This is a genomic window from Bradyrhizobium cytisi, from assembly GCF_008123515.1.
In the GTDB taxonomy this organism is placed as follows: Bacteria; Pseudomonadota; Alphaproteobacteria; order Rhizobiales; family Xanthobacteraceae; genus Bradyrhizobium; species Bradyrhizobium cytisi.
Map to the genome: position 1 here is coordinate 1 of NZ_VSSR01000041.1, position 55,879 is coordinate 55,879.

The 55,879-nt window shown below is 62.5% G+C and carries 55 protein-coding genes (1 of these 55 cut by a window edge); 26 read left to right on the top strand and 29 right to left on the bottom strand.

The genetic code is table 11. The annotated features are described in order from the left end of the window. The 4 genes from FXB38_RS45075 to FXB38_RS45080 form a co-directional block, all read right to left on the bottom strand. Positions 1–134 (bottom strand): twin-arginine translocation signal domain-containing protein (locus FXB38_RS45075; RefSeq protein WP_148753419.1); only part of this gene is annotated, 134 nt, incomplete at its 3' end. Positions 135–1,324: 1,190 nt separating this feature from the next. After that, entirely contained in the window at positions 1,325–1,591 is a 267-nt protein-coding gene (locus FXB38_RS43955; RefSeq protein ID WP_246230084.1) for a cytochrome P460 family protein, read from the bottom strand. A 1,485-nt stretch (positions 1,592–3,076) separates the two neighbouring features. Continuing rightward, entirely contained in the window at positions 3,077–3,256 is a 180-nt protein-coding gene (locus FXB38_RS23945) for an SAM domain-containing protein (protein ID WP_148753422.1), read from the bottom strand. 11 nt (positions 3,257–3,267) lie between these two features. Next, complete coding sequence (locus tag FXB38_RS45080; RefSeq protein WP_354083595.1) at positions 3,268–3,345, bottom strand: SAM domain-containing protein; 78 nt, start codon at positions 3,343–3,345, stop codon at positions 3,268–3,270. Between the two features lie 312 nt (positions 3,346–3,657). On the opposite strand from FXB38_RS45080, the gene FXB38_RS23950 reads away from it, so the two are divergent. From FXB38_RS23950 to FXB38_RS23955, 3 genes are all read left to right on the top strand, one after another. Then, a complete protein-coding gene (locus FXB38_RS23950; RefSeq protein WP_187435106.1) occupies positions 3,658–3,837 on the top strand; it encodes a hypothetical protein in 180 nt (59 codons plus the stop codon). Positions 3,838–4,060: 223 nt separating this feature from the next. Next, complete coding sequence (locus FXB38_RS43000; protein WP_187435107.1) at positions 4,061–4,237, top strand: hypothetical protein; 177 nt, start codon at positions 4,061–4,063, stop codon at positions 4,235–4,237. A 37-nt stretch (positions 4,238–4,274) separates the two neighbouring features. Further along, positions 4,275–4,604 carry a GcrA family cell cycle regulator gene (locus FXB38_RS23955; RefSeq protein ID WP_148753488.1) on the top strand — a complete coding sequence of 110 codons (330 nt, stop codon included), beginning with the start codon at positions 4,275–4,277 and terminating at the stop codon, positions 4,602–4,604. A 1,215-nt stretch (positions 4,605–5,819) separates the two neighbouring features. Here FXB38_RS23955 and FXB38_RS23965 read toward each other — a convergent pair. The 4 genes from FXB38_RS23965 to FXB38_RS23980 form a co-directional block, all read right to left on the bottom strand. Beyond that, positions 5,820–6,875 carry a relaxase/mobilization nuclease domain-containing protein gene (locus FXB38_RS23965; RefSeq protein WP_148753424.1) on the bottom strand — a complete coding sequence of 352 codons (1,056 nt, stop codon included), beginning with the start codon at positions 6,873–6,875 and terminating at the stop codon, positions 5,820–5,822. After that, on the bottom strand, positions 6,872–7,390 hold the full coding sequence (locus FXB38_RS23970) for a MobC family plasmid mobilization relaxosome protein (protein ID WP_148753425.1): 519 nt from the start codon (positions 7,388–7,390) through the stop codon (positions 6,872–6,874). Before FXB38_RS23970 ends, FXB38_RS23965 begins: the two co-directional genes overlap by 4 nt. A gap of 420 nt (positions 7,391–7,810) precedes the next feature. Next, the gene (locus tag FXB38_RS23975; RefSeq protein WP_246230086.1) at positions 7,811–8,305 is read right to left on the bottom strand and encodes a hypothetical protein; all 495 of its coding nucleotides are present in this window, start codon (positions 8,303–8,305) and stop codon (positions 7,811–7,813) included. Positions 8,306–8,570: 265 nt separating this feature from the next. Continuing rightward, on the bottom strand, positions 8,571–8,831 hold the full coding sequence (locus tag FXB38_RS23980) for a hypothetical protein (RefSeq protein WP_148753426.1): 261 nt from the start codon (positions 8,829–8,831) through the stop codon (positions 8,571–8,573). A gap of 244 nt (positions 8,832–9,075) precedes the next feature. Between FXB38_RS23980 and FXB38_RS23985 the strand changes: the two genes are divergently transcribed. From FXB38_RS23985 to FXB38_RS23995, 3 genes are all read left to right on the top strand, one after another. Then, complete coding sequence (locus tag FXB38_RS23985) at positions 9,076–9,261, top strand: hypothetical protein (protein WP_148753489.1); 186 nt, start codon at positions 9,076–9,078, stop codon at positions 9,259–9,261. 281 nt (positions 9,262–9,542) lie between these two features. After that, positions 9,543–10,793, top strand: a complete 1,251-nt coding sequence (locus tag FXB38_RS23990) for an NRAMP family divalent metal transporter (protein ID WP_148753427.1) — start codon at positions 9,543–9,545, stop codon at positions 10,791–10,793. 127 nt (positions 10,794–10,920) lie between these two features. Next, a complete protein-coding gene (locus tag FXB38_RS23995; RefSeq protein ID WP_148753428.1) occupies positions 10,921–12,135 on the top strand; it encodes a mandelate racemase/muconate lactonizing enzyme family protein in 1,215 nt (404 codons plus the stop codon). A gap of 3 nt (positions 12,136–12,138) precedes the next feature. On the opposite strand, the gene FXB38_RS24000 is transcribed toward FXB38_RS23995, so the two are convergent. The 4 genes from FXB38_RS24000 to rocF form a co-directional block, all read right to left on the bottom strand. Then, entirely contained in the window at positions 12,139–12,435 is a 297-nt protein-coding gene (locus FXB38_RS24000; protein WP_187435118.1) for a hypothetical protein, read from the bottom strand. A 102-nt stretch (positions 12,436–12,537) separates the two neighbouring features. After that, the gene (locus tag FXB38_RS24005; RefSeq protein WP_148753430.1) at positions 12,538–13,077 is read right to left on the bottom strand and encodes a c-type cytochrome; all 540 of its coding nucleotides are present in this window, start codon (positions 13,075–13,077) and stop codon (positions 12,538–12,540) included. Continuing rightward, positions 13,064–14,335 carry a sulfite dehydrogenase gene (gene soxC / locus FXB38_RS24010; protein WP_148753431.1) on the bottom strand — a complete coding sequence of 424 codons (1,272 nt, stop codon included), beginning with the start codon at positions 14,333–14,335 and terminating at the stop codon, positions 13,064–13,066. The genes FXB38_RS24005 and soxC overlap by 14 nt, the downstream gene beginning before the upstream one ends. Positions 14,336–14,495: 160 nt before the next feature. Beyond that, positions 14,496–15,473 (bottom strand): arginase, encoded by a 978-nt coding sequence (gene rocF, locus FXB38_RS24015; RefSeq protein ID WP_148753432.1) that lies wholly within the window; start codon positions 15,471–15,473, stop codon positions 14,496–14,498. A 193-nt stretch (positions 15,474–15,666) separates the two neighbouring features. Here rocF and FXB38_RS24020 point away from each other — a divergent pair, with 193 nt between their 5' ends. Further along, complete coding sequence (locus FXB38_RS24020) at positions 15,667–15,927, top strand: hypothetical protein (protein ID WP_148753433.1); 261 nt, start codon at positions 15,667–15,669, stop codon at positions 15,925–15,927. A 17-nt stretch (positions 15,928–15,944) separates the two neighbouring features. Here the strand turns inward: FXB38_RS24020 and FXB38_RS24025 are convergent, their stop codons facing one another. Together FXB38_RS24025 and FXB38_RS24030 are read right to left on the bottom strand one after the other, a co-directional pair. After that, positions 15,945–18,689, bottom strand: coding sequence for an EAL domain-containing protein (locus tag FXB38_RS24025; protein WP_148753434.1), 2,745 nt, complete (start codon positions 18,687–18,689; stop codon positions 15,945–15,947). A gap of 71 nt (positions 18,690–18,760) precedes the next feature. Further along, positions 18,761–19,975: a FecR family protein gene (locus tag FXB38_RS24030; protein ID WP_187435108.1), complete on the bottom strand. Its 1,215-nt coding sequence runs from the start codon at positions 19,973–19,975 to the stop codon at positions 18,761–18,763. A gap of 129 nt (positions 19,976–20,104) precedes the next feature. On the opposite strand from FXB38_RS24030, the gene FXB38_RS24035 reads away from it, so the two are divergent. Next, positions 20,105–21,901, top strand: a complete 1,797-nt coding sequence (locus tag FXB38_RS24035) for a ShlB/FhaC/HecB family hemolysin secretion/activation protein (protein WP_148753435.1) — start codon at positions 20,105–20,107, stop codon at positions 21,899–21,901. A 154-nt stretch (positions 21,902–22,055) separates the two neighbouring features. Next, a complete protein-coding gene (locus FXB38_RS24040; protein ID WP_148753436.1) occupies positions 22,056–22,886 on the top strand; it encodes an alpha/beta fold hydrolase in 831 nt (276 codons plus the stop codon). A gap of 236 nt (positions 22,887–23,122) precedes the next feature. Here FXB38_RS24040 and FXB38_RS24045 read toward each other — a convergent pair whose 3' ends face one another. Both FXB38_RS24045 and FXB38_RS24050 read right to left on the bottom strand, forming a co-directional pair. Beyond that, positions 23,123–23,464, bottom strand: coding sequence for a phasin (locus FXB38_RS24045; protein WP_148753437.1), 342 nt, complete (start codon positions 23,462–23,464; stop codon positions 23,123–23,125). A 146-nt stretch (positions 23,465–23,610) separates the two neighbouring features. Further along, complete coding sequence (locus FXB38_RS24050) at positions 23,611–23,796, bottom strand: hypothetical protein (RefSeq protein ID WP_027531907.1); 186 nt, start codon at positions 23,794–23,796, stop codon at positions 23,611–23,613. Positions 23,797–24,401: 605 nt separating this feature from the next. Here FXB38_RS24050 and FXB38_RS24055 point away from each other — a divergent pair. After that, a complete protein-coding gene (locus FXB38_RS24055) occupies positions 24,402–24,758 on the top strand; it encodes a hypothetical protein (RefSeq protein WP_148753438.1) in 357 nt (118 codons plus the stop codon). 47 nt (positions 24,759–24,805) lie between these two features. On the opposite strand, the gene FXB38_RS24060 is transcribed toward FXB38_RS24055, so the two are convergent. After that, positions 24,806–25,348, bottom strand: coding sequence for a hypothetical protein (locus FXB38_RS24060; RefSeq protein WP_148753439.1), 543 nt, complete (start codon positions 25,346–25,348; stop codon positions 24,806–24,808). A 60-nt stretch (positions 25,349–25,408) separates the two neighbouring features. After that, positions 25,409–25,942, bottom strand: coding sequence for a GcrA family cell cycle regulator (locus tag FXB38_RS24065; protein ID WP_187435109.1), 534 nt, complete (start codon positions 25,940–25,942; stop codon positions 25,409–25,411). A 162-nt stretch (positions 25,943–26,104) separates the two neighbouring features. On the opposite strand from FXB38_RS24065, the gene FXB38_RS24070 reads away from it, so the two are divergent. Next, positions 26,105–26,713, top strand: coding sequence for a S24 family peptidase (locus tag FXB38_RS24070; protein ID WP_148753441.1), 609 nt, complete (start codon positions 26,105–26,107; stop codon positions 26,711–26,713). A 101-nt stretch (positions 26,714–26,814) separates the two neighbouring features. Next, on the top strand, positions 26,815–27,090 hold the full coding sequence (locus FXB38_RS24075; protein ID WP_148753442.1) for a hypothetical protein: 276 nt from the start codon (positions 26,815–26,817) through the stop codon (positions 27,088–27,090). A gap of 39 nt (positions 27,091–27,129) precedes the next feature. On the opposite strand, the gene FXB38_RS24080 is transcribed toward FXB38_RS24075, so the two are convergent. Next, entirely contained in the window at positions 27,130–28,104 is a 975-nt protein-coding gene (locus FXB38_RS24080; protein ID WP_148753443.1) for a quinone oxidoreductase family protein, read from the bottom strand. Between the two features lie 226 nt (positions 28,105–28,330). Between FXB38_RS24080 and FXB38_RS24085 the strand changes: the two genes are divergently transcribed. From FXB38_RS24085 to FXB38_RS24095, 3 genes are all read left to right on the top strand, one after another. After that, positions 28,331–28,531, top strand: a complete 201-nt coding sequence (locus tag FXB38_RS24085) for a hypothetical protein (RefSeq protein WP_148753444.1) — start codon at positions 28,331–28,333, stop codon at positions 28,529–28,531. A 140-nt stretch (positions 28,532–28,671) separates the two neighbouring features. Beyond that, a complete protein-coding gene (locus FXB38_RS24090) occupies positions 28,672–29,619 on the top strand; it encodes an AAA family ATPase (protein ID WP_148753445.1) in 948 nt (315 codons plus the stop codon). Between the two features lie 6 nt (positions 29,620–29,625). Next, positions 29,626–31,005: a vWA domain-containing protein gene (locus FXB38_RS24095; RefSeq protein WP_148753446.1), complete on the top strand. Its 1,380-nt coding sequence runs from the start codon at positions 29,626–29,628 to the stop codon at positions 31,003–31,005. A 20-nt stretch (positions 31,006–31,025) separates the two neighbouring features. Here FXB38_RS24095 and FXB38_RS24100 read toward each other — a convergent pair whose 3' ends face one another. Further along, entirely contained in the window at positions 31,026–31,208 is a 183-nt protein-coding gene (locus FXB38_RS24100; protein ID WP_148753447.1) for a hypothetical protein, read from the bottom strand. Between the two features lie 352 nt (positions 31,209–31,560). On the opposite strand from FXB38_RS24100, the gene FXB38_RS24105 reads away from it, so the two are divergent. Next, positions 31,561–31,782 (top strand): hypothetical protein, encoded by a 222-nt coding sequence (locus FXB38_RS24105; protein WP_148753448.1) that lies wholly within the window; start codon positions 31,561–31,563, stop codon positions 31,780–31,782. An 8-nt stretch (positions 31,783–31,790) separates the two neighbouring features. On the opposite strand, the gene FXB38_RS24110 is transcribed toward FXB38_RS24105, so the two are convergent. The 3 genes from FXB38_RS24110 to FXB38_RS24120 are packed head-to-tail and all read right to left on the bottom strand — an operon-like array spanning position 31,791 to position 35,737. After that, positions 31,791–33,182 (bottom strand): NCS2 family permease, encoded by a 1,392-nt coding sequence (locus FXB38_RS24110; RefSeq protein WP_148753449.1) that lies wholly within the window; start codon positions 33,180–33,182, stop codon positions 31,791–31,793. A 12-nt stretch (positions 33,183–33,194) separates the two neighbouring features. Next, positions 33,195–35,060: an adenine deaminase gene (locus tag FXB38_RS24115; protein ID WP_187435110.1), complete on the bottom strand. Its 1,866-nt coding sequence runs from the start codon at positions 35,058–35,060 to the stop codon at positions 33,195–33,197. An 8-nt stretch (positions 35,061–35,068) separates the two neighbouring features. Then, positions 35,069–35,737: a TetR/AcrR family transcriptional regulator gene (locus FXB38_RS24120; RefSeq protein WP_148753451.1), complete on the bottom strand. Its 669-nt coding sequence runs from the start codon at positions 35,735–35,737 to the stop codon at positions 35,069–35,071. Positions 35,738–35,969: 232 nt separating this feature from the next. Here FXB38_RS24120 and FXB38_RS24125 point away from each other — a divergent pair, with 232 nt between their 5' ends. Both FXB38_RS24125 and FXB38_RS24130 read left to right on the top strand, forming a co-directional pair. Continuing rightward, positions 35,970–36,983, top strand: coding sequence for a formamidase (locus FXB38_RS24125; RefSeq protein WP_148753452.1), 1,014 nt, complete (start codon positions 35,970–35,972; stop codon positions 36,981–36,983). Between the two features lie 85 nt (positions 36,984–37,068). Then, a complete protein-coding gene (locus FXB38_RS24130) occupies positions 37,069–38,388 on the top strand; it encodes a dicarboxylate/amino acid:cation symporter (RefSeq protein ID WP_148753453.1) in 1,320 nt (439 codons plus the stop codon). A gap of 10 nt (positions 38,389–38,398) precedes the next feature. On the opposite strand, the gene FXB38_RS24135 is transcribed toward FXB38_RS24130, so the two are convergent. The 5 genes from FXB38_RS24135 to FXB38_RS24155 all read right to left on the bottom strand — a co-directional run bounded on the left by FXB38_RS24135 (position 38,399) and on the right by FXB38_RS24155 (position 45,529). Continuing rightward, a complete protein-coding gene (locus FXB38_RS24135; protein ID WP_148753454.1) occupies positions 38,399–38,830 on the bottom strand; it encodes a hypothetical protein in 432 nt (143 codons plus the stop codon). After that, on the bottom strand, positions 38,827–40,386 hold the full coding sequence (locus FXB38_RS24140; RefSeq protein ID WP_187435111.1) for a tetratricopeptide repeat-containing sulfotransferase family protein: 1,560 nt from the start codon (positions 40,384–40,386) through the stop codon (positions 38,827–38,829). Before FXB38_RS24140 ends, FXB38_RS24135 begins: the two co-directional genes overlap by 4 nt. An 89-nt stretch (positions 40,387–40,475) precedes the next feature. After that, positions 40,476–42,533: an alkaline phosphatase family protein gene (locus FXB38_RS24145; RefSeq protein ID WP_246230089.1), complete on the bottom strand. Its 2,058-nt coding sequence runs from the start codon at positions 42,531–42,533 to the stop codon at positions 40,476–40,478. Positions 42,534–42,798: 265 nt separating this feature from the next. Next, positions 42,799–44,172, bottom strand: a complete 1,374-nt coding sequence (locus FXB38_RS24150) for a hypothetical protein (protein ID WP_148753457.1) — start codon at positions 44,170–44,172, stop codon at positions 42,799–42,801. 97 nt (positions 44,173–44,269) lie between these two features. Further along, positions 44,270–45,529 (bottom strand): allantoate amidohydrolase, encoded by a 1,260-nt coding sequence (locus FXB38_RS24155; protein WP_187435112.1) that lies wholly within the window; start codon positions 45,527–45,529, stop codon positions 44,270–44,272. Between the two features lie 403 nt (positions 45,530–45,932). Between FXB38_RS24155 and FXB38_RS24160 the strand changes: the two genes are divergently transcribed. The 6 genes from FXB38_RS24160 to FXB38_RS24185 all read left to right on the top strand — a co-directional run bounded on the left by FXB38_RS24160 (position 45,933) and on the right by FXB38_RS24185 (position 51,862). Beyond that, positions 45,933–47,045, top strand: a complete 1,113-nt coding sequence (locus tag FXB38_RS24160) for a BMP family ABC transporter substrate-binding protein (protein WP_148753459.1) — start codon at positions 45,933–45,935, stop codon at positions 47,043–47,045. Further along, a complete protein-coding gene (locus tag FXB38_RS24165; RefSeq protein WP_148753460.1) occupies positions 47,042–48,154 on the top strand; it encodes an ABC transporter permease in 1,113 nt (370 codons plus the stop codon). Before FXB38_RS24160 ends, FXB38_RS24165 begins: the two co-directional genes overlap by 4 nt. 1 nt (position 48,155) lies before the next feature. Further along, positions 48,156–49,082, top strand: a complete 927-nt coding sequence (locus FXB38_RS24170; protein WP_148753461.1) for an ABC transporter permease — start codon at positions 48,156–48,158, stop codon at positions 49,080–49,082. An 11-nt stretch (positions 49,083–49,093) separates the two neighbouring features. Next, on the top strand, positions 49,094–49,777 hold the full coding sequence (biuH, locus tag FXB38_RS24175) for a biuret amidohydrolase (protein WP_148753462.1): 684 nt from the start codon (positions 49,094–49,096) through the stop codon (positions 49,775–49,777). After that, entirely contained in the window at positions 49,774–51,306 is a 1,533-nt protein-coding gene (locus FXB38_RS24180; protein WP_148753463.1) for an ABC transporter ATP-binding protein, read from the top strand. Before biuH ends, FXB38_RS24180 begins: the two co-directional genes overlap by 4 nt. Before the next feature lie 70 nt (positions 51,307–51,376). Further along, positions 51,377–51,862: a nucleoside deaminase gene (locus FXB38_RS24185; RefSeq protein ID WP_148753464.1), complete on the top strand. Its 486-nt coding sequence runs from the start codon at positions 51,377–51,379 to the stop codon at positions 51,860–51,862. Between the two features lie 193 nt (positions 51,863–52,055). Here FXB38_RS24185 and FXB38_RS24190 read toward each other — a convergent pair whose 3' ends face one another. Beyond that, on the bottom strand, positions 52,056–53,162 hold the full coding sequence (locus FXB38_RS24190) for a hypothetical protein (protein WP_148753465.1): 1,107 nt from the start codon (positions 53,160–53,162) through the stop codon (positions 52,056–52,058). Between the two features lie 575 nt (positions 53,163–53,737). Between FXB38_RS24190 and FXB38_RS24195 the strand changes: the two genes are divergently transcribed. Continuing rightward, the gene (locus tag FXB38_RS24195; RefSeq protein ID WP_148753466.1) at positions 53,738–55,309 is read left to right on the top strand and encodes an ABC transporter ATP-binding protein; all 1,572 of its coding nucleotides are present in this window, start codon (positions 53,738–53,740) and stop codon (positions 55,307–55,309) included. Next, positions 55,293–55,879 carry the 5' portion of an ABC transporter permease gene (locus FXB38_RS24200; RefSeq protein ID WP_148753467.1) on the top strand. The gene runs 505 nt beyond the window's last position, so the window shows 587 of its 1,092 coding nt (coding positions 1–587); its start codon is at positions 55,293–55,295; its stop codon lies off the right edge, out of view. The genes FXB38_RS24195 and FXB38_RS24200 overlap by 17 nt, the downstream gene beginning before the upstream one ends.

The window sequence follows — 55,879 nt, forward strand, 5'->3', positions numbered from 1 at the left end:
TCGCCGTCGCCGGCAGCAAATACTGAACCGATAAAACTATGACCGTCGGACCGAACGCTCCCGAGAAGGAGACTAGCGGAACCAGCAATTGCGGTTCGTTTCAGAAAATCGCGACGTTTCATGAATGTCTCCATTCCGAAATTGCGGTCGCGGTAACGTTCACTTAAACAACGATTGTCCTACCCCGGGGAGCCACCTCCGATTGGCGGCCAGTATGGGCAAGGGCGCCGATTTTAGAAAGCCAAAGATGCGGCTTTGGGTCATTCTCGTCGTTTGTGCAGCTGTGACAGGCGCTTACGATCTTCCCCAATGAGCGGACAATCTCCGAGCCGATGGGAAGATCTGAAGCGGGCCAACAGCAGAAATAAGGCTTAGTCAGAAGTAGCCACTCGTGATGATCTTCCTGTTCAATCACGTCAGGCGCGGGCGATCATCCTGGCAGGGGAAAGCCGCCAGCGCCACATCGTCGGCGGGTTGACTCTCCGCTTCGGCCGGCCAGTTCGCACGATCCGCGTTAACCCTGTCTTTGATCTTCTCCCCTAGCCGGACTCCCTGGTTCACCTCTGCCGCTAAGCGGCCTTATTAGACCTTTGCAATCGTTCGCCGATTTCTGGAGCTCATTTCTATGAGGATTTGAGCGAGGTTTCTCGTTCGGAGAGCGTGAAATCAGATGAGAGTGGCTCTCTTACTCGTTGGCCTCGGTACGCTCGCCGCGATGGAGCTCGAGGCACCGCCGCGCATGACAGAGCCTGTGAACGAGCCGCCTGCTCAGGCAACCACCGGATTGCGCCCCTCACACGATACACTGACCAAGGCAGACCGGCTCGAAATTCCGCAATTCAGAGCACCGCCGCAGCCGCTTTCCTCGAGCCAACTGATGCATCCGCCGGACCACACTGCGATCGTTGCGCAAGCACCTTCGAAGATCATCGAGCAGCAGAAGGGCAACGCAAGCGGAAACTCCGCGATCATGCTGCCCAGACCTCGGCCCCGGCACGGAACTTCCAAGGCAAACGCAGGCGCCAGTGGCCCCAAGCCAGTCGCTGAGGCCAAGCCGTGCCGGTCAGGTGCCTTCGAAAGCCTTTTCAAAGTATTGAACCTGCAGACGCGATGTCAGACCTAGCACAAGGATTCCTCTGCGTCAGGACGAGAGCCGACGGCAAACTGTCGGATCCAGCTTCGGAGTTGAACAGCGCGTATCCCCATCCGCCGCTTTTCGGGAATCTCTGGCTGTCCTATTCTATGACGAAAGCCTGTGTGAAGACGTCGGGTACATCCACGACGAAAGGCGCCTCCGTACTCTTCTTCGGTTTCCATTGGAGCTTCACGATCTTGGAGCCGTCCGGAAGGGCTGGCCGTTGCCTGGAACTCCGGCCTCGTACGCCTCGATCATGGTCGGATTGGCGACGATCACTTTGAGTACTTCATCGGTCCGCGCGGAGGAGACCACCGACCAGTCCTCGTATCCTTTGAAGTCGGAGAAGGCGATTCCGTCCGGCGATTTCAGGGAGTATTTGTCCTCGGCGTAAGCGGCCGCGCAGCCCAGCGCTGCCGCCGCCATTGCAGTCGAAAGCTTGATTATGCGCCTCATGGGTTGTCCTGTTTGTTGGTCGGTGAGCTTATTTGGCTCACGTTTTCAACGTCCAGGTCGGGCGTACCTTCCTCGGGCAAGAGGCCCAAGTTCTCCGCTCTTCTCCTACTTGCAGCCGCGGCAAATCGTTAGCTTGTGTTTCAAGGCCTCGTCTCCTTGATCGATCGATTCCTGCCTGGTGACGCCACTTGTCTCCACATTGGGCTTGGAGGCTTTTGCTGCGCGTGACCTCGTGGGGCGCACCGCCTGGCCTGACGTGTCACTGTCATCGACGGTGCCGACACTAAATCCATCGTAGTCGATGGCTGGTTGGGCCGACGGCCGAGGCCTGCTTATCACCGGTGTAGATGAGACCTTAGCAGACGCCCCTGACGGGAGGGCATCGCTCGTTGCTGATGACGGCTCGCCGTTGCGCTTTGCTGGGGGCCTGGAATTTTTGGCAGTCGCTCGTGGCGGCGAGGCTTTTGGCGCAGCCCTTAGTGGCCAAGCGCTCTTGGCCGCCGCACCCTGTTCAGTCGAGGGCGGAGCAAGCGAGATCGGCGGAGCAAGCGACTGGCCTCTCGCGCTGCCCAACAGCCAAACGCCAACAGACAGCAAGCCAAGGGCAAAGAGGGTCGCGCTTTTCATCCGCGTCCTTCAAAACGGCTTTGGTCGAACAATTGATCGCCTGACTCTCCGAGCCACGCGATCTTGAAAATATCCAGTATTCACATGGCGATCAAAAGTTGACGGAAATGGGGACGAGCGGCGGTCGTCGTTGACGGTTGGGAGGGCGGCGTGAAGGAGTTGAGCCATCGCTCGAAATGCGGTCCAATCATTCACGTCGAACTCGACCGCGTCCCAGCAGTCCCTTCTTGCCGCCAGCGGACACCGACCCATGACGGCGAACGCGTCAGGACAGGTTTATCGAAGCCGGCGGCAAACAGCCGAAATTGACTTCTTGATGATTTTCAAGAGGCCCGCAGGAACTCACTCCCGGATCCAGCTAGTTGAGCAGGAGCGCCCCGCTTGACAGGCCACTCCTGAGAGGGATCTTCAAATCCCGGAATTCGCCTGCGGGAGGCATGGTGCTTTGCACGATCACCGATCTTGGTTGGGGACCCATTCCTCCGCGGTTGAGTCCCACTGATGGGTTTCGTCGAACTGTCTCCAGAGCGGGCGGATTGGCCTGCTTTCAAGTTTCTGTCGTTTTGCATTCAGTGCGCTGAGTTGAACGACAACTGCGCCAGCCATCATCGCCCATTCGCGAGCGTTATATCGGGAATTCCATTTGACTATCGCGAGCATCGGATGCCTCCTTCAACGTAAGAAGCCGTCGCCACCATAGCCCGCGCCAAGAACACAGGGATGTAAAGTACTTCACAGTCGGCAACATCTTAGACATAGCCGCACGCAATCCAATCAGGGGGCATGCGTCGGGGTCGGCTCGACGTCTCTTTCCGCACGAATGGACCCTGAGGATTCGCGCGAGGTCATTTCGGCGTATCAAAATGCGTCCGGGTCCGAGAACATCACGGTGACCTGGGGCTCGGCGGTTCCTTTCTCAGCTTCGTGGCATACTGAAGAACCCGGTGGCTCCGGTGTGCCGAACTGAGCACTCAAGCAGGCGATGCCGTCGAGCAGCTTGCGGCGATGCCCAACGATTCCGACGCCAAGGTCCTTCAAGTCCTCCGCCATCAAGTCGACAGGACCGCATCATTGATCTCGTTCTGGCGGAATGCCGCCTCATATTGTTCGAGGCCGAGCCTCCTCAGCCATCATCCGAGATCCATGACAGTGCCCCAGTTCGCCTAGCGCCGCATGCTCTCCTAGGCGATATCGCCTGTCTAGGGGAATGTCCTCTTGAAGTCAAAACGGCGGTAGACGCCGAGCTGAATCGCGTCCGGTTCTCCCCTGACAGCCGACATGACGCGCGTTCAAGCCACCTTCGGTTAGGGGCCAACGGACTAAACCGCTCGCGCGGTAGGACTCCGCGGCTGCCGACGGAGCCAAGAGGATAGCGCGGCGGGACGTCCTGTCTTGAGATCGAGGGTTTCGACAACCTCACTCAAGACAGGAGCATCCCCATGACCGACGAGGCCATGAGCCCATTGCGGCGGCGCATGATCGAAGACATGACGATCCGCAAGTTAGCGCCGAAGACCCAACAAGGCCATATCCGCACTATCAAGGATTTTGCTGCTTTATTTGCGCATCGTGTGACCGTTCAGCTCGCTCAGTGCGGCCCGAGCTTGTGCCCAGGTTGACTCCGGACCCGATCAAGCAAAAATATGCTCAGACCGTAGTGTCGATGCGGATTTGTTCAAGCAAGTCTACTTGACCTCGATCTTGGAGTTCCCGAGATCACCACCGGCGAGGTTTTGGTGAACATAGAGCCGAATGAGTCCTCGGGCATAAAGTAGCCGAAACGCTGCCATTTGCGTAGCGGATGCTACCCCTTGCTCGTGGTTTTCGAGGAGTAGCAGCAACATGAAGCAACACACCTCTGAAGCTTTTTCCACCACAGCGATCTACTCGACACCGCTCGTGCTGATGGGCACCGCGATGCCGCCAAGAGATCCCGATGAAGACGAGGAGGACGACGACGACGAAGAGGAAGATGACACTGAAGAACCGCCGGTCGTGCGCGAGCCGGACGAAGACTAGGCTAGCGTGTTCGGCAGTCAGCGCTATAATATCTCCCATGGGCTGGGATGCGAAAGACATAGCGCTCCTCAATAGGCTCTGGTCCGCAGGACAGAGCGCGGCGCAGATAGCACGTCGTCTCGGGTGCAGTCGTAACGCGGTCTGCGGTATGCTGACCCGTCTGGGCCTGAAGCGCGGCCACAAGCCGCCCACAGCAACGCCCAAGATAAGGCCGCCCCGAAAGCTGAGCCCGACGTCCCCGGCAGCCTGCGTCCGTCCAGTCGCACGGAAGGTGTCGCGGAACACAGCGGAGAGGCGGCAGCCCAAGGAATTCAGCAAGCAGCAGCTCTACTCCATGCTGGCTGAGGCGGTCAGAAATACTGGGTAAGAACTCACCACGAACGTCGTTGCGCTCCCGTCAGTGCCTGGCCCAGTTCGACGGGTTCGGCTGTCGTATACCTTCCCAAGGCTTCGTCTGCTTCGGATCAGAAGCGGCGATCAACGCGAGTGCTACGCCGCATCCGGTCTACCGCCAACAGCCGACGTGAGAACGGCGGCAGCTTTGGTCGGCTGGTTTGATCTACTTGTTAGCCTCACCGGACGGCCCACGGACGTCTTTTGTGACGCGTTGCTCGATATCCGCCATCGTTCTGGCGAACGCTTCGCGCAGTTGCTCCGCGTGAGCTGCACTCTCCGGTTCACTGAGATATGCAATCTTAATCAGCAGCCTGTTCAACAAATGTGTGATCCGTAGATTTTCCGAGTGCCGGGATCGCAGGGCCGTGATTTGCCGGCGCATCTCAGCAAGATCGAGAGTTTCGTGTTTCGATGACCTCTTCAAAATGACACTCGCACGTGGCCAGCAAACGAAGCCGACCCGCCGAGTATGATGGCGCGAGGGCTTCGCCTGGGTAGGGGCCGGACGGGGCAATGTCCGGTGCGCAAAAGCTAACCCTTCAATGCGCCGCCGCAATCAAAGCCTCAAATTAAGATTGATGTCCGCGCTGCGGGTTAATTCTGGAACTGATCAGGTTTAGTCTGCTCACGATGCTCCTGCGAGGTGAGGTTAATTCTCTTTCGCCGCGATGCTCGCAGGTTCATCCAAAAGGCACCAAGCCTGCAATGATGAAAAAGACTGTCCGACAATTCAGCAAAAAGCGGGATCATGAAAACCGATCTCGATCCTCATGGGGCCGATGCATGGCGCCTGTGGCCCATTGAAAATCTAGCGTGTGTTGCAGCCTAGCAATATCCAACAGCACCTTCTGCCTTCATGATGGCCTTCATCCGGTCAGTAATTTGACCAGCGAGACCGGCTGGGCTCGGCACATTGTTTCGGCGGGGCGGTGTGCCGAGCCGCCGCCGCGCGTCATAACCACCGCGGGACGGTGATTCTCGATTGCGTTCTGAGGGGATCCAACCTGGACGACCAATTTTATAGTAGCGCGATGGAAGTGGGCTTCAGAAGCCACAAGCCCGCCCTTGCTCGCCGGAGCGATGCCTCCCGGGACGTTTTCGAGACGTGTCGATAGGTGCCGGAGATCCGATCGAGCTCGAAGAATACCTGATCCTCCGGGTCCAATTATCGTGTCCGCTCATCGTCTCACTTGTGACCGCGTAGGTCGGCATTGCCCCCCTGCTCTTTGCCGCGGCGCCGGGAATTCGCAAGCTCCAAAAGCTCGTTCTTCAACACAGGCCGACGGGTTTCGACAGCGGGCATGTCTTTGACGAATTGCCGAACTTGGCGAGCTAACTCGTGATCTGCTGCCGCTCCAGAGCGCTGCAGCTCCGCGGCATAGTCGAGATATCGCCGCCGGATCGCGTCCTGACGTGGCTTGATCTTTTCGTCCCAAGGATGTTTAGCAGGCTTGCCGCCGTTCACCTCCGAAAGCACCTCCTTTCGCGCGAGCCGATGAACATCGGGCGTGATCCTTCGCTTGCGTAAAGCGAGCACGGCCCCGCGATCGGCCTTTCGAACCCGTCCGCGGGTTCGCCGCGGCGTTGCCTCCGCCGCGATCCCGCGAAGCCGGAGTTCGCCAGCGAACCGCTCCCGCCAGGCCTGAAGATCCGCCTTACGGGGGTTGAGGCGACTGCCGTTATGCCCCGGGGATCGAGCGGTCAAGTGCACGTGAGGGTGCTTGTCATCGAGGTGCTGGACGAAAACATAGTCGTGATTGTCGCCGAATGTCTCGATAGCAAATGCCCGGGCTGAATCCTTGACTGCCACGGCATCGGTGCCGGCCGGCATCGACAGAATGATGTTGATCGAAAGCGATCCATCACGGCGGCGCTTGTCGTCGAGACCGGCATCATCCTCCCACCGTTGCTGTAGATCTTTCAATCCGGAACGACCCGCCAGCGTCGCGCCCTGCTCTGTTTCCGCATCGAGCTCGCCGTTTCGCGTGATGTATGCCAGGTGCGACTTGAGATGCGCCGCGCCCTTTGTGCGACCAGTGATCTTGACCATCACCTCTGGTGCTCGGCGCACGATGCGTTCGAGCTTTGCACGCATCGCCGGCGCAAGGCGGCCGGGAGCGGCCGGATCGGGGATATCCCACTCGGCCCGCCGTGGACGCCGATTGGGCGTCTCCCAGACATACGAGATCGGCGGAAGTTCGGAGGCGAGGTCGATCGGCCGAGGGGAGGAGCGCCGGCTCATCGCCACCCATCCCAATAATCCGCGTTGCCGTTCAGCGCATTACGTAATTGCGCGAGCTCTCTTTCAATGACCAATTTGGCCTCTTGGATTACCGACAGATCCGGCTCAACCGCTGTGCCCTGCAGCACACTGGTGTTTGCGGCCCGCGCGATCTGGTTGATGTTGCCGCCGATCCGGTTGAGCTCACGAACGATCGCGCGAAGCACATCATGCTCGTGCGGGGAATGCTGCACGGGCGACGCCAATCGTGAGCGCACCAGCGCGACAATCCAGCCGGTGCGGGTCATGCCGCGCTGATGTGAAACTTCCGCGAGCTGCCGCATCTCGCTTTCGCGAAATCGCACCGTCACCTTCTCCGGCCGTCCGACCGGCAACGCCAAGGTGCGCGGCGCCGGTACAGCTAGGGCATCGGCAATGAGACGCCGCAGCAGCGCGGACTTGCCGCCCTGGGTGGCCGCAAAAGCGGAGAACTGCGTCGCGACTTCGTCGGAAACGCGAAGCGAGATCAGAGCCATGCACTCCAATCCCTATCGCGAATACATCGCTGGCGCGAAGCCTATCCTACACTAGAAAACGCAAATCCTTCCACACCCTCCATGTTGGTTCAAACCAACGGTCTCGGGATTCAAAGTTCGGCAGTTGCTGCAGGTGAGATCCAATCCAACCGACGATCGATGCGGAGAATGCCTCCGGGAATGACGCAGCCGTCGCCCCTAATCCTTGTGCTCCACGAACGCCGTGCGCGCGGATCGGCAATATTCGCACCGAGTGTGTGGACCGCGGCTTTCCAGCAGCCTCCGGCCTCTCTACAGCGCTGTGGGGGGCGCGTTCGGCCTCCGGCTGCTGCGCTAACGCGCCATCCTTTGGATGGGAAATCCGCTCCGCCGGCGCACCATCTGCAGCAGCGTTTCTGAGGGGGCTGTCTAGGACCAGCTTCATGCGCACAGGATCTCTTCGATTGTGATGGTCGATGCTGGCACCTCTTCCGCCTCTTCTGCGCCATCAACCAACAGGACTGCGTGCCGTGAGCCTTGAGACGCGAGTCGATCGACCAGAAGACAGCCCGTGCGATCTTGGTGACGCACTCTGATCGTGAGTGATGTGCTCATTCGCTCGTTCCGATCGACCGAAGAGTTGGCGGGCTTTTCCGCGATCGCCGTCACGCGGTCTTTCTCCATGGGTCGTAATTCCACTTGCGGTGCGACCTGGTTTCGTGCGGGTTGAGCTCCAGGCGGCCCTTCCCCATCAGGAGAACCGCGGCTTTCCGTCCGAATTTTGCGAGCCAATTGACGGGCGTTGGCGTCGGTGAAGCTCTCCTGTGCTGCACATAAAGTCTCGATGGCGTTGGGCTGCTCACGCCAAGCCTGGTAGAGTTCATAGACAGCACCGATTGATGAGCCCGCAAGCTTCGACCGGAGGAACTCCGGCATGCTCTGGACCGTCTCAGCTCTGCTGCGACTTCGGCTTCGCCTTCCTGACGGGCTGGGTATGGCTCCCGAACAGCGCCAGCAAAAATGCGACTTCTTCCTTCGAACCGACCTCGATCATGACTTTCTCCTTTTCGCTCCGTTGGTCGGGGCGAGCGGCGAAGGCGTTCAGGACGATCTGGTTTCAGGAGCGTTTCAAACCTGTTTCGTGCGCCGACGGCATGCGCAACGGAGCATCGGGCGGTTCGCGCCGGCGCCATGCGGATGCTCAGCCCTGCGGCTGCCACCCGATGATCGCACCGGCGAGGCACAGCAGCGCGCCGAACGCGGTGCCGACCATCTGCATCCAGTACCGGATCGGCATGCTGTCGCGATCAAACACCTGCCGCGACCACCGCGACCAGTCCAGCCAGTCGTCACTGACGAACAGGATCTTTCGCTCGATATAGCCATACCAGGCCTTGCGGGCGCAGTAGATGCTGATCCCGATCGCAGCGATGCGATAGAACAGATCGAGAGCGGGGTTCATGCCAACATCCGTTTTCGGGGCGGGCGTTGTGATGACCGGGCCGTATGTCCTCTCGGCCGGCAAGGTCGCAACAGCTTTGCCTGTCTTGGTGTCGCCGGAGAGGATGCAGGTTCAATCGCGGTCGCGATCGGGATATATTTTGCCCAACGGGTCAAACTTTAATCGAATGCAACGTAGCGGATTCGGCGGAATGCAATCTGTCCGCGCCATGCTGGCACACACGCGTTCCAAGGAGAGATGCGCGATGTACTACGTCGCCGCCGCATTGCTGGGACTGTCAGGACTGTTCTATTCCGCGAGCCATCACGAGCTCGGCCAGTTCGGCTCGAACGTGTGCAGCTACGGCAGCACCTTCTGCGAGAATCCGGTGGTCGTCTTCACCGGCGCTGCGCTCGCCGCCGCCTGGGGCATGTTCGTCAGCATCAAATAAAACGAAAGCCCGGCGCCGACAGGAGGCTGGCTTGATGATCGAACGTGCCGCCTGACCGACGCGCCTAGCGGGCCGGCCACGTCGTCGGCTCCTTGCGGACGGCGGCGGCAGCGGCCGCATAGTACCACGCTCCAACACCACGCGTCGGCCGGGGAACTTTCCGACTGTGATGGCGCTTAAGCCTTGGATTCGTAATTTCCGGAAGGTGAGCCCTGTCGAACCGATCGCCACATCGCCCCACTAGGCACGGCCGCGCCGATGCGCCGACGAAGTCCGCTCCGATGCTGCTGCGCCGGCTCGGTCCCGGCCTGATCACCGGCGCGGCCGACGACGATCCGTCGGGCATCGCCACCTATTCGCAGGCCGGCGCGCAATTCGGCTACGGGCTGCTGTGGACAGTCTTTCTCACCACCCCGTTCATGATCGCCATTCAGCTCGTCAGCGCGCAGATCGGTCGCGTCACCGGCAAGGGTCTTGCGGCCAACGTGATGCAGCTCGCGCCGCGCTGGATGGTGATGGGGCTCGTGGCGCTGCTCGTCGTCGCCAACACCTTCAACATCGCCGCCGACATCGCGGCGATGGCGGAGGCGCTCTCACTGGTCATCGGCGGACTCAACCACGAGCACGCGCTGATCTTCGCGGCCGGATCGACCCTGCTCCAGGTGTTCGTGCCCTATCGACGCTACTCGCCGGTGCTGAAATTTTTGACGCTGACGTTGTTCGCCTATGTCGCTACCGCCTTCACCGTCAAGATCCCGTGGAGCACGGCGCTGCTTGCCACGGTGTGGCCGAAGGCGACCGTCAACGCCGATTATTTCATGATGGTGGTCGCGGTCCTCGGCACCACCATCAGCCCCTATCTCTTCTTCTGGCAAGCCTCCCAGGAGGTCGAGGAGATGAACCAGGGCAAGCGCGACCGGCCGCTACGCGAGGAGACGCAGCGCGGCGGCGATCCCGAGATCGCGCGCATCAAGGCCGACACCACGCTTGGCATGCTGCTATCGAACGGCATCGCCTTCTTCATCATCCTGACCACGGCCTCGGTGTTGAACGCCAACGGCGTCACCAACATCAATTCGGCGACGGAGGCGGCCGAGGCGCTGCGGCCGCTCGCCGGCGACTTCACCTTTGCGCTGTTCGCACTCGGCATCATCGGCACGGGCCTGTTGGCGATCCCGGTGCTGGCGGGCTCGGCGGCTTATGGCGTTGCGGAAATTTTCGGCTGGCGTGCAACGCTAGAGGCAAAGCCGGAGAAGGCGGTCGGCTTCTACACCATCATCGCAGCCGCGACCGTGATCGGCTTCGGTCTCGGCTTCACCGGCATCAGCGCGATCCACATGCTGGTGTGGAGCGCCGTGCTCAACGGCATCGTCGCCGTTCCCATCATGGCGATGATGATGTTGATCGTCTCGAACGAGAAGATCATGGGGCGCTTCAAGGCCCGGTCATGGCTCGTCATGCTGGGCTGGCTCGGCACCGCGCTGATGGCGCTGGCCGTCCTCGCTCTGCTCGGCTCGTCCGCGATCGGCTAGAGCGGCGCCTGGCCAAGTGCTTGCGGGCTTCACGGCAGGCCGTCGTTAGCCTAACAATTGTGGCTGGGCTCGGACTTACGACCCGGACACAAAACCAATAACACCCGGCGGGGCGACAGGGAGCGACATGACAACATCATCAAAAGCAACAGGTCTCGAGATCCTCGCCTGCGACGCCGGCTGGAGAAACTACCACTTCGTCAAGGTGACGACGGAAGACGGCATCGTCGGCTGGAGCGAATTCGACGAGGGCTTCGGCTCGCCCGGCGTCGGCGCCGCGATCCAGCGCCTCTCCGCTCGCGTCATCGGCCGGAACGTCTTCCAGCACGAGCGCATCCATGCCGAGCTGTTCGCCGCCACACGTCCCGCCGCCGGCGGCGTTGTTGCGCAGGCACTCGGCGCGATCGAGAATGCGTTGCTCGATGCCAAGGCGAAATGCTTGGGCGTGCCCTGCTACGAACTCCTCGGCGGCAAGATCCGCGACCGTGTCCGGGTCTACTGGTCGCATTGCGCGACATGGCGGATCAATCATCCGTCCTGGTACAAGCCGCCGATCGAAAATCTCGACGGCGTCAAGGCGATGGGCCGCGAGGTGCGCGAGAAGGACTTCACCGCGCTCAAGACCAACATCTTTTCCTATGACGACGGCAAACCGACTGGCTGGCGGCCCGGCTTCGGCTCGCCCTTTGCGCCCGAGATCAATGTCGACCGCAAGATCCTGCGCGACCTGCGCATGCATCTGGAAGCGATCCGCGACGGCGCTGGTCCCGACGTCGATATACTGCTCGACTGCAACTTCAACGCCAAGACCGAAGGCTACTTGAAGATCCTGCGCACGATTGCCGATCTCGACATGTTCTGGATCGAGATTGACAGCTTCAACCCGCAAGCCCTCGGCTATATCCGCAGGCAGAGCCCGCATCCGATCTCGTCCTGCGAGACGCTACTCGGCCTGCGCGAATTCCTGCCCTATTTCCACGAGCAGGCGATGGACGTGGCGATCATCGACACACCCTGGAATGGCGTGTGGCAATCGATGAAGATCGCTTCAGCTGCGGAAGTCTTCGAGGTCAACGTCGCGCCGCATAATTTCTACGGCCATCTCTGCTCGATGATGAACGCTCATTTCTGCGCGGCGGTACCGAACCTGCGCATCATGGAGATCGACATCGATCGTCTCGCCTGGGACCGCGAGCTGTTCACGCACGAGCCGGAAATCCAGAATGGCCATCTGATCATTCCGGACCGTCCGGGCTGGGGCACCGAGCCGAACGAGGAGGCCCTTCGCGCCCATCCACCGAAGACCACAGGCGGGCTCCTCAATTACGGCCGCAAAAGCTGAGAGTTACGGCGTCACCGGATTGATGATCGGGGACGTCTTCGGACCCGGCCGCTCCGGCTCAACCGGCGATTTTGGTTCGGTCGGAAGCACCTTGGCGCCCGCCGCGCGGGCGGCTTCGCCCGTGGTCGCATACATTGCAACGTGAGCCGGCTGGGTCTTGGCACGATTCCACGGCCCGTGATCGACGAGTAACATCGCAGCAATCGTCACGCCGGCCACAATCAGAGCGATGACGCCGGGATGGCGAAGCGCTGAGGACATGGAGTTTGCGAAGCGGCCGGTTGTCATCGAAAAATCCATCATTTTTCCTGTCGCAGGTTAATTCAAATGCGGCCCGCGAGTTCCGCACCTCACTCAAGCAAGTTCCGAGCCAAGGCCCGGAACTTCACCATTCCGCTTCGTTCATTTCACGTCGGGGCGCGCGTCACCGACGAACTTGTCACGGTTCGGCATTTTGATCGCCGCGAGCGATTTGGCATCGACCGTCGCATCCGCTCCGACCAATCCATTCAAGTTCAGGATGTAAGCTGACACCGCGTACACGTCTTCATTGCTCAGCGACTGCGGCGCGTTCTGCGGCATGGCGCGACGGATGTAGTCGAACAACGTCGGCGCATAAGGCCAGTAGCTTCCAACTGTGCGGATCGGCTTGGCCGTCCCGATCGTGCCCTGCCCGCCGACAAGGCGATCACCTAATCCGCCCTCGCCGTTGTCGCCATGACATGACGCACATTGCTGGGCGAACACCTCGCGTCCATGACTGACCGACCCGCTTCCCTTCGGCAGATTGCTGCCATCGTGCCCGACATCGATATTCCAGCCCGCGATCTCGGCCGCCGTCGCGGGCCGTCCGATGCCATAAGGACTCTGCGCCCGCGCGGTGCTCGCTGAAGTGCAGAGCAGGATCGCGAGGACTACGCCGCAGATCTCACGCCAGCGCATTGGTGACCTCCCCGTCGGCGGCGACGCGCCAAGGCCAGATCGCGTTGTTATGGTAGAAATAATTCTCGCCTCGTACCGCGAGCAGCTCGGCGAGCGTCGGCTGCACATACCCTGTTTCGTCGATCGCGCGGCTCTGGATCACGGCGGGCTTGCCGTCCCATTGCCAGGGGAGGCGGAAGCGCGTGAGGGCACGGGTCAGCACCGGCTCCTGCAATTGTGCAACCTGCCAGCTCTTGCCATCATCGATGGACACCTCGACCCGCTTGATCTTGCCATGGCCACTCCAGGCGATGCCGGTGATTTCGTGGAAGCCAGGCGCGCTGAGGCGCTGGCCACCCGATGGACGCGTGATAATCGACTTCGCTTCCATGTAGAAGGAAAACTCGCGTGCCGTACCGTCCGGCAGGAGGTCAGTGTATTTCGAGGTCTCTTCGCGCGAATAGGCGGGCTCCGCAGCCACGTGCAGGCGTCGCAGCCACTTCACGTTCATATTGCCTTCGAACCCCGGCAGGAGCAGCCGCAACGGATAACCCTGCTGCGGACGAAGCCGTTCGCCGTTCTGGCTATAGACCAGCATGGCATCCTCGAGGCATTTCTCGACGGGGATGCTTCGGGTCAGCGCTGCCGCGTCGGCGCCTTCGGCGATGATCCATTTGGCTTCCGGCTTCAGCCCGGCCTCCTGAAGCACCAGCTTGAGGCTGACGCCGGTCCATTCGGCGCAGCTCAGCAGGCCGACCAGGTCCGACGCAGTCTTGCCATAGGGCTTGGTGTAACCGGGATTACCGGAACATTCGAGAAAGTGGATGCGCGACTCCGAAGGGAAGCATCGCAGATCGTCCATGGTGAAGATCAGAGGCCGTTCGACAAGGCCATGAAGCATCAGCCGGTGTTGCGCCGGGTCGATCGTCGGAACGCCGCCGTGATGCCGCTCGTAGAACAGGCCATTCGGCGTGATGATGCCGTCGAGCTCCTGCAATGGTGTCCGGCCGGACGCGGAGATGTATTGTTTGAGGTTCTTCGAGATGTTCTTGACGACGCCCTTCTCGAACGGCGACGGCGCGCCGTAAGGCTGGCTTCCCATCGGATCGCCCGGCGCTTTCATCCAATCCGGAATGTTGGGCGGAAGATTTTCGGTCTCCGCGGCGGCTGAGGCACCGGCTGATAGGACAACGCCACCGGCCACGGCGCCGCTCCCTTTCAGGAAGCGACGACGCGTTGTCGTTGCGGATTTGTCGGGGGTGTCGATCGTGCTGCTCATAGCGGACCCTCGGATGAAGCTCGGCCCGCATGAAACCTTCCGCGAAGCACATTTGCAATCCGCGTGCGTTTCAAACGCAGCCGATTTCGATCAGGATTGACCTAAATCCGCCGGCAGCGGCAGCAGTTCCATGCTTTGCGATGCACAAATGGCTCGCGTGTCACTCACCCGGCGCGATTGCATTGCTGGGTGTCGGCCGATCTGTGATCTGCTGGCCGAACAGGCTGCCGATCAGTTCGACCGCGGTGCGTGCAGTGCGGCCGCGCTCGTCTAGAAACGGATTCAGCTCGACAATGTCGACCGATCCCACCACGCCGGAATCGTGCAGCAACTCCATGATCAAATGTGCCTCGCGATAGGTCGCTCCTCCTGGGACCGTGGTGCCGACACCCGGCGCTACGCAAGGATCAAGAAAATCGACATCGAAGCTGACATGCAGCACGCCGTTGCTCGCCTTGACACGTTCGATGACGCGCCGGATCAGCACCGCGACGCCGAACTCGTCGATCTGGCGCATGTCGACAACTCTGATCCGGCGTGCGCGCATCAGCTCCTTTTCGAGCTTGTCGATTGAACGCGCACCGAACAGGTCGAGCCTATCAGGATCAATCGAGGCGCGCGGATCATTACCCAGGAGGCCATCAAGGCCAGCCTCGCCGCACAAGAATGCCGCCGACATGCCATGCATATTGGCTGTGATCGTCGTCTCCGGCGTATTGTAGTCGGCATGGGCGTCGAGCCAGAGCACGAACAGCTCGCGTCCGCGCTCCTGCCAGTGCCGCGCCATCGCATTGACCGAACCCATCGACAGCGTGTGATCGCCCCCGAGGAAGATCGGCAGGGCACCGGTTTGCGCGATCTCATAGCCGTGGCGGCTGAGCATGCGCGTCCAGCGCTGGATTTCGCGGTAATGATTGGCCTTCTCCGGCGGCCTGTCGGCGAGATCCCTGACCTCGGCCACAGAGAGATCGCCGTAGTCGACGACTTCGAAATCCAGGCTTTCAAGCAGCATTGCAAGGCCGGCGGTCCGCAGCGCCGCGGGGCCCATCAAGGTGCCGCGCTGGGAAGCGCCCATATCGATGGGCGCGCCCAGCAACGCGATGCGCCGGGCTCGATCCTCGATGGTTCGATCGGTCACGGCAATCTCCTGAGGTCAGCAAGGCTGCACCAGCGTAACAGAGATTCGCATCCGTCGTTTCACGGGGGGCCGGAACTAAATCCCGGACGCCGCATTTTCTTTGGCAAGGCCGGTACCCGCCGTTCAAAACGGCGCCTGTCGCGGATAGCCAAGGCGCCGGCCTCAATTTCTTCGTCAGGTCTGGAGGTCGCGCTTGAGCACGGACATACCGCAGCCCCATCCCCAGCCGGGCATGGCCGAGCGCGCCATCGATGCGGCGACCGACGTGTCCCACACCATCGGCGAGGTCGCAGGCGGCTTGCGTGCCGCCGTCGATCGCCTCACCTACGCGATCGATGAAGCGCGAAAACCCGGACGGCCGCTCTCGACAGTGGCGGCGATCACGCGCGAAGCGCCCTTGGCCAGCCTGTTCGTCGCCTTCCTCTTTGGCGTAGCGGTTGGGCGCCGGCGCTAGCACCAGAACAGGCGCGCTCAGGCGGCGCTGACGGCTTTCAGCTCGGCCGCCAAAAACTGCTTCTCGAACGCGTCGGCAGGCATCGGACGGCCGAAGAAGTAGCCCTGCCCTTCCTCGCAGCCTATGCTGACCAGGAAATCCGCGGTGGCGCGATTCTCAATACCTTCGGCAACGACCGTAAGACCGAGCTGTTTGCTGAGGCCTATGGTTGAGCCGACGATCGCCGCATCGTCGGAATCTGCGAGCAGATCGAGCACGAACGAGCGATCGATCTTGAGCCCGTCGAGCGGAAACTTCTTCAGGTAGCTCAGGCTTGCATAGCCCGTTCCGAAATCGTCGAACAGGATACGGACGCCGAGCTGCTGGATCCGCTTGAACATGTCGAGCACGCGGCCCTCGTCGTGCAGCAGGATGTCCTCGGTGACTTCGATCTCGAGCAGCGAGGGGGTTAGCCCCGTCGTTCTCAGCAACTCCGCAACTGAATGCGCGAGATCGCCGGAGTGGAGCTGCGAGGGCGAGAGGTTGATTGCGACGCGGACAGCGTTGCCCGACAGCTCCCACGCGCGCGCCTGCCGGCCCGCGGTCTCCATCACCCAGTTCGCGATCCGCTCGGACAGGGCCGAGGTGTTGACCACCGGCATGAACTCTCCGGGCGAGACATAGCCGCGCACCGGGTGCCGCCAGCGAATCAGCGCTTCGGCCCCAATCAGGCCGCCGTCGATCAGGCGAACCTGAGGTTGGTAGAACAGCTCGAACTCGCCGCGGTCGGCGGCAAGCGCCAGTTCACTCTCCAGCGTCAGCCGGTTCTCCAGCTCCTGCCTGATCGCGCTCTCGAAGATCACATGGCTGCCACGCCGGGTCGCCTTGGCGCGGCTCAGCGCCAGATGACCGTTGCTCAGGAGATCATCCGCGCTCTGTCCGCCCTCCGGATAGGCGGCGACGCCGATGCTGATCCTGACGCGGTGCTGTCGCGCGCCGGTCACCAGCGGCGCCTCGAACGCGCGCGCAATCCGCTCAGCGAACGCGGCAATCAGCTCATGGCTCTCCACACAATCCAGCGCAATCGCAAATTCGTCGCCGCTGAGCCGCGCCACCACCGCCTTGCCATCGACCTCGGTCCGCAGGCGTTCAGCGACCGCCCGCAGCACGAGATCGCCGATCGAGTGTCCAAGCATGTTGTTGATCTGCTGAAAACCATCGAGTCCCAGCACGAGCAGCGCGACTTCGGAGGACCGCCGCTCCGCCGCAACAATCAGGGTGGCGAGTCCCGCATGCAGCGTGTTGCGGTTAACGAGACCAGTCAGCGCATCATACTCGGCGAGATATCTGACGCGTTCGGCCTCGCGCTTGCGTACGGAGATATCGCGCAGGATCGCGCCGTATTGGAAACCTTCCGTTCCTTGCCAACCCGAGAAACTCGCCTCGACCGCGAACGTTTCGCCATTCTTGCGCCGGCCCTCGAACTCGACGACCACGGCTCCGCCGGGGACCAGCAGCGCCTGGCGCGCAGCGTCGCGCATGGCGAAGGTCCTTGTGCCTGCCTCCACCGGTACTGCGCAAAGCGTTTCGAACGGGCGACCGATGATCTCGGTCGGCATGTAGCCAAAGACCGCGCTCGCGCCGGGATTCCAGACCGTGATCCGGTGATCTTCGTCGGTGCAGACCAGACCGTCGCCGAGCGACATCGCGATGCGATGAAATCGGCTTTCGGCGATGCGACCCAGCAGACCGCGGAAATCGATCTCGTCCAGCGCGATCGCCGTCAGATAGGCGACGGTCGCGATGTGGAACAGCGACGTGTCGATGACAAGCGGCCAGCGCTCCTGTACAAGCACCGCAGTCAGTTCGATCCCTGCTCCGGCTGCGACCAGGATCGCGACGCGGACACCCGGTGCGACGCGACGCCATGAATACATCATCAGCAGGCAGATCGCGCCAAGACCAGCAATCATGCCGGCATCGGACGTCCAGCGCAGCATGCGGTTCTGCAGGACCGATTCTGTAGCCAACGCCTGGAGCACGGGTCCCGGGACGATACGGCCATTTGGAACGCTGAACCGGTCCCCCAGCTCGAGTGCCGTAGCACCGACGATGACCTTCTTGTCCCTCAGCCTGTCGAGGGTCGCGGCATCGCCCCGCAGCACGTCCACATAGGAAACGCTCGGGATAGACGTCGCACGAATGCTGAAGTCGATCAAAAAAGGCGGCCGCCGATTGGCGTCCTGCCCGGCCAACACGATGGCCATCGACGGCATCTGCGCATCGCCGAGCTTCTCCCCGACCGGATAGCGGCGAACGAGCCCATCGGATTCGACGGCGACATTGACGACGGCCGGCCACGACTGGTTGCTGAACGGCTTCAGCGGACGATTGATGTGAGCAGCGCCACCATTTGGTGTCGGCTGCTTGAAGGACGGCAGGATCGTGGAGCCGCCAACCTCTCGAAGCGCTGTGAGGAAGGCCTCGTCGGAGCCCGGATCCGACGGCGTGCTGAAATCGATGTCGAAAGCCACTTCCTGCGCACCGGCTGCCTCGAGCCTGTGCAGGAGGTCAGCGTGCAGGCTGCGCGGCCAGGGCCACACGCCGATCCGATCGATCGAAGACGCGTCGATAGCCACGACGACGACGTTGCCGCTGGCCGCTCGCGACTCCCAGGCAAAGCGCAGGTCGGTGAGCGCGTTGCGAAGCGCGCCGTGCCATCCCGTGGACAGCACGACAGCCAGAGCGATCACGACGAGGATATGTGGCCGATAGTGTTTCACCTTGCTTCCCCCGCACCGACGGCGCTCGCCGCCAAGTGCCCCTTTACGTGCCCCTTTACGACGGCACGGTCCTAGTGATGCTTGTACCAACCGTAGTGGTTGCCATTATTGCCGCTATTTCCATTTCCGTTCCCGCTGTTGCCGTTCCCGCTATTACCGTTGCCGCTGTTGCCGTTGCCGGTCGCGCTTGTCCCGCCGGTTCCGCTTCCAGAGCTGCCACCAAGCGCATCACTGGTGGACCCGGCGGTGGTCGCAACGGTTGTCGTCGCACTCGACGGAGTCGATGTTCCGCTGGCTGCAGAAGCGCTGCTGCTCACGGTGACCGCCGTGACGGTGGAGCTATTCGCGGCAGTGGTCGTCGTGCTCGACTTGCTATCGCTCCACACCGTGTCGGTGCCGGCACGCGCGTTACGCACCCGCCCCGGCGCGACGGCGTCGTGGGCCAGCCCGTGCGTGACCTTGTGAAAGTTCAGCTTGACCTCGCCGAGCGAGCTCGAGATACGCACGACGCCGGCCTTCGGTGCGTGAGTCTCGCTCACCTGACGCGACTGCGTCGGCGCGCCGGCTGTCTTGGTGCCCTTGTCGATCGTACCAAGCGCATGGATCGCATGGCCGCCTCCCGCATCGCGCGGCGCCGACAGGCCCGACTTCGGCACGGGCACACGCTCGATCATCGACGCGCGCGGCTTGCCTTGCTCGATCGGATTGAACGTGCCGGCACCGCTCAGGCTGAGACCGGGCTTGCCGTGCTCGAAGGCAGTGGCCACCTGCCCCGGCATGACCTGGGCAAGCTGCCCCGTCCTGAAATCGGAAACTTCGACCTGGCCGCGGAGCACGCCGACTTTGGTGCTGCCTGCGCCCACCGTGACGCTGAAATGCGTGCCCTTGACCACGGCGGCGAGATAGGGCGTCTCGACCTCGAAATGCCTGACGTTACGCTTCTCGACCTCGAGCAGGATCGAACCCGCCTGCTGGATGATGGTGGTCGAAAGTCCCTCCTTCTTCTCGGTCGGCACACCGACCACCGAGTTGGGGGAGATCAAAATGGTCTCTTCGCCGCGAACGAGCAGCACGCGCCCGTTCCGCCCGGTGCGGATGGTGTCGCCCGGCTTCAGAGTCTCCTGCTGATTCAACGACACCTGCTGGGCGCCATTGGTGGCGAGCCAGACCTCGCCCGATGACTTGCTGACCGACCAGACGCCGTCATCCGCAGCGGATGCACCCGATGCCGTTCCCAGGATCAGCGCTGCCATCACGGCGCACCGCATTCCAATTCGAACAAGCATGATGACCCTCAGTCTGAGTTGCTGCGAGCCTGATGCGTATCCGAAATCACTCAAGATTGGCTTAGCAGGACGCCTGGAGTCCGGCGGCCGCATTAACCAATCGTTGACCATAAAAAACTATGAAAAATCATGTGGCTACTGAATCCTTACCGGCGCCTGGAGACCTCTCCGTCAAACTACGGAGAATGGTCCGCGCGTGGCGCGGTTGGACGGTATCTTGCTGCCACGCTGGTGCTACTCGGACCGACGCTTGCGGGAACTCCGCAGGCGTTCGCGCAGCAGGCGAACCAGCCGGGGTTCGATCCACGCCAGCCGGAGAAGTACTTTGAAAACCAAACTGAGCAGGAATCTCTGAACCGCCCTCCGGTGAAGTTACCCTCGGTTGGCCAGCCGAACATTGGCGGCGACACCAAGCCACGATTTGTCCTGCGCGGCATCAACATCAGCGGTGCCCACGTCATCTCCCGGGATCGCATCGCCGTCCTCTATCAGCCCTATCTCGGCAAGAAGGTCTCGCAAGCCGATCTCGCTGCGATCGCCGGCGCGATCAGCGATCTCTACCGCGGTGACGGCTTCCATCTCAGCCGCGCGATCGTGCCGCCGCAGGACATCGCCGACGGCCGTGTCCGGATCCAGGTGATCGAAGGCGCGATCGTCCAAGCCGATCTGAAGGGCGACGGCGCCGAGCAGTTCGGCGTGAGGCCGATGCTCGGGCCGGTCCTGGCCGAGCAGCCGTCACGTCTGGCAACGCTCGAACGCCAGCTCTTCCTCATCAACGGCAGGCCGGGCGTTCGGATCACCGATACCGCGCTGGAGGAGATCGGCGGCGCAACCGGTCGCTTCCGCCTCATCGTCTTTCTGAAGACCTGGCACGTCTTCACGTCGTTCGGCCTGGATAATCTCGGCTCGTCGTCGGTCGGCCCATGGCAGACCTACGCGACGGGCGCCTTTAACTCATACCTCACACCCGGCGACACGCTCGCGGTGAACCTGTCGACCATTGCAAACGATCCGCGCGAGCTCGGCTTCGCGCGGTTGTCCTATGACGCGCCGGTCGGCGTCGACGGGGTACGCCTCGGCGCCTCCGTCCTCTATAGTGCAGTCCGGCCAGGTGACGCGCGCCGTCTCGACGGCGACATCACCACAACGGAGGCTTTCGAGGTGCGGGCAAGCACCGTTCCCTTCATGTCGCAATCGTCCGGACTGACGCTCACCATGGCCGGGACCTTCAGCAACGTGTCGGAGCACGACCTGTTCGGCCCGTACTACAACGACCACATCAGGACGGCGAGCCTCACCGCCGACTACCGGCTTCAGGATCGCTTCGGCGGCACCAACTACGCAACGCTGACCTATCGCCAGGGCCTCGACGTCTTCGGCGCCTCGCATTTCGACGATGATCTGTTGTCGCGCGATGGCGCGTCCTCGAATTTCTCAGTGCTGAATTTTTGGTTCACGCGCTACCAGACCCTCAATGACGACTGGTCGCTCAAGCTCTCAGCGGCAAGCCAGACCGCGTCGCGGCCGCTGTTCACCTCGCAGCAATTTTATCTCGGAGGCGCAGCCTTCGGCCGCGGCTATGGTGCGGCCGAGATCAGCGGCGATAACGGTCTTGCCGGCTCGCTCGAGCTGCGCTTCGACCAGAAGCTCAATTTCCGTTACTGGAGCGGCTACCAGCTCTACGCTTTCGGCGACGCCGGCGCAGTCTGGAACGATGGCTACCGTCTGAGCGACGGCTTGGCGCTGACGTCGGCCGGTGCTGGCGTGCGGTTCTTTCTGCCGCAGGATTTCCAGGCGGATTTCGGCGTCGCCGTGCCCTTGAGCTACCGGGCGCCGAACAATGAGCGCCGCAGCCCTCGGTTCCTGTTCACCCTGTCGAGCGCGTTCCGGCTTTGCCCCGAACGCGGCAGGGGCGCCTGCCTCTAGCCGCGCGGTCTTCGCCTCGATGCGGCCCTTTTGGGGCCCTTCTCACAGCCTTGCTCACAGACTTGCCTAAATTTAATCCCGTAACGTGCTCACGATCGCTCGATCCGGGGGTTTTCGATAGCCATGTTCAGTCAAAAGTGATTGAGACGGAACCATGAAGAGGGTGTTTGCAATCCTGGCCTTTCTCTGCGTCCTCGCGGCGGGCGAATATTTCGTCGTCAGCAAATTCGCGATCCGTCACGAGATGCTGTCCTTGTTCGACGCCGCGCGCCAGCGGCCGATCTCGGTCGACATTGCGGTGCGGCGCGACTACGAGACCAAGGCCAATCTTGGCCTGTGGAAGCTTCCGGTCGCCATCATCAGCAATGGCAACACGGTCAAGGCAACCGAGTATTCCTTCCTCGCCAACATACTTGCGGCGCGCGGCTATCTCGTTGCAAGCATTCAGCAGGATCTGCCGAGCGATCCGCCCCTGATGACCCATGTCGGCCAGAAATATGTCGGCCGGCGCGGGGTCTATATGCGTTGCGAAGCCAACATCCTCTACGTGCTGAACACGTTGAAGGGGCGCCAGGAGAACGCAGACTACGATCACATCACGCTGGTCGGTCATTCCAATGGCGGCGACGTCTCGATGTATGTCGCCCAGCAGCATCCCGAGCTGGTGTCGAAGGTGATCACGCTCGACAATCTCAGGGTGCCCTTCGTGCACAACGACCGAATGAAGATCCTATCGTTCCGCTCCAAGGATCCGCATTTTCAGACCGACCCCGGCGTGCTGCCGACGCCCGAGGAAGCCAAGGCACGCGGCATCGACATCATCCATACCGCTGCGCAGCATACCGAGATGAGCGATCGCGGACCCGACTCGGTCAAGGAGAAGATCCAGGCAACACTTGACCGCTTCCTGCGCGACAGCGCCAGCAGCGCACTCGCGCCGGCCGATACGACCACCCCGATGATCATGAATCCCGGTGACTACTAGCCGGGATCCTTTGCGGCAGATCAAGCTTTGCGCCAAGCGCGCAAACAAGCCCTAAGAATGCAAATCCCTGCCGGGTGAACCGACAGGGATCAGCAGAAAGGATGACAGACGGCGAATGAGGTTCACCCGGTGGCCCGTCATGGACCTGCACCGGAATTGAAAGGCGCAACGCGTCAGTACGCAAGATCAATTTGTAAGCACACGGCCGTGGTGCGGGACATCCGAACTTTCCCTGGTCAGGATTTGTCCTTGCCCGGCTGCATGAAATTGCCGGTCATCTGGCGCATGTGATCGCCGGCATTGGTGAACTGGCTGCGCAGGAACTCGGACTGGATTCGCATCGCTTCCTGAAGGTCGGTTGCGTGAACCAGCTTGCGAGCGTGTTCGAACGCCGCCTTCATGTTCTGCTCGGTAAAGGCGAGCGCCTGCTTGGATACGTCCGCACTCGCTCCGGGAACGGACGACATCGATTTGGTGGCGGCATCGAAAAACATGCCGAAGGCCCTTTCGGCCTGGTCAATGGTTTTCTCAGCCAGGTCGCGCAGTTCGGCAGGAACTTCGAGCTTCGGTTCGATCATGGTCGCACTCCTCCCTCTTTTTCCTGACTGATTAGCACATTTGTCGCGCCGCCTTCCAGCGGCCAGGCGCCAGCAACGGACGCCACCTGGCGGTCCGCTTGCCGGTCTGAAGGGTGGCAAAGCGTAATATCGGCCCTTGGCCGGGCTCAAGACAGCGGGTGTTCGGGGATGGTCTCGTCGGTGACGAGGTCTTCGACGAGCTTGATGACCTCAAAGCGCTGCCGGGGAGCGAGCTTGAGAAAGGCGCGCAGCAGGCGGAGACTTTCGACGGTACCGTTCGCGGGTGCGCCGAGCTTAAGATGCAGTTCAGCCGCGAAATTGAGGTTTTTCATCTCGCACCTATGACAGGACTCGGCTCTTCGTGGTCGGGCGTCGGCAGCCCGATGGAGAACCGCACGCCGTCACCGAACGCCACGGCGACGCCGAACTCTAGGTCGGAGCACCCGAGCAGGTCGGCACGCCGAGCTGCAGATCTGAAGAGACTCGGCACGACCCGAGAAGTTGCAATTATGGCAAGGAACAACCCCTCGATCAAGCCAAACCGTAAGGCTAGCGATGCTTCGTCGGCATCGTGCTACGGCAATTCCGGATAACAGGAATACGCGTCGCCGTCACCCACCTGCGTCAAGAAGCAGCAATCGATCACGGCGTGGCCCCGATCGCCGTCAATTAGACCTGAGTTTCCGCTTATTTCCCGTGTGGACGGAGATTGGCAGCCGCGAACTAACGCTTCTTCAGCGTATACACGTAATGGTTGAGTCCGGTTTCGGCGGTTGCATCGTCCACGAACGTCGGGGTCCATCCGATATTTCCCGCTCCGTGAACCGTTGTTCAAGATCGCACGACCAAGCGGTTGCGAAACGGCCACGCAGATCACGGGCGCCATGGCTGATGGACTGTTTGATTCGGGCGCGCGTCAGCACCAAAGGACGACGGCATGCTTTCTCGCTGCGATCTCATCAAGGGCGCCGCGGTTGCGCTTCTTACACTCTCTGCACAGGGCGCATGGGCGCAGGAGACCAAAATGAACCTTTTCAAGATCGTCACCATCAAGGACGAGATCGTCATCGGGCTATCGTCCGAGGAGCTTCAGGCGCTCGGCGGCAACGACGCGAGCGCGGTCGCGCACGCACTGGCGCAGAAGGGCGACCTCACGGCCTGGCAGTACAACGTGCATCGCGGGCAGAACGGTGAGATGCAGCAGGCGCCAACTGCCAAGATCGGGCTGCTGGCCAACGCCTCGCTCCGCGTCGAGCCCTACACCACGCCCTACCAAATCATGCCGCATCCGTGAGGAGCGATGGGGACGTGCCGACGGTGAAAGCCGCAGGCACGTCCCGTTCAGCGGCGCCGCGCCGGCGCATCGGTCGCAAAGCCGTAGACCAGCGCCAGCCGGTCGAGGCATTCGCGAAAACGCCGCGCAAAATAGTCGTTCCAGCGCTGGGTGCGCACGGCGCGTCGCTCGCCGATCTGGTCCATCGTCAAACCAAGCACCAGCACGTCATGCACCAGCGCGGCGCCGTCGGTGCCAAGCTCGCGCTCGACCCGGTTCAGCCGCAATACGGCCTGGCGTTGGCTCTCGGTAATGGGCTCGCGCGAGCGCGCGCCGTCGACATATTCGCGGGTCGGATCCATGGCTTGCGGGCCTCGTTCCGCCCGCTCCCAGTCGCTCTGGTAGGCGCGGCCACCCCGATATTGCGCCTCGTCGATCTGGTGATGCGAATGCAGCCGGCCGAGCGGATCGTTGCGAATCGAGCGCATCGCCACGATCTTCTCGTCCAGGTCGAGCGCCAGGGGATTGTCGACCTCGACCTCCGCCAATTCTGCGTTGAACGGCAGATCGCGCAATCGGCGGTCGTGAAGCCCGGTCAATTTGTAGGACATGTTGCGTCTGCACGTGCCACTCGAAAACTCCTTGCAAACTGAATTGAGAAGGGGCGCCGGTCAGGCCGCGGAGACCAGCCTCAGCACGGCGGCACCGGCGCTACGGCCGGACGCCGCTCCGGGACCGCGGGTCAGATGCGCATGCGGCGCGCAATAGCTCGAGCCGGGCTGACGCGGGTGACCGCAGAAGCGGATCTCCTCTCCCTCCTTGTCACCGCCATAGGGATAGCGGCAATCGCCTCGCTCGAGCTCGAGCAGCGGGATCAGGCGCGGCCGGACACCGACGCAGCGCAATTTGACCGGATTCGCCGGCCTCAGTGCCGATGGCGGCGGCAGGTTCAGGCCGGGTATTGCAACACGAAGCGGCGAGAGTGGACCGGGCTCGCCCGGCAAGGACGGCACGATCGATGGACTCGTCATCCGTTCGGGCTCGGCAAGCCCGAGCCGCTTGGCGCGGCCGACCACCGCATTGCGCGTGTAAGCCGTTCCAAACCTTGCGTTAATCTCCCTTCCGATCTCCGCATATGACAATCCCTTGAAAAAATAGTCGCGAAGCGCGTCGGAATGCTCCGACGACCAATGGCCCGGTTCCATGCTGCTGTCCTGTGATGCGCCCCGATGCACGATCCGGAGGCGGAACACACATTCCGTTATTCCGAATACGAAGTCAAGCGATAATTCTGATATTCACAATTGCATCAATTCCGAATTTCGGATTACAAGAGGCAGAGCCAATGGGCAATCGAGGGAATCACCATGTTAGACGTTGCGATGATCGAGCGGGGCCTGGAAAAGACAGGCAAGAGCAAGGGCGGGCTGGCCGCGGCGATGGGCGTTCGACCGGGCGCGGTATCGGAGATCCTCGGCGGCGAACGCCTGGTGAAGGCCTCGGAAATCATTCCGATCATGGAATATCTTGAACTGAACCTCGCGCCGATCATGGGCCGCGTGGGTGCCGGCGCCGTGATCGAGCCGGATTTCGAGCAGGTTCCGCCGGAGGGGCTCGGCGACATCGCGCTGCCCTTCCCGATCATGGAAGAGACCGTCGCCTTTGAGATCGTCGGCGATTCGATGCTGCCCAAATACGAAAGCGGCGACGTGATCGTGGTCTACAAGGACCAGCGTCATCCACTGTCGAGCTTCTACGGCGAGGAGGCCGTGGTCCGGCTCAAGACCGGTGAACGCTATTTGAAGACCATCGAACGCGGGAAAACGCCCTCCGTCGTCAATCTCAACAGCTTCAACGCCAAGCCGATCGTCGGCGTCAAGCTCGACTGGGTCGGAGAGATCTGCCTCTCCATGCCCAAGGGCCAGCTCGAGCGATTGCGCGCAAAGTCGGCCCGGCCCCGCAAAAAGGGCAGATAGCGCCAATTTCCGATTTCTGGAAATCGGTCTTGACTTTAATTCCGTTTTTCAGAAATACTCTGCCGCGCACCCGGCCTTGGGGCGCGCGGCAGGATCGTTTCATGCAGTATTTCGTCGTGATCATCGACTACGGGCGGCGCGGCCGCGAGGCGATCGTCGACCCCGAGATCACAAGGCGCGGGGTTGTCTCCCGCGTCACCTCAGGCGAGTACCAGAACATCTCATTCATCCACGAAATCGTGGAGAATTCGGTCGAGGACGTGACCGAGGCGATCCTGGCCGAGGCCGCGCTTCCGCAAGTTCCGCCTGAAGAGGTCGACCTCCAGGCGATCCGCCTCGATCACGCCCGCGACCTGCGCAAGCACGAGAAAGCTTGACGCAAGCTCAGGCAACCTGCGCCATTGCTCAATCCGGGATCACACCGTCAGAACGGTCGATCCCGTGGTCTTGCGCGCGGCGAGATCGGCATGCGCCTTCGCAGCATCCTTCAGCGCGTAGGTCTGGTGAACCTCGATCTTGACCGCGCCGGACTTGATGACGTCGAACAGCTCGTTCGCCATCGCGACCAGATTCTCGCGCTTGGCAGCGTAAGTAAACAGCGTCGGGCGGGTGACGTAGAGCGAGCCCTTCTGGGCGAGCAGGCCGAGATTGAGCGGCTCGACCGCCCCGGAGGACGCACCGAACAGCGCGGCGACGCCGAGCGGCGCGAGGCAGTCCAGCGACTTCAGGAACGTGTCCTTGCCGACGGAATCATAGACCACCGGCACCTTCTTGCCGCCGGTAATCTCGTCGACGCGCTTCACGAAATCCTCGCGCGTGTAGATGATGACATGGTCGCAGCCATGCGCCCTGGCGAGTTTTGCCTTCTCGTCGCTGCTGACCGTGCCGATCACGGTCGCGCCGAGATGTTTTGCCCACTGGCTCAGGATCAGGCCGACGCCGCCGGCCGCCGCATGCAGCAGAATGGTATCGCCGGCCTTCACGCGATAGGTCTGCCGGATCAGGTACTGCGTGGTCAGCCCCTTCAGCATCATTGCTGCCGCCGTCTTGTCGTCGACACCGTCAGGCAGCTTCAACAGCCGGTCGGCCGGGATCAGCCGCGCCTCGGAATAGGCGCCGAGCGGTGATGCACCATAGGCGACGCGATCGCCCGGCTTCAGATCGGTGACGCCCGGCCCGACTTCCTCGACAACACCCGCCGCCTCGCTGCCGAGACCGCTCGGCAATGGCGCGGGATACACACCCGAGCGGTTGTAAATGTCGACGAAATTGAGACCGACGGCAGTGTGGCGAATGCGCGCCTCGCCCTGCCCCGGCTTGCCAACATTGACCTCCTCCCAGACCAGGACTTCCGGACCGCCGGTCTTGTGAAAACGAATGGCATGGGTCATGGGCGTTGCTCCCTTATTGTTGCGTTGATCGTCCGAGAAAAGCGGATCGGCCGGAGAAATAGGCATTCGGCCCGCCCGTTACAGTCCAAAGACGTAACAAGAATGTCACAGCGAACGACAAACCCTCGCCGTTCCGCCTCTGTTCGAAAGAGTTGATGACGACATCGACGCGGCCGGCAGTAGCTTTTGCGCGGGGTTTGGTGGTCGCCTGCGAAGGAGAGCCGAGATGCCAGCTTATGTACAGCATCATCAGGATGTCGAGATCGCGCCAGTGATTTGCCCGACATGCATGGGGTTCCTGCCGATGTATGTGCGCGAGGTCGAGCCGCACTGGAGCCTTGCCAAGATCGACTTCGTCTATGAATGCGCCGATTGCGGCGCCGAGGTCAGGCAGACCATCCGCAAGCCGGAGCTGCAGCGGCACTGACCGCACCGCCTCCTAAGTATTTGCGCTGAACGGAAAAACCGGCCGCAAGCGCGGATGAGGCCCGTCCCAAACGAGGCTTGTTCTTTGCCGGGAACGCAGGCAGAACAAGCCTCAAGCAAGTCCTTTGGGAGCGCCCTTTCGTGGCTGAACAGAAGGCCTCGACCTCGATCGAGGCAGTGGAGAGCGGCCTCGCCGCGCAAGGCTATATCGCGAGCCGCCAGATCGCGACCGCCGTTTATTTGTCGGAGCAGATCGAAAAGCCGATCCTGGTCGAGGGCCCTGCCGGTGTCGGCAAGACCGAGCTTGCCAAGGCGATAGCCGCCTGGCGCGGCCTGAAGATGATCCGCCTGCAGTGCTACGAAGGCCTCGACGAGGCCAAGGCGCTCTATGAGTGGAAATACGCCAAGCAGCTTCTCTACACGCAAATCCTCAAGGATAAGCTCGGCGAAGTTCTTGGCGGCGCGCAGACACTGCACGCTGCGCTCGAACAGCTTCATGATTTCGGCGACGTGTTCTTCTCCAAAGAATTCGTCGAGCCGCGCCCCCTTCTCCAGGCGCTGGAGCAGCCGGGCGGCTGCGTGCTCCTGATCGACGAGATCGACAAGTCCGATGCCGAATTCGAATCGCTGCTGCTGGAAATCCTCTCCGACTTCCAGGTCACGATCCCCGAGCTCGGCACCGTCTCGGCGATCACGCCGCCGACGGTGATCCTCACCTCCAACAGCGAGCGCGATCTCGGCGACGCCTTGAAGCGGCGCTGCCTGCATCTGCATATCGGCTTCCCCGAGCAGCGGCTGGAGGAGCGCATCGTCGAGAGCCGCGTCCCCGGCATCTCGCAGACCCTGCGCCGGCAGATGGTCGGTTTCATCCACGAGATCCGCTCGCTGGATTTGAAGAAGCTGCCCTCGGTGAGCGAGACGATCGACTGGGCGCGCGTGCTGGTGCTGCTGCAGGCCACCGAGCTCGACACCGAGATGGTCAAGGACACGCTCAACGTGCTCCTGAAATACGAGGCCGATATCGAGGCAGCCCACCCGCAAATCACCACCTTCATTGCCAAGGCGGCCCGGTCCAACGTCTTCGGTTGACGTCCGATGCGCGAGAACCTTCATCGTTTCTTTCGAGCTGCGCGGGGTGCAGGTGTTCACGTCTCGCCCGCCGAAAGCATCGACGCGATGCGCGCCGTCGCGCAGGTCGGTTTCACCGATCGCGCTGTCCTGCGCGACGCGCTGCTTCTGACGCTCGCCAAGTCGCAGGACGAGAAGCTCGCGCTCGGCGACTGCTTTGATCTGTTCTTCAGCCAGCCCGAGCCGCGACAGGATCAGCCTGAAGCCGACAATGCAGACGACGCCCCTCGGGACTCGGACCAATCGCCCTCCTCAAGCTCGGCCGGCGATGCGGGCGAAGGACATCCTTCCGAAGCATTGGGTCCACTTGCACAAATGCTGATGTCGCAGGATCGCAATGCGATCTCGGCCGCCATCGCCAGCGCCTCCGGCGCAGCTTCGCTCTCCGACATTCGCTACTCCACCCAGCGCGGCATCTTCTCCAGCCGCATCCTCGACGCCATGGGCCTTCAGCGCCTGCGCGACGATCTCGATGAATTGACGGCAACCAATCCCGCGCTGGCCGAGCGCCTGCGGGCCGCGCTCGATGGCCTGCGCGAGGCCGTGCGCGACACCGTCTCACAAGGGCTTGCGCTCTATGCGCGCGAAGAGGCCGAGAACCTTCGCAACGAGATCCTCCGCAATGCGCCCCTCGCGCGCATCGAGCGGCGTCACGTTGCGGAGATGCGCGCACTGATCCGCCAGATTGCGCGGCGGCTGCGCGAGCGCTATTCGAAACCGCGCAAGCGCCAGCGCCGCGGCCATCTCGACGTCCGCCGCACGCTTCGCCGCAACGCTGCCTGGGGTGGCGTGCCCTTCCTCACCGCGTGGAAGCGCAAGCACCGCGACCGGCCGAAGATCGTGGCGATCTGCGACGTCTCCGGCTCGGTCGCGCAGGTCTCCGACTTCTTCTTGCTCCTGATCCACTCGCTGCACGAGGTGGTCGACGACGTCCGCTCCTTCGCATTCTCGTCGCATCTGATCGAGGTCAGCGAGATCCTGGAGAAGAAGTCGCCCGAAGAGGCGATGGCCGAGATCATGTCCAAGGTCGGCTTCGGCTCGTCCGATTACGGCTCTTCGCTGGTCGATTTCGAAAAGGACTTCATGGGCACACTGACGCCGCAGACCACGGTGATCGTGCTCGGCGATGCCCGCAGCAACAATCTCGACCCACGTGCGGACATTCTGCGCCGCGTCTCCGAACGTTCGAAGCGACTAGTCTGGCTCAATCCCGAGGGACGGCTCGCCTGGGGCTTTGGGGATTCCGAGATGCCGCGCTATGCGACCTTTTGCAGCGTGGTCCGGCAATGCGCCACCGCGCAGCAGCTCGAGCGCGCGGTCTCCGATATCGTTGCGACTTACCAGTAAGTCCTCAGCTCACGCCAACGTCAGCTTCGCGCAAGCTCCGCATGAACGACATTGCACTCGCGAAAGTGATAGGCAATTTCGTCGAGCGCGCGCTGTTCCCATTCCCGGGCCTGTGTAAGCCAGAAAACCCGACGCTCAAAATCGCGCGCCGCACGCTCGCGACACAGGGATTCCTGACTACGAATCTCCACCAGCCTTTTCATGCACTCACACTCCTTGTCGTGTGAAGCCATTCCCCGCGAATCAGCGTAGCAGAATCACGAACCCGGCGTCTCACCGTTTCCATGCATATCGCGACGCAGAATGAGACAGCAGCGCTTCCCATGCACTGCGGCCGCCGCAGCGCAACATCAAGTGAAGATCATCAATTAGTGATCAATGATCGGGACAATCATCGTGTCCAGGCGATCTTAACTATTGTGGCGCAATAGACTGCGGCAATTCGTGAAGAGAAATTCTAAACAGCTCACCGAATTCCCGACTCATTGTCGTCGCACGGTCTTCATGCAGCGCCGCTAACAGGGGCGCGCGAACGTGACTATCGCTTGAGGCAACATGAACGACGATTTCGACTTCGATCTTTCGCCGGATCAATGGGCAGCCCTGCGCACACTTCGTAATCCCGTAGCGAACAATCGCCTCGCGAAGGCCTATCTCGTCGACAGCCTGGTCAAGCTTGGTCTCGTTGTCATTGATGATGGCGTGCCCGCGATGACCCCCATCGGACGCAAGGTGCTCGTGCGCGGATCGTGTCGACTGCTGGACCTCGCGGCTTGACGCACGCGTCAAAAGATCTGTGCGATCACGATCGCATATGCGACGAACACGACCCCGAGTCCCCACACCATCGCCGGAATCTGCGACCGCCGGCCGACCGCCACTTCGAGAGCGATGTAGCTCAGCGTGCCCAGCGCCATTCCGTTGATGAGGTTGTTGGTCAGCACGGTGACGAGCAGCGTCAGCACGATCGGGACCGCGTTGACGAGATCGGTCATGTCGATGCGGGCAAGTCCTTGCATCATGAGCACGCCGACGAGCACCAGTGCGGGCGCAGTCGCTTGCGGCGGGATGATGACGAAGATCGGCCAGAAGAACAGCGCAAGGAAGAAGAATCCCGCAACTGTCAGCGAGGTCAGGCCGGTGCGACCGCCCGCCTGCACGCCGGTGATGGATTCGATGTAGGCCGTGACGACGGAGGTCCCTAGCAACGGTCCGACAATTGAAGCCGTCGCGTCGGTCGCAAAGGCGGCGGTAGCATTCGGGATCGAGCCATCGGGTTTGCGCAAATTGGCGGCCCCCGTCACGCCGATCAGCGTGCCCAGCGTCGAGAAGAATTCGGCGCACAGGAAATAGAACAGCAGCGGCAGGGCCACGACGAAATGGCTGAAGAGATAGCCGATGTCGAGCGCCATAAAGGTGCTGGTCGGCCAGCGCGGCCAAGCCATGATGGCTGATGGCACTGACGTCACCATCTTGCCGTTGGCGCCTGGGACGAAGAAGCCGATCAGCGTGAGCACCGCGATCGACAGGATCAGCGCCGCCGGCACCCGGCGCACCACCAGCACCGGGGTGAGCAGGAGGCCGAACAGCGTCAGCAGCACCGGCGGGCTGCGCAAGGAGCCCATGGCGATATAGGTCGACGGGTTCTGGACCACGAATCCGGCGCCCCGTAGCGCAATGAAGACGATGAGGGTGCCGACCGCAGCCTGGATGCCAATCTTCAGCGCTTCCGGCACGTCCTTTGCGACTTTCTCGCGCAGCTTCGACAGGCTGAGGATCAGGAACAGCACGCCGGTGAAGGCGACCATGGCGAGTGCGCCCTGCCAGGGCATCCCCATCTGCTTGACGATGACATAGGTGAAGATGACGTTCGAGCCCATCGCAGGCGCCACCGCAAGCGGCAGATTGGCCCACAGCCCCATCATTACCGAGCCGACGATCGCGGCGAGCGCGGTGGCGCTGACGAGATCGGCACGGTCCATTCCGGCGTTGGACATGATCGCAGGGTTGACGGCGATGATATAGGCCATCGCCGCAAACGTCGTCGCGCCGGCCATCACCTCGCGACCGACGCTCGTGCCACGCCCGGTGAGGTCAAAGGTACGATCAAGCAGTCCCGAGGCTGCGCGCGGTGCCGGCTCGGCAGGAGCGGCTTGCGGCTTCGTCATCTCGTTCATCCCAGTTCTCCCCTACCAGACCACCGGGTGCGCTTCGCCCGTCTGCACATTGATGAAGCCGAGCGGCGCCTGCTCGCACGGCGCCACCAGCACCCAGCTCCAGGGCGCACAGGTCAGCGTCGCAAACATGAGCCTCTCCGGAAATCCCGGATACCAGCGCGGCCGGAACGTCGGCTCGTACATCCAGTCGACCTTGCGACCTTCCGCATAAAGCGCCTGCATCTCGTCATCGAGCGCCTGCGCCGAACGGCAGCTCATCAGCCCGCCGACCTCGAAACGCACGGTGGCAACGAGCTCGCCCTCGCGCACCAGCGCCCAGCCGCCCTGAAGCTCGATCAGCGCGTTGACCGCCTTCGCCATCGCCGCGTCGGACGAGCCGACCACCCAGATGTTGTGCTTGTCGTGCGCCACCGAGCAGGCAACAGCTGTCTCCGGCGTGCGCGGACCACAGCCGCGCCAGAACATCTTTGCGACGCGCCCATCGCCGGAAAAGCGATCGACGATGGCGAATTTGGTGATGGCCTCGCTCTCGTTGCGCTGCACGGCACCGTCACGTACCGGCAGCTCGAGGGTGTAGAATTCGGGATGCCAATGGAAGGGACGGATCACCGCCGCCTTCATCGTGGCACGGCCAGGCTCGGCCGGCAGTTCGAAATCCTGAAGCTTGATCGAACGCTTGATGTTGATCGTCTGCGTTGCCCAATCCGGCCACTGGATTTCGGGCACCTGACCAAGATAGCGCTTGCCCTCGGAGACCTGCGCGCCATCGGCCCACACCTCGGCGATCGCGAGCTTGGCGACGTCCGAGAGCAGCACGACGTCGCCGAAACGCCCCGGGGCCAGACTGCCGACGAACGGCGTGATGCGCATATGCCGCGCCGGGTTGATGGTGAGACACTGGATTGCGATTTCAGGCGCAAGACCGGCTTCGATCGCAACCCGCGCATTGTGATCACTGGCGCCGAGCTCGAGCGTGTGGCTGGCGCTGCGGTCATCGGTGGTGAACGCGATCTGCGACCAGTCCTGCAGACCCTTCGCGAGCAGCCATTTCACGATCTCATCCATCGCGTAGACACGCAGCTCGACGAACAAGCCGCGGGTGAGCTTGTCCCAGGTCTCTTCCGGAGTCTGCACTTCGTGGTCGGAGGCGAGCCCCGCCGCGGCGAAGGCGTTGATGGAAGGCAGGTCCCGCAGGCCGGAGGCGTGGCCTTCGACGACGCCGCGTGCTGCGAAGGTCGCCTCGATCATGCCCCAGAGCCGCTTGTAGGAGGGATTGTCGGGATTCCACACCGCCGGCCAATCCATGACCTCGTCGAGCCCGGTGACCATCAGGCTCTCACCCATGAAGCGAGCCTGCTCGTCGTGGCCATACCAGCCGCCACCCCATTCGTAGGCCGTCGGCGGCACCGCCGATCCAGGCTGCGGAAAGATCTTGAGCGGTGAGCCGCGGCGGCGTGCCTCGAACCAGAATTCGAGATTACGCGCGCCGTTGACGTTGGAGAACTCGTGGCTCGCCTCGCAGGTCCAGGTATTGCCATGGGGCAGCACCAGTGCCGCCTCCCATTCCGGCGTCAGATGCGAGCTTTCGATGTGCTTGTGCACCTCGCCGAAGCCGGGGACGGCCGCAAGATCCGGCCGATGCACGCGCTCGCGGACCTCGCCGGGATAGCTGCCGGCCGGCCCGACCCAGGCAATGCGCCGGCCCTTGAAGACGATCTCCTGATCCTCGCTCCAGGTGCGGCTGTGCACATCGAGCAATCTGCCGACCCGCAAGGAGCGATCGGCCGGGCGCCGGCCGAGCGCCGTCAGCACCAGGTCCTGGCGGATGCGAACCTCGTCGGGCGCGTTGATCAGGAGGTCGTCGGGGATTGCATTCATGGCCTGCCTCACTCTACGCCGGCGCTCTCGCGCGCGGTGGTTCGCTTGCGCGGCGATTTGCCAGCCTTGCCGTTGCGCGCCGCAGCGGCATCGCGCTGACGGACATCCTTCAGAAGGGTCGTGAGCGCCCACTCGACCGTGTCGGCGATCTCGACGCTGGACATGCCAAAGTCCTCACGCATCGCATTCCAGGCCAGCACGTTGTTGAGATAGGACGCGACCGCCTCCGCCTGGCGGACCTCCTTTGCGGGGAGGTGCCGCGCCAGCGGCGCCATCGCCTTGCGATGCTGCTCGATCAGGTGCCGCCGGAAGCCGGCACGCACCCGGCGGCCGGCCCGCGTCATCGCAATGGCACGCGCCAGATGCGGATGACGGTCGAACCGCTTGCACAGCTTGCGGAAAATCTCCGGCAGCTCGTCGGGCGAGGTGAAGGGAATATAGCTGAAGACGTTGTCCTCGATCCACTCGCCGGCCGCCGCAAATAGCTCAGCGCGGGTCTTGAAGTGCCGGTAGATGGTACGCTCGGCCACTTTTGCGCGCTTGGCGACCGCGGCCATGGAAATGTCGTCCGCCGCCTCGTCCTCCAGCGTCTCGACAAAAGCCGCGACGATGCGCTGCCGCGTCATCTCGGCATATTCGTCGCGGAGGCTGACGACATGTCGCTTTGCTGTACTCATGTCATAAGTCTGACATCAGGCGGATTGGAGGGTCAAGCCGAGACTTGAGGCACACGCCGCCGCGACAATGGGCGTCGGCATGCTCTGGGGCCGGGCGGCCCATGCGGGCACGGCTATGCCTGCCGCCTGAAAAATGGACTTTTGCGCGCTGCCAAAATCGGATCTGCTCTGCCGAGAACTGCGCGCAACGGCGTCGCGCGGACGGCAAGGAAGCCGACGGAGGGAGCTGATCATGAACGGGCTTGGCGGGTTGAACAAATCGCCTGAGGGCGTGGTCATCGGACTGGTTCAATTGCAATTGCCGGTCGTCGTGACCAAGGCCGATCTCGCCAAGCAGACCGAGCGCATCGTCTGGATGGTCGGCAAGGCGCGCCGCAATCTCTCCACCATGGATATGGTGGTGTTTCCCGAATACTCGCTGCACGGCCTCTCGATGGACACCAATCCCGAGATCATGTGCCGGCTCGACGGGCCCGAGGTCGCGGCATTCAAGAAGGCCTGCATCGACAACAAGATCTGGGGCTGCTTCTCCATCATGGAGTTCAACCCGCATGGTAACCCCTACAATTCGGGCCTGATCATCGACGACCACGGCGAGATCAAGCTCTATTACCGAAAACTCCATCCCTGGATTCCGGTCGAGCCGTGGGAGCCGGGCGATATCGGCATTCCCGTGATCGAGGGACCGAACGGCGCGAAGATCGCGCTCATCATCTGCCATGACGGCATGTTCCCGGAGATGGCGCGCGAATGCGCCTATAAGGGCGCTGAGATCATGATCCGGATCGCCGGCTACACTGCGCCGATCCGCGAGGCTTGGCGCTTCACCAACCAGGCCAATTCGTTCCAGAACTTGATGGTGACGGCCAACGTCTGCATGTGCGGCTCGGACGGCTCGTTCGATTCCATGGGCGAAGGCATGATCGTCAATTTCGACGGCACCATGCTGGCCCACGGCACCAATGGCCGGGCGGACGAGATCATCACAGCAGAAGTGCGACCCGATCTCGTGCGCGAGGCCCGCATCAACTGGGGCGTCGAAAACAACATCTACCAGATCTGGCACCGCGGCTATGTCGCGGTGAAGGGCGGCGCAATGGACTGCCCCTACACCTTCATGCAGGACATGGTCGCGGGCACCTACCGGCTGCCATGGGAAGATCAGGTAAAGATCACCGACGGCAGCTCCTGCGGGTTCCCGACCCCGAGCCGGATGTACGGCAAGACGGCGAAAGCGGCCGAATAGCCCGCTTTCTGCAAAAGACGCGACATTCTGGCACGGTTGTTGCTCCTATTAACGATCAAGACGTCGTTGAAACGGGGGATTTGTCATGTCGACCATTGCCGCGGCCCCGGCCGCAGAGCGCAAGCCACTTTACGCCTCGCTGTTCGTCCAGGTTCTGGCGGCGCTGATCCTGGGCATCATCCTCGGCGTGGTCGCCCCGGACTTCGCCATCAGCCTCAAGATCCTCAGCGACGCCTTCCTGAAGCTGATCTCGATGATCGTGGCGCCGATCGTGTTCTGCGTCGTCGTGCACGGCATTGCCGGCGCCGGCGATCTCAAGAAGGTCGGGCGGGTCGGCGTCAAGGCGTTGCTCTATTTCGAGGTGATGACCACCGTGGCGCTCGTTGTCGGGCTCATCCTCGCCTACCTCTTCGGTCCCGGCCATGGCATGAACATCGATCCCTCGACGCTCGATGCCAAGGCGCTCAACACCTATGCCGACAACGCCCACAAGCTGCAAGGCGCCGGCATCGGCTCCTTCCTGCTCAACGTGATTCCCAGCACGTCGTTCGACGCGCTGTCACGCAACGACGTGCTTCAGGTGCTGTTCTTCGCGGTGCTGTTTGGCGTCGGCCTCGCGCTGGTCGGTGGAGAAAAGGGCAAGCTCGTCACGTCGATTATCGACGCGGCGTCAACCGTGCTGTTCCGCGTCATGGGGCTGATCGTCCGCGTCGCCCCGCTCGGCGTGCTGGGCGCGGTCGCCTACACGGTCGGCAAATATGGCGTCGGCTCGCTGAAGCAGCTGGTCTCGCTGGTGATGCTGTTCTACGTCTCGGTCGGCATCTTCGTCCTCGGCGTGCTCGGCAGCGTGATGGCACTCGCCGGCATCAACATCCTCAAGTTCCTCTCCTACCTGCGCGAGGAGCTGACCATCGTGCTCGCGACCGCCTCCTCCGACGCGGTGCTTCCTCAGATCATGAAGAAGCTGGAGCGGATGGGGGTGAAGGATTCCGTCGTCGGCCTCGTCATTCCGACCGGCTATTCCTTCAACCTCGACGCCTTCTCGATCTACCTGACGCTTGCCGTCGTCTTCATCGCGCAGGCCACCAACACGCCACTGTCGTTCGGCGATCTTCTGCTGGTGTTGGGCGTCTCCCTGATCACGTCAAAGGGCGCGCATGGCGTACCGGGCTCGGCGATCGTGATCCTGGCCGCGACGCTGAACGCAGTGCCGAGCATTCCGGCGATCGGCCTCGTGCTGGTGCTGTCGGTCGACTGGTTCATCGGCATGGCCCGCGCAGTCGGCAACCTCATCGGCAATTGCGTTGCGACGGTCGTCGTGGCCGCCTGGGAAGGCGACCTCGACCGCGCCAAGGCAACCAAGGTTCTCGGGGGCGGCGAGCTCGTCGACGTGACCGAGGGCTAGGCCGCGGCGCTTAGCGCAGGTGCCCACGCTCAAAATGGCTGCGCTCCGCTGCTGTTAGCGGGGGCCTGGCCGCATTCGCCGGCGTCACCGCAGCGACCACGGCGGTGCTGGATCGCTGCGGCGCCAGCACCAGCACGTCGACGCCCTCAGCGGTGACCTGCATCGCATAATCATGGCCGCTGAGGAGCCGAGCCACCACCCGCCGCAGTGGTCCATCGAAGACCCCCGTGGTCTGCGTATCGAGCGCATCGATGGTGCGATAACGCAGATTGAAGTGCTCCTGCAGCGCCGCCAGCACATCTTGGAGCGAAGCGTCGTGGACTTCGAGGTGCACGGCCTCCGGCCCACCTGCGACCTTCACTTCGGCCGACGCAGCTTGACCGAAGGCCAGGAGAACGGCAGACGCGATCACGAGGAGCAGCGATGGTCGCAGCGTTGTCATGCCAGCTCCGCCTCCGGAATCTCGCGCGCCAGGCGCTCGCGCAGCGGTTTCAGCCGATCGGCATGGTGACGCCATTTGCCGACCGAGGAGGCGTAGACCGGTCGGCGCACCTGTACGGCACTGGCTGTTGCCGATGGCGCCGGGCTTTCATGAAAGCGCATCACCCCATCTTCCCAGGGCAGCCCGAGAAAGCGGATGATGTGCTGGCTTGCCGCCGTCTGATCCCGCACAATATCCTCGTAGTTGATTTCCATGAGCACATCCGGCGGCAGCACAGCGCGCCAGTGCCGCGACAGACGGCGGTACGCCAGATAATACTCCGCAAGCTCGGTCTGCTGATATGAGAACGAGAACTTGCCGCGGAAGTGCGCCTTGTAGATCGCCCAGCACGAATCGATCGGATGCCGTTGCACGAGGATGATCTTCGCGGACGGAAGCGCCGCGTGAATGAGGCCACAATAAAGGTAGTTCTCCAGCGTTTTGTCGATGAAACGCACATTGACCGGCACGCGAAGCGCCGCGGCTGAATCCAGATAGCGCCTGCCGATGCCTTCGGGGTCGCGGCCGCCCGGACGCTTCGTAATCGCGCGGCGCATCTCAGCCGCGAACGCGCCGGTCTCGCCTGCGGAATCCATCGCCGAGTGGCTCGCGATGATTCGCTCCACCAGCGTCGTGCCGGTGCGCGGCAGGCCGGTGACGAAGACGGGCGCAGCGTCGGCATAGCCGCTCGGCGCTGCATCGATCCAGCATCGCGTGTGCGCCTGGATGATGGCATCGATCTCGGCAATTTCGGCGGCCGGATCACGGGGAAGCGATCGACGCTGCAAATCGCAGCCCGCCTTGACATGATCGAAGGCGCGCCCCCAGAGCTCGACGTCCTCGTATTCCTTGCCGAGCGCAAAACGGAGCATGATTTCGCTCGAGGCGGACAAACCTCCCTCACCGATCAGCGCTTCCATCTCGTCGATATGATTGTGATTGGAGCTCTGAATACGCAGGTCCGATCGCAAATAGTGCGCAAGGCCGTAATGGCGGTCGCAGGCAACGGCCGCATCGCAATGCGCTTCGGCATCGCCGAGTGCGCCGATCATCCGCTCGGCAGCAGCCAGGTTGAAGAGATATTGCGGCACGCCCGGCCGCCCGAGGACGGCGCGACGAAAGAGCTCTCTTGCCCGCTGCTGTAGCCCGAGCAGACCAAACATCGCGCCAACCGCATCGAGCGCATCCGGCGTATCGTCGAGATGCCGTGCCGCGACGTCCGTCGCCGCACAGGCCTGACGTGTCTCGCCGGTCATGAACAGGCATTTCGCGCGCAATACCAGCGCAATCGGATTCGTCGGCGCCAGTGCGACGGTACGATCGGCGCTGACGGCTGCTGCATCGTGCCGGCCTCGCAGCAGCGCAGTTTCTGTCAGCAATGCCCAGGCACGCCACTCGGAAGGATTCCGTCCGAGAATGCCCGCGCAAATCTGCTCGGCGACATCCAGTTTGCCTCCGGCAAACGCATCGCGCGCCGCATCGATCGAAGCGGCGCTTCCTGAGGGCGCAACATTCACGCAAAGTGCTCCATGCAACGACGAGTGATGAAATCGACCCGGTGGCAAGTCAGCCTCCGGGTCGACAAGTCTAAGATTATGAGTTGTGATCACTCATCGTCACGATCATCGTCGCGACGATCGGCGAAATTGAAATTGCCGAAGAGATCGCCGATCGCAGGCCGGTTGACGGGAACGTAGGGATTGTCATCCGAGGCTACAGGGTTGGGCAACGTGTCGCGCGTCTTGGGCCCGAGCGGCTTGAGATGCCAGTTGCGCTCAACGAACTTGGTGATGGAGACGTGATCGCCATATTCATGCGACACGTGTCCGCCGCGCGAATATTTCGACACGACCAGCAACGGAATCCGTGTGCCGTCGCCGAAGAAGTCGACCGGCTGGATATAGCCGGAATCGTAGTAGCCGCCGCCTTCGTCCATGGTGATGACGATGGCGGTCGACTTCCACAGTTCCTTGTGTGACTTCACCTTGTCGACGATGTTCTTGGTGAACGCCTCGAAAATATCCACACGCGACGACGACGGATGACCGTCGTTGAAAGTGCTCGGCTTGACGAACGAAACGGCCGGAAGATTACCGTCCGCGATGGCGTCGTAGAAATCGAGTGTGTCCTTCATATGCGCATTGCGCTGTGCCGCATTGGTCATGACCGAGGCGGAGAACAGGAACGGATTGCAGATGTTGCAATAGAGATAGGCGACCGGGTCCAGCGCGCCGAAATTGGTGCCTTCTCCGGGGGCGGTCTTGAAGTCATTCCAACGCTCGCCGAAATAGGCCCAGGAGACATCGGCCTGGGTCAGCGCATCGCCGATATGCCGCTGCTTGATGACAGGCGGCAAGGTGAACGGACCGTTGTTGATCGGGTCGGTGGCGCCGCTGCCGATATAGGCCGGAACGTAGTTGTTCAGGAGATAATAGGCGTTAGGCGCACAACGCGGCGACACATGGATGGCGTTGAGGTAGGTGACGACGGCGCCAACGCCGGGCTGGCTCGGATCGGCGCAGTTCGAATAGCTGCCACCGCCATAGCCGTCGTTGAGATACCAGTTGTTCGTGCCAGGCGCCGGGTTGGGATTCTCGACCTCGTTGACATATTGCGGCGGATTGGAACCGGGGACCAGGACGTGGTCGGGCTTAGCGGGATCGCCCTTGTCGTCGGCATAATAGAGAGCATCGGCGTAGCCTATCATCATGTGATTGGCGAACGTGCCACCCATTACGCTCTGATGGAAATTGTCGTTGAGCGTGTACTTGCGCGCAAGCTCGGTCAGATAAGGCGCGTCGCCTCTGGCGACGTTGTAGAAGCCGAGCGCGATCGCACCTTCCTTCAGCGCGTGTGGGGTCGGATTGCCGTTGCTCCCCGAGGAGACGCTCGATTCCACAAAGGTGAAGAGATCGGCCTGGCAGCCGCTCGGATTATGGTGCGTGGCCTTGGCGACGTCGCAGTCTAGCTCTTGCCACATCTGGTAGAACCGGTGCACCGGGCTGCCGCCGTAGGTCTTGTAAAGGCTGGTGGGAGTTTCGCCGGCCTGCGCCAGTGTCACCAGCGGATAGGCACCATTTGGCAGATTGTCGAAATCCAGGACGCGCGAGTCCGGCGAATTGCCGGGCAGACCGGTCGCGCCAGTCGTCAGCAGCGGCAGGTCCTGCTTACTGAGGCCATAGTCGGCCTGCGCCGCGACTTGCAGAGTAGCGAGACATCCCGGACCATTGAGCGCGGCCTGATCGACGGATGTGTAGCAGGATTGCGGCGCGTAGGAGGTTCCCGGCGCCTGAACTTTGTTGGTCGTGTTGTTGTAAGGGGCCTTCTGGCCGGGGTTGATGGAGTAGGTGTTGTTGACCACGGCGGAGAATTGCGCCGACTTGGCGTAGTTCGGTCCGGGCAAGCCATCCTTGGTGATGATGCCCTTGGAAAGGAGGTTGTCGACACGCTCGCCCGGGCGGTGCGGTTCATAGGTCGCGAAGACGTGGTCGAAGGTACGGTTTTCGCCGAGGATGACGATCACATGCTTGATCGGCGACTCGGTCCGATCGCCGTTCCTGTTGCTCCCCCCGAGCGAATTGGCGTCGGCCGCATAAACGTCATATCCCATCAGCGACAGGATCGCGGCGGTGACCACGGTGCGATCGCGTAGACGTCGTGTCATTCTCGAAAGCATTGCACACCCTTTGTTCTTTTCTGAAGGCTGAAAGATTGTTTCAGTGCACTTCAAGCTAGGGGGCGCACTTGTCAGAAGTGCTGCGCGAGGATGTCACTTGGATTACGCGATTATGACAACGTGCAGAGACACGTTGTCGCAACTGGCCGTCGCTTATGAATTGCTGCCAATGGCTTGCCGGCGATCTCACCCGAGGTTCGATCGCATGAAGGGCCCGGAGCGAGCGGGAAACCGCAAACTCGTTGAGGCGCCTTCAATCATTCCAATGGAGCAAGGGCGTTCCGAACGCCCGGCTCCAGACGGACAGGAAACGCGGAAACCAGGAATGGGCCACCGCGCCTTTGTAGGCCCAGGTGCGATATTTCAGGCCCTGCTCGGAGATCAGCTCTTGATAACCGCCGTGGACTTCGGTCGCGGTGCGAATGTCCTTCAATATCCCTTGCGCGCAGGCGCGGTAGGTCTCGGTCCCCGCGAATTCGTCAAAGTCCAGCATACGGTCCGCGAACTCGACGTTGAACGTCGGCCAGGACGAACGCCCCTGATAGGCCGGCGCCGCGATCTTGTGGATCATCTTGTTCCGCGGATTATCCGCCGACACCAGGAAGTGGAACGTGCTGGGGATGCGGAAACGCGGCTCGGCAATGATCAAATCCGTCGTGGCCGCAAACAACGCGCGTTCGCTGGCATCGCTCATGTCCCAGAAGCCGCGATGCACGCTGACGAAATCCAGCGCGACCAGGAACACCGGCGTGCCAGCCGTTCCATCCAGCGAATGCCTGATATAGCCGTCCTTGCCGAACAGCCGGAGCAGGTCCCGCTTATACTGCCCGAGGTCGCGCCCAAGCAGCCGCTTCAGCTCGCTCTCGTCGACCACACCGAGCTGCACGCCCCACATGAAGGTCGTGTAGACGCAGGCATTGGTGACAAAACGCCGGCGCTCGGCGCGGGTGTCCGTTGCCGCAGAGCGAGGCCCGCTGGCATCGCACAGCAAATATCCGGCGCCGTCAGCCTCGAACGGCTCGAGCTCGCTTGCGAGCTTCAGGATCGCGCGCTTCAGATCGCCGCCGTGTTCGGCCAGCAACAGTCCACCGGCATGCGCGCATTGCGACATCGCCAGATAGGACGACGCCCGCTCCTCGGCGGAGAGCATCTGCCGGAGGCCAGCGAGAATGCCGAGCAGCGTGTCCGAAGGACGCGAGAAATAGTTCACGCCGAGATACCGGCCGCGTCCCGCCGGAACGATGGTCGTGGTGACGACGTCGGCGCGAACCGCCTCCAGCAGCAGGCGCACGCTCTTTTCGAGCAGGCGCGCCCGGCGCACGGCGTCCTGCGCATCCATGATGGTCTCGGGGTCGAGGACGTCGGGATAAAACCAGGCAAAGTCGCGCGGGTAATAGGCTGAGGCGTGCGGTGCGCCCGTGACGAGGAACGCCTCGGTCACCGAGAAGGCGCTGTCCATCGAGTGCCGGTAAAGGTCCTCGATGACTGACAAGGAATGATGCGACTGTCTCAGGAAGCGATCACCGAGAAAATTGACCGCCTGGAGCGCATTCGCGACAAAGGTCGCGGCCATGCCCTGGTAAAACCGGTTCTCTCGATGGGATGAAAGGGAAATATCGCTGTTCATCTGTGTAGGTCGGCCGATGTCTGGTGATCCCGGAGCTGGGCAGTCGCTATTCTAGCCCTGCCTGATTCGTATCTCTACCCGGTGACTTGCGGGGGGCTTAGCCCACTCGCGGCCTGAAATTCTCGACCACCCGCAGCAGCACCCGTGCGCCGGCGTCGGCGTCGGCGAGCTCGACATGCTCGTCCGGATGATGGCTGATGCCGCCGCGGCAGCGGACGAAGATCATGCCGACATCAGCGATATCGATCATCGCCATGCCGTCGTGCCCTGCTCCACTCGGCAGCTCGAATGCGGAAAAACCTTCGGCGGCGATCGCCTGTGCGATCTGATCCTTCAGCCAGGGCGCGCAAGGTGCGGTGCGGTTCTCATGGGTGACGTCGAGCTGAAGCGCCAGCTGCCGGCGCCTTGCGATCGCTTCGATCTGGCGGACGACGTCGGCGACCGCGCGCTTGCGATGCATGTCGGTCGGCGCGCGCATGTCGATGGTGAAGGATACTTCGCCCGGAATGACATTGGTCGCGCCGGGCCTCGCCTGGATATAGCCGACGGTACCAACCAGGCCCCCCTCGTCGGTCCGGCAAAACTGCTCGATCGCGCCAATGCATTCGGCAGCACCACTGAGCGCGTCACGGCGCAGCGCCATTGGCACGGTGCCGGCATGCCCAGCCATGCCGGTGAGCCGGGCCGCCAGCCGCGTCGCACCCGCGATCGCGGTCACGACGCCGACAGGGAGATTGCGGGCTTCGAGCACCGGCCCCTGCTCGATGTGCAATTCAAGATAGGCCAGCAGCTCGCGCCGCGCGCGCGCGGCCGCGCCGATATGGTCAGGGTCGAGGCCAAATTTGACGAGCGCGTCGCGCATCGAGACGCCGTCGCGGTCGCGCGTATTCAGGACGCTCTCGTCGAACGTGCCGGCGACCGCACGGCTGCCGAGCAGGGTCGAGGCGAAGCGCACGCCTTCCTCGTCGGCAAAGCCGACCACCTCGATCGCAAACGGAAGGCGCGTGCCGCGCCGGTTGAGCTCGGCGACGCAGGCGATCGCCGTGATCACGCCCAGCGGCCCATCCCATTTGCCGGCGTCACGTACCGTGTCGTAATGCGAGCCGAGCATCAGGCAGGGCGCCCCCGGCCGCTCGCCGTCGTAGCGGCCGCAGACATTGCCGATCGCATCGAGATGCGCGCTCATGCCGGCCTCACGCATCCAGCCAAGGATGAGGTCCGAGGCCGTGCGCAGTTCCTTCGTGAGATAGATGCGGGTGAGCTTGCCGTCTTCTTCCGAGATCGCCGCGAGCTCGTTGATCCGGCGCACGATCTCCTCGCCGAGCGATGCATGTTCAACGGCAGTCACGGCAGCCATCTCGGTCAAGCTTTCCATTCTGGAGACCGCGCCGCGGTCGCAACCCCAATCGATACAAGTTCGGTGCCAGCGAATTCAGGCCGCCGGCGCCGCTTCAAGTCAGCGCGTGGTTAGCATGAATGCGGGTGGTCGGCCGACCGCCCCGGTGCCCTCATGTACATGCGAGTGCGGGTTAAGACTGCTTAACTACCTTGCATACAATCGAACAATACTGCTCATAATTTAATCTGCCGGTTTCCTGACCAGGATTTCAGCAGCAGATATATCTTATAGTTTTCAATTGCCTAAATCGAAATGCCCGCTCCAGAGCCTCTGGCACGAAGCTTGCGACATTCGGTTCCGGGCTACGCCAGACCGGCGCAGCCGCGAGATTAGGGCGGTCCAGCCGCCAAGGGAGCAAGCAATGGATTTTGGCAGGATTTCACGACGTCACTTGTTGCAGGGCGGTGCCGCCCTCACCCTCGGCGCGGCGGCTGGCGCCCGCCCGGCCTTCGCGGCCGACACGACCATCGGCTTCATCTATGTCGGCTCGCGCGACGACTACGGCTACAACCAGGCCCACGCACAGGGCGCGGCGGCGCTGAAGAAGATTCCCGGACTGAAGGTTGTCGAGGAAGAGAAGGTGCCGGAGACCGACGCGGTCGAGAAGACGATCGAGTCCATGATCAATCTCGATGGCGCCACCCTGCTCTTCCCGACATCGTTCGGTTACTACAATCCGCACATGATCAAGATGGCCAACAAGTTCCCGAAGCTGCGCTTCGAGCATTGCGGCGGCCTCTGGACCGACAAGGACCCGAAGAACGCCGGCAGCTATTTCGGCTATATCGACGAAGCCCAGTACATCTCCGGCATCGTCGCCGGCTACACCTCCAAGAGCGGCAAGCTCGGCTTCGTCGCTGCGAAACCGATCCCGCAGGTGCTGCGCAACATCAACGCCTTCGCTCTCGGTGCGAAACTCGCCAATCCGAAGGCCACGACGCAGGTGATCTTCACCGGTGACTGGTCGATGCCGGTCAAGGAAGCCGAGGCCACCAACAGCCTGATCGACCAGGGCGTCGATGTTCTCACCTGCCACGTCGACGGCCCCAAGACCATGGTCGAGAACGCCGCCCGCCGCGGCGCCTTCGTCTGCGGCTATCACACCAACCAGTCGCCGCTTGCGCCGAAGGCGTATCTGACCGGCGCGGAATGGAATTGGGAAGCGCTCTATCCGAAGTTTGTGAAGATGATCGCCGCCGGCGAGAGCATTGCGAACTTCTACCGCGGCGGCCTCAAGGAGGAGATCGTCAAGACCTCGCCCTATGGCGAAGCAGTCTCTGCCGAGGCGCGCAAGCACGCCGACGAGGTCAAGGCAAAATTCCTCTCGGCCGGAGGCTACGCCATCTTCAAGGGTGGGCTGGTCGACAACAAGGGCAAGACGGTGATCGCGGCCGGCACCGATCGCGGCCAGAAGGATCCCGAGCTCGAGAAGATGGACTACCTCGTCGAGGGCGTGATCGGAGCGACTTCGTGACAGCAGAAGCGGCAGATTCTGCCGAGGCGGTCGGGACAATTGCCCCGGCCGCCAACCCGGGGTTTCTCCAACGCCACGGCCGCACGATCGAATATATCCTGATCCCGGGCGCGGCGCTTGCCGGCGCGCTCGTGGTTTTCGGCATCTTCGTCATGCTGTTCGGCAAGAACCCGCTCGACCTCTATTTCTACATGTACTACGGCGCCTTCGGCACCTGGTTCTCCTGGCAGAACACGCTGACGCGTGCTGCGCCCCTGATCCTCACCGCGCTCTGCACGGCGCTGCCGGCGCAACTCGGCATGGTCATCATCGGCGGCGAAGGCGCATTGCTGATCGGCGCGCTGTCGGCGACGAGCGCGGCGCTCGCACTCCAGGGCATGCCGCCACTCGTCATCCAGATCGCCATGGTCTGCGCCGGCGTCATCGGCGGCGGCTTGTGGATCATGTTGGCGGGCGCGCTACGCCAATATCGCGGCGTCAACGAAACGATCTCGAGCCTGCTGCTGGTCTACATCGCGCTCGCGATCCTCAACCATCTCGTCGAAGGCGCGATGCGCGACCCCGCGAGCCTCAACAAGCCGTCAACCCGCGAGATCGGCGCCGCCAACATGATCGGCTCGATCCCCGGCACCGACGTGCATTGGGGCCTGGTCTTCGGCCTGATCGCCGCGATCGCGGCTTACATCCTGATCTATCACACCGTGTTCGGCTTCGCCGCGCGCGTGGCAGGCGGCAATATCCGCGCCGCCAAGATCGTCGGCCTCGGCGTCAGCAAGCTCATCCTGACCATCTGCTTCCTCGCCGGCGGTGCCGCTGGACTTGCCGGCATGGTCGAGGTTGCGGCCGTGCAGGGCCGTACCAACGCCAATCTCGCCGCCGGCTATGGCTTCACCGGCATTCTGGTTGCCTTCCTGGCGCGGCAAAATCCGCTTGCGATCATTCCTGTCGCGATCCTGCTCGGCGGCATCAGCGCCAGCGGCGGCCTGCTGCAACGCCGCCTCGGACTGCCCGACGCGTCCGTCCAGGTACTCCAGGGCATCATCTTCGTCTTCGTGCTCGCCAGCGATGCGCTCTACGGCCGCATCGGTTTCCTGAAGGGAAAATCCTGAGATGGCAGACGGATCGATCGGACTCTGGACCGTCCCGCTCGCCGTGCTCGGCGGCGCCATCCGCGTCTCCACGCCCTTCCTGTTCGTGAGCCTGGGCGAATGCATCACCGAGCGTTCGGGGCGCATCAATCTCGGCCTTGAAGGCACGCTGGTGATGGGCGCAATGAGCGCCTATGGCATTTCGTATCTCACGGGATCGCCGTGGTTAGGGGTGCTTGCCGCCGGCGTCACCGGCGCCCTTCTGGGCGCGCTGCATGCCGGTATCTGCTCGCTGCCGCGCGTCAACGACGTCGCGGTCGGCATCGCCCTGATGCTGTTCGGCACCGGCCTCGCCTTCTATCTCGGCAAGCCGTTGATCGAACCGACCGCGCCGCGCCTGCCCGCGATCGATTTCGGCTGGTGGAGCGACATCCCGCAGCTCCGCGCCGCGCTGCGCGTCAATGTCCTGTTCCTGATCGGCGTCGCGCTGGCACCGATCCTCTATTGGGCCTTCCGCACCACGCGCTGGGGCTTGCTCATCCGCACTGCGGGCGAGAGCTCGGACGCCGCGCGTGCAATGGGCCACTCCGTGCTCCTGATCCGCCTGCGCGCGACCATGGTCGGCGGCTTCCTCGCCGGCATCGGCGGCTCCTTCCTGTCGCTGTTCTATCCCGGGAGCTGGAACGAGGGCCTCTCCTCGGGCCAAGGCATCACCGCGGTGGCGCTCGTGATCTTCGCGCGCTGGGATCCTCTGCTCTGCCTCTGGGCCTCGCTCGCCTTCGGCGGCGCCGCGGCGCTCGGACCGGCACTGCAATCGGTCGGCGTTACCTCCGGCTATCACCTCTTCAACGCCGCGCCCTACATCCTGACGCTGGCGATCATGATCATCACCTGCTCGCCGAAACGCACGCTGACCGGAGCCCCGGCCGAATTGTCGATCACCCGCTAGAGAGCAAAACCATGCCCGAGCGCTATATTAAGTCGGAGCCCTACGCCTGGCCTTACAATGGTGATCTCCGTCCCGAGAACACGGCGCTCATTATCATCGACATGCAGACCGATTTCTGTGGCATCGGCGGCTATGTCGACAAGATGGGCTATGATCTGTCGCTGACGCGAGCGCCGATCGAGCCGATAAAGAAGTTGCTCGCCGCCATGCGGAGCCAAGGCTTTCACATCATCCATACCCGCGAAGGCCATCGCCCAGATCTCTCCGATCTTCCCGCCAACAAGCGCTGGCGCTCGCGCCAGATCGGCGCCGGCATCGGTGATCCCGGTCCCTGTGGCCGCATCCTGGTGCGCGGTGAGCCCGGCTGGGACATCATCGAAGAGCTCGCGCCGTTGCCGGGCGAGCCGATCATCGACAAGCCCGGCAAAGGCTCGTTCTGCGCCACCGACCTGGAGCTGATCCTGCGTGTGCGCGGCATCGAGAACATCGTCCTCACAGGCATCACCACCGATGTCTGCGTCCACACCACCATGCGCGAGGCCAACGACCGCGGCTTCGAATGCGTGCTGCTGCATGATTGCTGCGGCGCGACCGACAAGAGCAACCACAACCATGCGCTGAAGATGATCAAGATGCAGGGCGGCGTGTTCGGCGCCGTCTCAACATCGGATGCTTTCATCGGAGCGATTTCGTGATCATCGGCGAAGCGCCTCCGCCCTCCGGCGCCTTCGGCCTCGACGCCATCGCCATGACCATGCGCTTTGGCGAATTCGTTGCGCTGGACAATGTCGAGCTGAAGGTGCGGCCCGGCTCGTTCCATGCGTTGCTCGGCGAGAACGGCGCCGGCAAGTCGACCCTCGTCAAATGCATCATGGGCTATTACCACGCGACCGAAGGCGACATCCTCGTCGGCGGCCGCGAGCAGGCGATCGCCAATCCGAAGGACGCGCATGCGCTCGGCCTCGGCATGGTCTACCAGCATTTTACACTGGTGCCGGCCATGACGGTTGCCGAAAACCTCGTGCTGGCGCGCGACAATGTGCCGGCCGTGGTCGATTGGTCGAAGGAGATGAAGGAGCTCGAGGCGTTCCTGGCGCGGATGCCCTTCAAGGTGCCGCTCTCGGCAAAAGTTTCCGATATCTCGGCCGGCGAGCGGCAGAAATGCGAGATCCTGAAGCAGCTTTACCTAAAGCGCCGCTTCCTGATCCTGGATGAGCCGACCTCGGTGCTGACGCCGGCCGAAGCCGACGAGGTGCTCGGCATGCTCCGCGACATGGTCGTCAAGGGCGAGCTCACCATCCTGATGATCACACACAAGTTCCGCGAGGTCATGGCCTTCGCCGATGAGGTCACAATCCTGCGCCGCGGCAAGCTCGCCGGTGCCGGCAAGGTCGCCGAGCTGACGCCGGACGCGATGGCGCGCACCATGATCGGCGCAGAGGAGTTGACCGTGCAGCCGCCGCGGACCGGCGAAGCCGGACAGGCGCGGTTGGAGCTGGCAAAAGTCCGCGCGCTCGACGATGCCGGCGCCATCGCCGTGCATGACGTTTCCCTCACCGTGCGTGCCGGCGAGATCGTCGGCATCGCCGGCGTCTCCGGCAACGGCCAGCGCCAGCTGGTCGAAGTCCTGGCCGGCCAGCGCGAAGCGGAGGGCGGTGAAATCCGCGTCGCAGGCGATCCCTATCACGCCAGCCGCGAAGAGATGCGGCGCCACAGGATGTCGCTTCTGCCCGAAGAGCCGCTGAAGAACGCGTGCGTCGGCGGCATGAGCGTTGCGGACAACATCGCCTTCCGCGAGTTCGACCGCGCACCCTTCGCCAGCGGCGGCTGGTGGCTCAACCGCGGCGCCTTCCGCGACGACGCGAAGAAGAAGATTGGGCAGTACAAGATCAAGACCCGCACCCCGGATACGCCGATCTCGGCGCTGTCGGGCGGCAATGTCCAGCGTGCCGTGCTCGCCCGCGAACTTGCGGGCGATGTCGAGGTGCTGATCGCGGCCAATCCCTGCTTCGGCCTCGATTTCGCTGCCGTGGCGCAAATCCACGCCGAGATCATGGCGGCGCGCAACCGCGGCGCCGCAGTGCTGCTGGTCAGCGAGGATCTCGACGAATTGCTAGAACTTTCCGACAGGCTGGTGGTGATGTTCCACGGCGAATTCGTGTATGAAGCACGGACCAGCGAAGCCGATCTCACCGAGGTCGGCCGGCACATGGCGGGGCACTGACTAATCGTTTGAGCATGATCTTTTCGGAAAACCGCTGCACACTTTTCCGGATCACCCTCTAGGGGCATCGATGGACGGCGCAAGCGAACGCGACGAGCAGTTTTTGCGTTTGTCCTTCGCGGTTGCCCGCCGTTCCCTTGCCCATGGCAACCATCCGTTCGGCTGCATCGTCGTCGACGCCGATGGCGAGGTGCTGATCGAGGCCGAGAACGGCTACATGCCGGATCACGACGGCACCGCGCATGCCGAGCGCCTCGCGGCCACTCAGGCCTGCCGCACGCTGAGCCGCGGGGTGCTGGCGACGGCGACGCTCTATTCCTCCGCCGAACCCTGCGCGATGTGCGCCGGCGCGATCTACTGGGCCGGCATCGGCCGCGTGGTCTATGGCCTCAGCGAGCACCGCCTGCGCAGCGTCACCGGCAATCACCCGGAGAACCCGACGCTCGACCTGCCCTGCCGTGAGGTCTTTGCCAGCGGCCAGCGGCCGACGACGGTGGTCGGACCGCTGCTCGAAGACGAGGCCGAAGCGCTGCACGACGGCGTGTGGACGAAGTAGGCGCCCCAGCAATCGGTACCGTAGGGTGGGCAAAGGCGCGCTCGCGCCGTGCCCACCATCGGAATGCAATTTAGGCAGAGGTGGTGGGCACGCTTCGCTTTGCCCACCCTACGGCAGCGTCTCTCCTCAACCACGAATGACGCCGCACATTTCTGCGCGGCGCCATCGTTGTAGCTCGGAAACTTTCAGCCGATCAGAACTTCACAGTGATACCACCGTAGACCGTGGACTCGGTGCAGCTCTTGGTGCTCTGGCCGGTCGCGGCGACCGTGCAGACGCCAGCCATGGCATTGTGATCGAGGCCGAACTTGTTCTGCCAATAGCGGTAGGCGACCCAGAGGTCGACGAAGTGCGAGTACTTGTCACCCAAAGCCGCCTTCGACGCATCGAAGGTCAGGCGGATCGGTTCGCTGTTCAACTCGGTCTTGGACTTGGTGCTGAAAATGCCAGTGCCCGAAAGCGCAGGAAGGCCGTTCGAGTCGCCCTTCGGTCCGTACCAGCCGGCGCGGCCGCTGATCGACCAGAACTGCATGTTCGGCGGCAGGAAGCCGAGGTCCATGTAGTAGTTGACTTCGACGGCCCAGGTCGGGTTGTAGCTGACATTACCGTCGGAATTACAGGTCACGCCCGCGACGCCTGCACCGAACAGGCCGCACTGGGTGAAGGCGTTGTGGTTCAGGAACTCCCAATACATCAACGGAGCGACGTTGACATAGCCCTTGTAGGGAAGGTCGAAGGCGAACTGGAGACCAGCGACCACGTCACGCTTGGCAGGCGCAAGGAAGTTGTTCTCGGTATTGGCGTCCATACCGACTTCAAACGAGATGTTGTGCAGCGGCCCCATCGTGAAGGTCTTGGTGTTGAACAGCTCGTTCCAGCCGAAGGTCGAGCGGAACAGGCCATAGATCTCGGTTGCGCCTGCGCAGTTGCCGACACCGCCGGTGATGGTCACGCCCGGCGCGACGCAGGGCGAGGCGGGGTCGTTATGACCCGACTTGAACATCGAGATCGTGAAGAAGTTGGTGCCGTAGGCCCAGAGGTCGAAGTGCGTGAACGAATAGACCTGCTTGGCGGTGGTGCCGTTGATGCTGCCGTCCGGGCGGGTGCTCCACATGCCGGGGTCGGTGCCCTTGGGCATCCAGGAGAACGACACGCGGTCGTCGATCACCAGGAAGAACGGGAGATCAGGAGCCTTCTTGGCGGCCTTGACCGGCAGATCCGCAGCCTGCGCCAGACCACCGGTGGCGAGCGAAGCAAGTGACAGCACTGCAGCTGCAATTGCCCTGAAACGAAACGACATTCTGAATACCCCCAAGCTTGGACACGCAAAAATTAATGTCCCTTGGGAGCGACACTTGCGCCGAAGTCCCGAAGTGAGAAGCCTCAACTTCTTTCAAGGCATGGCGCTTGTTTCGGCAGCGTATCGCATTTCACTGCGGAATTTTGAGGGTATCCGATGCGACATCGTCAACGGCCGTGGACAACGTCTTGCCGAACATTCCCGTTTGATTCTGTTTAGCTTTTGCATCGGCGCGATAACCCAAGCGCGACTGTCGAAGGCGGCCGTCGTGGTCACGGAGAAATGCATGCAGGCGGGTGGCGCGACTTTGCTCAGCTTCAAGTCAGGCCTGCCTAGCGGGTTCCGATTTGGCTAGAACCGTCACAAATTTGCAACAGCCGCCACGTGCAGCACGCAACCGCAAGAGCCGTGCAAGGGGCCATTGCGGACGCCTGGCGTCTCCGAAACAGCCGCGACTCGCGCGACCGGCCTTCTGCCGAAGCGTTAAGCAAGGGATGACGCTTTTTCACACCTTACGCAGCGGTTCAAACTAGCCCAGTATTAAGGCACTTCATCCCATGCAAGCACATCAGCGAATGTTAGATCCGATATCCAACGGCCTGCATTCCGGCGAGTCCCCGTTACTCAGGACGGTGGGACTGACCAAACGCTATGGAGATTTCCTTGCCAACGATTCCATCGACATCGAGATCTGGCCGAACGAAATCCACGCGCTGCTCGGCGAGAACGGCGCCGGCAAGTCGACACTGGTGAAGGCGATCTATGGGCTGATCCAGCCCTCTGCAGGCGAGATCCGCTGGCACGGCGATCGAATCGTGCTGTCCGGCCCGTCGGAAGCGCGCAGCCGCGGCATCGGCATGGTGTTCCAGCACTTTTCGCTGTTCGACAATCTCACCGTCGCCGAGAACGTCGCGCTTGGGCTCGACGGCACGGAATCCTTCAAGGACATGTCGGCGCGGCTGGAGCAGGTGTCGAAGACCTATGGCCTGCCGCTCGATCCCAGACGCGAGGTCTGGCAGCTGTCCGTCGGCGAGCGCCAGCGCATCGAGATCGTCCGCGCGCTGATGCAGGACCCGAAATTCCTGATCCTGGACGAGCCGACCGCGGTGCTGACGCCGCAGGAAGCCGACCAGCTCTTCATCGTGCTGGAGCGGCTCAAGGCCGAAGGCCGCGCCATCCTGTACATCAGCCACAAGCTCGAGGAGGTGAAGCGGCTCTGCGATACCGCCACGATCCTGCGCGGCGGCAAGAAAATCCAGACCTGCAATCCCCGGCTCGAGACCGCCGCCTCGCTCGCACGCATGATGGTCGGCGGCGAGATCAAAGAAGTGAAGGCAGCCGCGGGCCGGCAGACCACGATACCGCGGCTGGTCGTCAACGATCTCTCGCTCGCGCCGGACGAGGCGCATGGTGTGTGGCTCGAGCACATCTCCTTCGAACTGAAGGGCGGCGAAATCCTCGGCATCGCCGGCGTGGCCGGCAACGGCCAGGATGAATTGTTCGCAGCCCTGTCAGGCGAACGGCTGTCGAATGACCCCGGCACGGTGGTGATCGAAGGCATCGCCGCCGGCCACCTCTCGATCACCAGGCGGCGCAAGCTCGGCGCCGCCTTCGTGCCCGAAGAGCGGCTCGGCCATGGCACCGCACCGCGCATGAAGCTGTCGGAGAACGCGCTGCTCACGGGACACGCGGCGAGCGGCATGGTCCATCATGGCTTCATCGACACAGCAGCCACGCTCAAGACCGTCGACCGCGCCACCGAAACTTTCGACGTGCGCAAGGCCAAGCGCGATCCGGAAGCAGCATCCCTCTCGGGTGGAAACTTGCAAAAATTCATCGTCGGTCGCGAGATCCTGCGCAACCCGGCGGTGCTGGTGGTGAGCCAGCCGACCTGGGGCGTCGATGCCGGTGCCGCCGCCGTCATTCGCCAGGCGTTGCTTGATCTCGCCACCGCAGGCGCCGCGGTGCTGGTGACCAGCCAGGATCTCGATGAGCTCGCCGAAATCGCCGACCGCATCGCCGTGATGTTCCACGGCCGGCTCTCGGAGCCGCTCGCCACACGCGACGCAACACGCGAAAAGCTCGGCCTTCTCATGGGCGGCAGCAGCCTGGAGCCGAAGGAGGCAGTGCATGCAGTTGGTGCTTGAGAAGCGCGCCGAGCGCTCCAACACGATCGCGCTGGTCTCGCCGCTGATCGCGATCGGCTTGACGATCGTGACCATGACCATCCTGTTCGCGATCCTCGGCAAGAATCCGTTTCTCGCCCTGCAAGCCTATTTCGTCGCGCCTTTGATCGACAGCTATTCGCTCCAGGAGATTGCGGTCAAGGCGACACCGCTGGTGATGATCGCGATCGGGCTGTCGCTTTGCTATCTCGCTAACGCCTGGAACATCGGCGCAGAAGGGCAATTCTTGATCGGCGCCGTCGCCGGAAGCTGGATCGCGGTGAAGACGCAAGGCACCGACGCCGGCCCTTGGGTGCTGCCGGCGATGTTGGTGCTCGCGGCCGCCGCAGGCGCGCTCTATGCGCTGATCCCGGCGATCTGCAAGGTGAAGTTCGGCGCCAGCGAGATCCTCACCAGCCTGATGCTGGTCTATGTCGCCGACCTCCTGCTGGACTATCTCGTGCGCGGTCCCTGGCGCGATCCGAACGGCTTCAATTTCCCGACGACGGCCGAGTTCGATCCGGTTGCGACGGTGCCGCTGCTGATCGAAGG

What these genes read in the sequence shown, in the direction of transcription:
- FXB38_RS43955 (WP_246230084.1), bottom strand. Translation starts at nt 1,591, where the DNA reads ATGAGGCGCATAATCAAGCTTTCGACTGCAATGGCGGCGGCAGCGCTG.
- FXB38_RS23950 (WP_187435106.1), top strand. Translation starts at nt 3,658, where the DNA reads ATGACCGACGAGGCCATGAGCCCATTGCGGCGGCGCATGATCGAAGAC.
- FXB38_RS43000 (WP_187435107.1), top strand. Translation starts at nt 4,061, where the DNA reads ATGAAGCAACACACCTCTGAAGCTTTTTCCACCACAGCGATCTACTCG.
- FXB38_RS23955 (WP_148753488.1), top strand. Translation starts at nt 4,275, where the DNA reads ATGGGCTGGGATGCGAAAGACATAGCGCTCCTCAATAGGCTCTGGTCC.
- FXB38_RS23965 (WP_148753424.1), bottom strand. Translation starts at nt 6,875, where the DNA reads ATGAGCCGGCGCTCCTCCCCTCGGCCGATCGACCTCGCCTCCGAACTT.
- FXB38_RS23970 (WP_148753425.1), bottom strand. Translation starts at nt 7,390, where the DNA reads ATGGCTCTGATCTCGCTTCGCGTTTCCGACGAAGTCGCGACGCAGTTC.
- FXB38_RS23975 (WP_246230086.1), bottom strand. Translation starts at nt 8,305, where the DNA reads ATGCCGGAGTTCCTCCGGTCGAAGCTTGCGGGCTCATCAATCGGTGCT.
- FXB38_RS23980 (WP_148753426.1), bottom strand. Translation starts at nt 8,831, where the DNA reads ATGAACCCCGCTCTCGATCTGTTCTATCGCATCGCTGCGATCGGGATC.
- FXB38_RS23985 (WP_148753489.1), top strand. Translation starts at nt 9,076, where the DNA reads ATGTACTACGTCGCCGCCGCATTGCTGGGACTGTCAGGACTGTTCTAT.
- FXB38_RS23990 (WP_148753427.1), top strand. Translation starts at nt 9,543, where the DNA reads ATGCTGCTGCGCCGGCTCGGTCCCGGCCTGATCACCGGCGCGGCCGAC.
- FXB38_RS23995 (WP_148753428.1), top strand. Translation starts at nt 10,921, where the DNA reads ATGACAACATCATCAAAAGCAACAGGTCTCGAGATCCTCGCCTGCGAC.
- FXB38_RS24000 (WP_187435118.1), bottom strand. Translation starts at nt 12,435, where the DNA reads ATGGATTTTTCGATGACAACCGGCCGCTTCGCAAACTCCATGTCCTCA.
- FXB38_RS24005 (WP_148753430.1), bottom strand. Translation starts at nt 13,077, where the DNA reads ATGCGCTGGCGTGAGATCTGCGGCGTAGTCCTCGCGATCCTGCTCTGC.
- soxC (WP_148753431.1), bottom strand. Translation starts at nt 14,335, where the DNA reads ATGAGCAGCACGATCGACACCCCCGACAAATCCGCAACGACAACGCGT.
- FXB38_RS24030 (WP_187435108.1), bottom strand. Translation starts at nt 19,975, where the DNA reads ATGCTTGTTCGAATTGGAATGCGGTGCGCCGTGATGGCAGCGCTGATC.
- FXB38_RS24035 (WP_148753435.1), top strand. Translation starts at nt 20,105, where the DNA reads ATGTGGCTACTGAATCCTTACCGGCGCCTGGAGACCTCTCCGTCAAAC.
- FXB38_RS24040 (WP_148753436.1), top strand. Translation starts at nt 22,056, where the DNA reads ATGAAGAGGGTGTTTGCAATCCTGGCCTTTCTCTGCGTCCTCGCGGCG.
- FXB38_RS24045 (WP_148753437.1), bottom strand. Translation starts at nt 23,464, where the DNA reads ATGATCGAACCGAAGCTCGAAGTTCCTGCCGAACTGCGCGACCTGGCT.
- FXB38_RS24050 (WP_027531907.1), bottom strand. Translation starts at nt 23,796, where the DNA reads ATGAAAAACCTCAATTTCGCGGCTGAACTGCATCTTAAGCTCGGCGCA.
- FXB38_RS24055 (WP_148753438.1), top strand. Translation starts at nt 24,402, where the DNA reads ATGCTTTCTCGCTGCGATCTCATCAAGGGCGCCGCGGTTGCGCTTCTT.
- FXB38_RS24060 (WP_148753439.1), bottom strand. Translation starts at nt 25,348, where the DNA reads ATGTCCTACAAATTGACCGGGCTTCACGACCGCCGATTGCGCGATCTG.
- FXB38_RS24065 (WP_187435109.1), bottom strand. Translation starts at nt 25,942, where the DNA reads ATGGAACCGGGCCATTGGTCGTCGGAGCATTCCGACGCGCTTCGCGAC.
- FXB38_RS24070 (WP_148753441.1), top strand. Translation starts at nt 26,105, where the DNA reads ATGTTAGACGTTGCGATGATCGAGCGGGGCCTGGAAAAGACAGGCAAG.
- FXB38_RS24075 (WP_148753442.1), top strand. Translation starts at nt 26,815, where the DNA reads ATGCAGTATTTCGTCGTGATCATCGACTACGGGCGGCGCGGCCGCGAG.
- FXB38_RS24080 (WP_148753443.1), bottom strand. Translation starts at nt 28,104, where the DNA reads ATGACCCATGCCATTCGTTTTCACAAGACCGGCGGTCCGGAAGTCCTG.
- FXB38_RS24085 (WP_148753444.1), top strand. Translation starts at nt 28,331, where the DNA reads ATGCCAGCTTATGTACAGCATCATCAGGATGTCGAGATCGCGCCAGTG.
- FXB38_RS24095 (WP_148753446.1), top strand. Translation starts at nt 29,626, where the DNA reads ATGCGCGAGAACCTTCATCGTTTCTTTCGAGCTGCGCGGGGTGCAGGT.
- FXB38_RS24100 (WP_148753447.1), bottom strand. Translation starts at nt 31,208, where the DNA reads ATGAAAAGGCTGGTGGAGATTCGTAGTCAGGAATCCCTGTGTCGCGAG.
- FXB38_RS24105 (WP_148753448.1), top strand. Translation starts at nt 31,561, where the DNA reads ATGAACGACGATTTCGACTTCGATCTTTCGCCGGATCAATGGGCAGCC.
- FXB38_RS24110 (WP_148753449.1), bottom strand. Translation starts at nt 33,182, where the DNA reads ATGAACGAGATGACGAAGCCGCAAGCCGCTCCTGCCGAGCCGGCACCG.
- FXB38_RS24115 (WP_187435110.1), bottom strand. Translation starts at nt 35,060, where the DNA reads ATGAATGCAATCCCCGACGACCTCCTGATCAACGCGCCCGACGAGGTT.
- FXB38_RS24120 (WP_148753451.1), bottom strand. Translation starts at nt 35,737, where the DNA reads ATGAGTACAGCAAAGCGACATGTCGTCAGCCTCCGCGACGAATATGCC.
- FXB38_RS24125 (WP_148753452.1), top strand. Translation starts at nt 35,970, where the DNA reads ATGAACGGGCTTGGCGGGTTGAACAAATCGCCTGAGGGCGTGGTCATC.
- FXB38_RS24130 (WP_148753453.1), top strand. Translation starts at nt 37,069, where the DNA reads ATGTCGACCATTGCCGCGGCCCCGGCCGCAGAGCGCAAGCCACTTTAC.
- FXB38_RS24135 (WP_148753454.1), bottom strand. Translation starts at nt 38,830, where the DNA reads ATGACAACGCTGCGACCATCGCTGCTCCTCGTGATCGCGTCTGCCGTT.
- FXB38_RS24145 (WP_246230089.1), bottom strand. Translation starts at nt 42,533, where the DNA reads ATGACACGACGTCTACGCGATCGCACCGTGGTCACCGCCGCGATCCTG.
- FXB38_RS24150 (WP_148753457.1), bottom strand. Translation starts at nt 44,172, where the DNA reads ATGAACAGCGATATTTCCCTTTCATCCCATCGAGAGAACCGGTTTTAC.
- FXB38_RS24155 (WP_187435112.1), bottom strand. Translation starts at nt 45,529, where the DNA reads ATGGCTGCCGTGACTGCCGTTGAACATGCATCGCTCGGCGAGGAGATC.
- FXB38_RS24160 (WP_148753459.1), top strand. Translation starts at nt 45,933, where the DNA reads ATGGATTTTGGCAGGATTTCACGACGTCACTTGTTGCAGGGCGGTGCC.
- FXB38_RS24170 (WP_148753461.1), top strand. Translation starts at nt 48,156, where the DNA reads ATGGCAGACGGATCGATCGGACTCTGGACCGTCCCGCTCGCCGTGCTC.
- biuH (WP_148753462.1), top strand. Translation starts at nt 49,094, where the DNA reads ATGCCCGAGCGCTATATTAAGTCGGAGCCCTACGCCTGGCCTTACAAT.
- FXB38_RS24185 (WP_148753464.1), top strand. Translation starts at nt 51,377, where the DNA reads ATGGACGGCGCAAGCGAACGCGACGAGCAGTTTTTGCGTTTGTCCTTC.
- FXB38_RS24190 (WP_148753465.1), bottom strand. Translation starts at nt 53,162, where the DNA reads ATGTCGTTTCGTTTCAGGGCAATTGCAGCTGCAGTGCTGTCACTTGCT.
- FXB38_RS24195 (WP_148753466.1), top strand. Translation starts at nt 53,738, where the DNA reads ATGTTAGATCCGATATCCAACGGCCTGCATTCCGGCGAGTCCCCGTTA.